General features: G+C 50.0%; 38 protein-coding genes and 5 pseudogenes. 22 read left to right on the forward strand and 21 right to left on the reverse strand.

Translation table 11 applies throughout. The features are described 5' to 3' along the window. Positions 1-113: 113 nt before the first annotated feature. From umuD to AFL22_RS22655, 4 genes and pseudogenes are all read left to right on the forward strand, one after another. Complete coding sequence (gene umuD, locus AFL22_RS22640; protein ID WP_072124008.1) at positions 114-563, forward strand: translesion error-prone DNA polymerase V autoproteolytic subunit; 450 nt, start codon at positions 114-116, stop codon at positions 561-563. An 8-nt stretch (positions 564-571) separates the two neighbouring features. Next, positions 572-799 (forward strand): annotated as a pseudogene (locus tag AFL22_RS22645) (DNA polymerase V subunit UmuC); the annotation flags it as partial. 73 nt (positions 800-872) lie between these two features. Beyond that, positions 873-1856: a tyrosine-type recombinase/integrase gene (locus tag AFL22_RS22650; protein ID WP_052272218.1), complete on the forward strand. Its 984-nt coding sequence runs from the start codon at positions 873-875 to the stop codon at positions 1854-1856. 1 nt (position 1857) lies between these two features. Then, positions 1858-3981 (forward strand): tyrosine-type recombinase/integrase, encoded by a 2124-nt coding sequence (locus tag AFL22_RS22655; protein ID WP_052272219.1) that lies wholly within the window; start codon positions 1858-1860, stop codon positions 3979-3981. A gap of 71 nt (positions 3982-4052) precedes the next feature. Here the strand turns inward: AFL22_RS22655 and AFL22_RS22660 are convergent, their stop codons facing one another. Then, on the reverse strand, positions 4053-5021 hold the full coding sequence (locus tag AFL22_RS22660; RefSeq protein WP_052272220.1) for a bifunctional helix-turn-helix transcriptional regulator/GNAT family N-acetyltransferase: 969 nt from the start codon (positions 5019-5021) through the stop codon (positions 4053-4055). A 141-nt stretch (positions 5022-5162) separates the two neighbouring features. On the opposite strand from AFL22_RS22660, the pseudogene umuC (AFL22_RS22665) reads away from it, so the two are divergent. The 3 genes and pseudogenes from umuC (AFL22_RS22665) to AFL22_RS22675 form a co-directional block, all read left to right on the forward strand. Then, positions 5163-6206 (forward strand): annotated as a pseudogene (gene umuC / locus AFL22_RS22665) (translesion error-prone DNA polymerase V subunit UmuC); the annotation flags it as partial. A 417-nt stretch (positions 6207-6623) separates the two neighbouring features. Next, positions 6624-6860, forward strand: a complete 237-nt coding sequence (locus tag AFL22_RS22670; RefSeq protein ID WP_033781302.1) for a type II toxin-antitoxin system CcdA family antitoxin — start codon at positions 6624-6626, stop codon at positions 6858-6860. A 2-nt stretch (positions 6861-6862) separates the two neighbouring features. Further along, complete coding sequence (locus AFL22_RS22675) at positions 6863-7177, forward strand: CcdB family protein (RefSeq protein ID WP_052272221.1); 315 nt, start codon at positions 6863-6865, stop codon at positions 7175-7177. A gap of 141 nt (positions 7178-7318) precedes the next feature. Here the strand turns inward: AFL22_RS22675 and AFL22_RS22680 are convergent, their stop codons facing one another. From AFL22_RS22680 to AFL22_RS24175, 7 genes are all read right to left on the reverse strand, one after another. Continuing rightward, on the reverse strand, positions 7319-7567 hold the full coding sequence (locus AFL22_RS22680; RefSeq protein WP_052272222.1) for a hypothetical protein: 249 nt from the start codon (positions 7565-7567) through the stop codon (positions 7319-7321). Positions 7568-7644: 77 nt separating this feature from the next. Beyond that, positions 7645-7848, reverse strand: coding sequence for a plasmid partition protein ParG (locus AFL22_RS22685; RefSeq protein WP_031594620.1), 204 nt, complete (start codon positions 7846-7848; stop codon positions 7645-7647). Further along, on the reverse strand, positions 7845-8468 hold the full coding sequence (gene parA / locus AFL22_RS22690) for a ParA family partition ATPase (protein ID WP_031594621.1): 624 nt from the start codon (positions 8466-8468) through the stop codon (positions 7845-7847). The genes AFL22_RS22685 and parA overlap by 4 nt, the downstream gene beginning before the upstream one ends. Before the next feature lie 254 nt (positions 8469-8722). Further along, positions 8723-9517, reverse strand: a complete 795-nt coding sequence (locus tag AFL22_RS22695) for a site-specific integrase (protein WP_052272223.1) — start codon at positions 9515-9517, stop codon at positions 8723-8725. Next, the gene (locus tag AFL22_RS22700) at positions 9510-10058 is read right to left on the reverse strand and encodes a hypothetical protein (protein ID WP_052272224.1); all 549 of its coding nucleotides are present in this window, start codon (positions 10056-10058) and stop codon (positions 9510-9512) included. The genes AFL22_RS22695 and AFL22_RS22700 overlap by 8 nt, the downstream gene beginning before the upstream one ends. Before the next feature lie 94 nt (positions 10059-10152). After that, positions 10153-10875 (reverse strand): hypothetical protein, encoded by a 723-nt coding sequence (locus AFL22_RS22705; RefSeq protein ID WP_052272225.1) that lies wholly within the window; start codon positions 10873-10875, stop codon positions 10153-10155. Beyond that, on the reverse strand, positions 10872-11288 hold the full coding sequence (locus AFL22_RS24175; protein ID WP_156311615.1) for a hypothetical protein: 417 nt from the start codon (positions 11286-11288) through the stop codon (positions 10872-10874). Before AFL22_RS24175 ends, AFL22_RS22705 begins: the two co-directional genes overlap by 4 nt. Positions 11289-11818: 530 nt before the next feature. Here AFL22_RS24175 and AFL22_RS22715 point away from each other — a divergent pair. From AFL22_RS22715 to AFL22_RS22740, 6 genes and pseudogenes are all read left to right on the forward strand, one after another. Next, on the forward strand, positions 11819-12412 hold the full coding sequence (locus AFL22_RS22715) for a hypothetical protein (RefSeq protein ID WP_052272227.1): 594 nt from the start codon (positions 11819-11821) through the stop codon (positions 12410-12412). A gap of 233 nt (positions 12413-12645) precedes the next feature. Further along, a complete protein-coding gene (locus AFL22_RS22720; protein ID WP_052272228.1) occupies positions 12646-14346 on the forward strand; it encodes an AAA family ATPase in 1701 nt (566 codons plus the stop codon). After that, complete coding sequence (locus AFL22_RS22725; protein WP_052272229.1) at positions 14343-15962, forward strand: ATP-dependent helicase; 1620 nt, start codon at positions 14343-14345, stop codon at positions 15960-15962. The genes AFL22_RS22720 and AFL22_RS22725 overlap by 4 nt, the downstream gene beginning before the upstream one ends. 26 nt (positions 15963-15988) lie before the next feature. Beyond that, positions 15989-16353 (forward strand): annotated as a pseudogene (locus tag AFL22_RS22730) (helix-turn-helix domain-containing protein); the annotation flags it as partial. Positions 16354-16434: 81 nt separating this feature from the next. Further along, positions 16435-17967 (forward strand): hypothetical protein, encoded by a 1533-nt coding sequence (locus tag AFL22_RS22735; protein ID WP_052272230.1) that lies wholly within the window; start codon positions 16435-16437, stop codon positions 17965-17967. A 131-nt stretch (positions 17968-18098) separates the two neighbouring features. Beyond that, positions 18099-19313, forward strand: coding sequence for a type II restriction endonuclease (locus AFL22_RS22740; RefSeq protein ID WP_156311619.1), 1215 nt, complete (start codon positions 18099-18101; stop codon positions 19311-19313). 34 nt (positions 19314-19347) lie between these two features. Here AFL22_RS22740 and AFL22_RS22745 read toward each other — a convergent pair whose 3' ends face one another. Both AFL22_RS22745 and AFL22_RS24600 read right to left on the reverse strand, forming a co-directional pair. Further along, positions 19348-20781, reverse strand: a complete 1434-nt coding sequence (locus tag AFL22_RS22745) for a DNA cytosine methyltransferase (RefSeq protein ID WP_052272231.1) — start codon at positions 20779-20781, stop codon at positions 19348-19350. A 257-nt stretch (positions 20782-21038) separates the two neighbouring features. Beyond that, positions 21039-21206 carry a hypothetical protein gene (locus tag AFL22_RS24600; RefSeq protein WP_241773210.1) on the reverse strand — a complete coding sequence of 56 codons (168 nt, stop codon included), beginning with the start codon at positions 21204-21206 and terminating at the stop codon, positions 21039-21041. Between the two features lie 507 nt (positions 21207-21713). Between AFL22_RS24600 and AFL22_RS22755 the strand changes: the two genes are divergently transcribed. The 3 genes from AFL22_RS22755 (at position 21714) to AFL22_RS22765 (ending at position 24701) form a co-directional block, all read left to right on the forward strand. Beyond that, complete coding sequence (locus AFL22_RS22755; protein ID WP_052272233.1) at positions 21714-22607, forward strand: RepB family plasmid replication initiator protein; 894 nt, start codon at positions 21714-21716, stop codon at positions 22605-22607. Positions 22608-22977: 370 nt separating this feature from the next. Beyond that, the gene (locus AFL22_RS22760; protein WP_064691438.1) at positions 22978-23352 is read left to right on the forward strand and encodes a hypothetical protein; all 375 of its coding nucleotides are present in this window, start codon (positions 22978-22980) and stop codon (positions 23350-23352) included. A 413-nt stretch (positions 23353-23765) separates the two neighbouring features. After that, a complete protein-coding gene (locus tag AFL22_RS22765) occupies positions 23766-24701 on the forward strand; it encodes an Rpn family recombination-promoting nuclease/putative transposase (RefSeq protein ID WP_052272235.1) in 936 nt (311 codons plus the stop codon). 58 nt (positions 24702-24759) lie between these two features. Here the strand turns inward: AFL22_RS22765 and AFL22_RS22770 are convergent, their stop codons facing one another. Beyond that, a complete protein-coding gene (locus tag AFL22_RS22770; RefSeq protein ID WP_052272236.1) occupies positions 24760-25362 on the reverse strand; it encodes a DUF2913 family protein in 603 nt (200 codons plus the stop codon). Positions 25363-26076: 714 nt separating this feature from the next. Here AFL22_RS22770 and AFL22_RS22775 point away from each other — a divergent pair. Further along, positions 26077-26814: a metallophosphoesterase gene (locus tag AFL22_RS22775; protein WP_052272237.1), complete on the forward strand. Its 738-nt coding sequence runs from the start codon at positions 26077-26079 to the stop codon at positions 26812-26814. A gap of 109 nt (positions 26815-26923) precedes the next feature. Here the strand turns inward: AFL22_RS22775 and AFL22_RS22780 are convergent, their stop codons facing one another. From AFL22_RS22780 to AFL22_RS24605, 7 genes and pseudogenes are all read right to left on the reverse strand, one after another. Beyond that, a complete protein-coding gene (locus AFL22_RS22780; protein ID WP_072124013.1) occupies positions 26924-28051 on the reverse strand; it encodes an MFS transporter in 1128 nt (375 codons plus the stop codon). A gap of 100 nt (positions 28052-28151) precedes the next feature. After that, positions 28152-29747, reverse strand: coding sequence for a GNAT family N-acetyltransferase (locus AFL22_RS23870; protein ID WP_082239245.1), 1596 nt, complete (start codon positions 29745-29747; stop codon positions 28152-28154). A gap of 996 nt (positions 29748-30743) precedes the next feature. Further along, complete coding sequence (gene repA / locus AFL22_RS22795; RefSeq protein ID WP_052272240.1) at positions 30744-31679, reverse strand: plasmid replication initiator RepA; 936 nt, start codon at positions 31677-31679, stop codon at positions 30744-30746. Positions 31680-32370: 691 nt separating this feature from the next. After that, positions 32371-33168: a thioredoxin domain-containing protein gene (locus AFL22_RS22800; RefSeq protein WP_052272241.1), complete on the reverse strand. Its 798-nt coding sequence runs from the start codon at positions 33166-33168 to the stop codon at positions 32371-32373. A 69-nt stretch (positions 33169-33237) separates the two neighbouring features. Next, on the reverse strand, positions 33238-35538 hold the full coding sequence (locus AFL22_RS22805; protein ID WP_277814013.1) for a conjugative transfer relaxase/helicase TraI domain-containing protein: 2301 nt from the start codon (positions 35536-35538) through the stop codon (positions 33238-33240). Then, positions 35512-35937 (reverse strand): annotated as a pseudogene (locus tag AFL22_RS24695) (DNA methyltransferase); the annotation flags it as partial. The pseudogene AFL22_RS24695 and the gene AFL22_RS22805, both read right to left, overlap by 27 nt. A 648-nt stretch (positions 35938-36585) precedes the next feature. Next, positions 36586-36820: pseudogene (locus tag AFL22_RS24605) on the reverse strand (heavy metal translocating P-type ATPase); the annotation flags it as partial. Between the two features lie 68 nt (positions 36821-36888). Here AFL22_RS24605 and AFL22_RS22810 point away from each other — a divergent pair. The 3 genes from AFL22_RS22810 to AFL22_RS22820 all read left to right on the forward strand — a co-directional run bounded on the left by AFL22_RS22810 (position 36889) and on the right by AFL22_RS22820 (position 39011). Further along, a complete protein-coding gene (locus tag AFL22_RS22810; protein ID WP_052272243.1) occupies positions 36889-37254 on the forward strand; it encodes a metalloregulator ArsR/SmtB family transcription factor in 366 nt (121 codons plus the stop codon). 49 nt (positions 37255-37303) lie between these two features. Further along, positions 37304-38284 (forward strand): arsenic resistance protein, encoded by a 981-nt coding sequence (locus AFL22_RS22815; RefSeq protein ID WP_052272244.1) that lies wholly within the window; start codon positions 37304-37306, stop codon positions 38282-38284. Positions 38285-38537: 253 nt separating this feature from the next. Beyond that, positions 38538-39011, forward strand: a complete 474-nt coding sequence (locus tag AFL22_RS22820; protein ID WP_052272245.1) for an NUDIX domain-containing protein — start codon at positions 38538-38540, stop codon at positions 39009-39011. A 191-nt stretch (positions 39012-39202) separates the two neighbouring features. Here AFL22_RS22820 and AFL22_RS22825 read toward each other — a convergent pair whose 3' ends face one another. Further along, positions 39203-39682 (reverse strand): OsmC family protein, encoded by a 480-nt coding sequence (locus AFL22_RS22825; RefSeq protein WP_033768219.1) that lies wholly within the window; start codon positions 39680-39682, stop codon positions 39203-39205. Between the two features lie 169 nt (positions 39683-39851). Between AFL22_RS22825 and AFL22_RS22830 the strand changes: the two genes are divergently transcribed. Beyond that, on the forward strand, positions 39852-40511 hold the full coding sequence (locus tag AFL22_RS22830) for a GntR family transcriptional regulator (RefSeq protein WP_033768217.1): 660 nt from the start codon (positions 39852-39854) through the stop codon (positions 40509-40511). An 89-nt stretch (positions 40512-40600) separates the two neighbouring features. Here AFL22_RS22830 and umuC (AFL22_RS22835) read toward each other — a convergent pair whose 3' ends face one another. Further along, positions 40601-41863: a translesion error-prone DNA polymerase V subunit UmuC gene (gene umuC, locus AFL22_RS22835; RefSeq protein ID WP_052272246.1), complete on the reverse strand. Its 1263-nt coding sequence runs from the start codon at positions 41861-41863 to the stop codon at positions 40601-40603. A gap of 2 nt (positions 41864-41865) precedes the next feature. Further along, positions 41866-42243: a phage repressor protein gene (locus tag AFL22_RS22840; RefSeq protein WP_052272247.1), complete on the reverse strand. Its 378-nt coding sequence runs from the start codon at positions 42241-42243 to the stop codon at positions 41866-41868. Between the two features lie 138 nt (positions 42244-42381). Here AFL22_RS22840 and AFL22_RS22845 point away from each other — a divergent pair, with 138 nt between their 5' ends. After that, positions 42382-43062: an SOS response-associated peptidase family protein gene (locus AFL22_RS22845; protein WP_052272248.1), complete on the forward strand. Its 681-nt coding sequence runs from the start codon at positions 42382-42384 to the stop codon at positions 43060-43062. Positions 43063-43454 lie beyond the last annotated feature (392 nt).

The raw sequence follows: 43454 nt of genomic DNA on the forward strand, positions 1-43454 counted from the left end.
ACCACAACAGGGGAAGACCCACGTATAAACAGTAAAATAAGAGGAGGAATTTTTATGCGCAATTTCAACAAAGTTTCCGCAGTACTGCTGCAGTATGGCCTGGGCATCAGGTCATGAATCCGGGTAACTATACTCCCGGGCTGACGTTGCTCTGGCCACCCATATTTACGCCCCGTGTCCGGGTGCCGCTGTATGCCGATCCGTGCGCCGCAGGCTTCCCCTCCCCCGCTCAGGATTATGTTGAGAAAGAACTCGATCTGAATGAGCTCTGCATCCGCCGGCGCGCCTCAACCTTTTTCGTGCGCGCCAGTGGAAACAGTATGCGGGACCTCGGTCTCTGCGATGGTGATGTCATGGTGGTTGACCGGGCAGAAGAGGCGGCTCACGGCGACATCGTGATCGCTGAGGTTAACGGCGAATTTACGGTCAAGCGTCTGCAGCTGCAGCCCAGGCTCGCCCTGCTGCCGATGAACCCGGCCTATCCGGTAATTTATCCGGAGGAGCTGCAGCTGCTCGGTGTGGTTACCTGGTTCTTCAACAGTACCCGAGCCCGCCGGAGGTGATCATGCCAATGTTTGGCCTAGCCGACGTCAATTCGTTTTATGCCAGCTGCGAAGCACTGTTTCGCCCTGATCTGCGCGGTAAGCCCGTTGTCGTCCTGTCGAACAACGACGGCTGCATCATCGCGCGCAGCGCCGGCGCAAAAAAACTGGGCATCAAAATGGGCGCACCGTGGTTCCAGATAAAAAATCAGGATTTTGCCGAGCGTGTGCACGTCTTCAGTTCAAACTACGCGCTTTAGTAAGTTAAGTGGAATGCAACATTGAGTGAGTAAACTTTAATCAGTAATAATGCTGCCAGAGGTGAACGCAATGCTGATTCCACCGGATGAACATTTCCTGTTACTGGCCGAGCGCTGGCTGAAACTGTTATCCAATCTGGGACGAGCGCAGGCTACGCTCACAGCCTACCGCAGTGCCCTCTACCATTATTTTGCGTTCTGCAGCCAGCGCAGGATCGAACCTCTAAAGGCCCGGTTTGAAGATCTGGCCGCTTACATCAGTCCTCAGCTACCCGGTATGCCTTTTCCCGCGGCCAGCGCCACGCTCCAGCTCCGCCTGTCTGCAATTCGCCTCTGGTATGACTTTCTGATGTATCTGGATCTCTGCACCGTCAATCCGCTCCCCCGCTCCGGCACGCCTGGCATGCCGAGTGCCGGCCGGGGGCTGGTTCCCCGCCTCGTGAAGTTGCCGCATATTCCTGACGATGCGCAGTGGCAGTCTTTTCTCTTTTATGCCGCCGCTTCACCGCTCCGTGACCGCCTGATGCTGGCATTAACCTACTACGGCGCGCTGCGGCGGTCTGAAGTCACCTCGCTGAGTATCGAAGACTTCGATTTCGCGCACCGTCTTATCCGTATCCGGGCAGAAACCACCAAGAGCCGGCGCGAACGGATAGTCTGTTACAGCCCGGCAGTAATGCCCGTGCTGGCAGCTCACCTCATGCAGATGAAGCGGACCGGAATTGCCAGAGGTGCCCTGTTCCGTTCCAGGTCCGATCGTAATCAGGGTGCGCCACTTACCATCTGGACCTGGAGTAAAACGGTACGGAAATGGGCGCTGGAATCCGGGATGCCGGATATCTCAACGCATACTTTCCGACACCTGCGGCTTACACACCTGGCCCGCGCAGGCTGGAAGCTGCACGAGCTTGCCACCTATGCGGGACACCGCGACCTGGCCACGACACAGATTTATATTCATCTTTCTGGCAGGGATCTTGCTGCCAGAATGGCAGGGGCGATAGAAACGGCAGACCTCAGGATGGCGAACCTTATTTTCTGCGCGGAGAAATAGCATGAGCCCACACACACCGATTGAAAGCAGCTGGCGTCCCTTCGACATGACTGAATACCGGCTTGAGACGTCGCTGACCTCCGCTGAACGGACGGCGCTGGTCAGCTCCCACAGCCGGTCCGGTATATTACGGATGAAGCCTGCGCCGGACCTCATCAGGCCCCTGACGGACATTGCTGCCGGAAGCGGATGCGGCAGCAAAATCACCGGGCTGGTGATGGCCGGATTGCTGCGCGAAATGCATGCAGCCGGCATGCCCTGCTGGTGCTGGCCTCAGGCACGGTGGCAGACGCTTTGCCGGGAAGTAAGGGAGGGCCGTCCGTTAATGGCCGCCTTTGCCTGGCATCTGGCAGATTTGCATGACCCGCTCAGCCTGCCCGATATCCGCAAACCCGCGCTTTATGCCTCTGCCATTTTTGGTCAGACTTTCTATCATCATGAGCTGCAACGGCTTACCGATACGCTGACGGCGCTGGGTTATGCCCCGGCCAGCCAGAAAAATCACATATCAGGCATACTCGCAACGCTGATGATAGTAAACAGGGATCCGCGGCTTGAGACATTTACGCCGGACCTGTTGTGGCAGGTCCAGTCCGGCATGGACGCAGGGACTTCCCGGTATGTCGGGCGGGTTTCACACGGCCTTGCCGCGCTGGGAATTATCAGCGCCCCGATGAGGATGCGAAACTATACAAAATGGTATGAAAAACCGGTGGAAGGAATCGATCCGGCCTGGGTACACTGGTGCCGGCGCTGGCGGGAAACGTCGGTGCTCAGGCCGCGCACCCGTGAAAGCCAGTACAGCTTTATTCTGCGCTGCGGCCTCTGGCTGACGAAGGAGCATCCGCAGGTTCGGGAACCGGCAGACTGGACGATGGAAACGTGCGCCAGCTTCATCGCGGCGGTAGGCCGGATGAACGTGGATGAACTCCAGCTGGGCACAGAAAGGGGCACCCGCAAATCGGTGCGCTCCGGCGAACCCATGATGCCGCATTCCAGGGCGCATTTTATCTATTCACTGCGCCGTTTTATGATTGATTACGAAAACTGGGGCTGGGGGCGCCTGCGCTTCAGCCCTGCCCGCCATCTTTCCACACCGGATACGTCCCTGTTCCGTCGCGGCGTCAACCCCCGTGTTATTGACGATCCGGTCTGGCTGAAGCTTATCTGGGCAAGCCTGAATCTGCGTCAGAAAGACCTGCTCACTGAAATACATTATCCGCTTGCCATGCTGCAGGCGATGGCCGTCATCTGGACCCATGCGGGGGTGAGGAAAAGTGAACTGCTCCGCCTGACCACCGGGTGCATTGCGCCGCAGGCGGACGATATAGTGAAGGAAGACGGCAGTATCATCCCGGCCGGAACGCTGTGCTACCTGCATATCCCTGCCGGAAAAACTTCAAAAGCCTTTGTTAAACCCGTGGCGGCCGTGGTGAAAAAATACGTCGATCTCTGGCTGGATGAGCGCCCGGCAGAACAGGCTATGCTAGCCGACGAGCGGACCGGTGAGAAAGTCCGGTTTCTGTTTCAGTACCGCGGTAAGCCAGCCGGCGGTGACATTCTTAACCGTACGGTGATACCAATGCTTTGCACACGGGCGGGCGTGCCTTCAGAAGACAGCGGCGGAACGATAACCAGCCACCGGGGACGGGCATCAGCGGTAACCGCACTGGCCAGCGTACCGCAGGGCATGTCGCTGTACGAACTGATGCAGTGGACGGGGCATTCAACGCCTCAGTCCACCATGCATTATCTCCGTATCCGCCCGACGCAACTGGCCGCCTCGTTCGTCAAAGCAGACAGGGTCGCTCACATGATCAGCGTGCTGATTGATCACGATCCTGAAGCCGCCAGCCTGACCGGACCCGCTACGTATTATGATTTAGGCGATTCGTACTGCACGAATCCCTTCTGGAGCAGCTGTAAGCACCGGATGGCCTGTATCGGCTGCGATTTCAACCTGCTGAAGGACAGCGCGCGCGGGCTTATACTGGAAAGCAAAGCCTCCGTCAGACGTTACCTTGAAGAAGTTCCGCTCACACCTGATGAGAGAGCCATCGTGGAACAGGACGCAGAGAAAATAGAACAGGCTCTTGAAAGACTGCCCCTTAAACCCGAAGGGTAAAAAGGACCACTTTGTGCCAGAAGCGGACATGACTGATTTAGGGCAGAGGGACAAATCGTAAATACAGCATGTTATAAGGATAAGTGGTAAGCTATGTTTATTCGAGTGAACTGTTGCTCAGTAATGGTACTGCCCCACTGATCGCCTTCCCATTCTTTCGACAATTCAAATCCGGATGATTCGTACAATCGTCTTGCCGTGGTAAGTTTATTAAATGTCCATAATTGTACTGAAGAGAAGTTTTGCTTATCACAAAATCTCATTGCCTCTGAAATAAGTTTTCTACCCAGTCCGCTTCCACGGCACCCATCGTCAAGGATGAACCAGCGCAGATGAGCTTCATTATTTCCCAGATCCTCACCGTCAATAGCAACTGAGCCGACTACGCGCTCGTTCATCATTGCTAGCCAGATCTGATTACATGGCTTATCCAGACGGGCCGAAAAATCAGCAAGGCCTGCGGCAACCTTTGCTTCAAAAAAATTGCCAAAGTTATGTTCTCTGGCGTAATAGCTGCCATGCATTTCTGTAATGCGGCCAATCATACCTGCATGATAACCCTGGACTATTTTGAAGCTGTTATGCACTTTTCCTGGGGTGTTTTCGCGACAGGCTTTCAACGCGCTGGCATATGAAGAAAGGCCCTTTGATACAGCTTCCTGGGTAACCGGATCGAGCTTATTGAGTGCTGCTGCTACACGTTGGTCAGCGTAAGCATTTATATTCTGCACGGTCTTTCTGCCCTTACCGGTGAGGCTGAGTAGCTTCGTCCTCGCATCTTCAGCTGAAGGGGTTTCTGCAAGTTCTCCTGACTCAATGAGTTTAGCTAGCATGCGGCTGACGCTGGACTTCTCTAGCCCCAAAATCTGTACTAGTTGAGCGGCTGTCATTGATCCATGCCTTTCAACTTCAAGCATGGAGTGAACGGCTGAGGGAGGATAATCCGTTGCGGCCAGATTTTGGTTCATGAACCCTAGCTCTCGCACCATTAAACGTGATGCTGCACGGATGTTTTTTATTTTCTGTTGTTCTGAAGTCATTAACGTTACCTTGCCATCATAGTTGCATCATACAACCATTTGCTTGGATGGTTTGTCAATCTCTTGTTCTGTGTCCGCTTTTCGCTCATAGCAGCCATTCAAATCCGAAATAATCCTGTAGATTTTCCATTCCACATAAACCACAGTATGTCTCAACGCGTAATGACCGCGCTGGAAGAGATAACGCCTCGCGTTGAGCAGTATTCCATTGACGAGATGTTCTTGGACCTGACCGGCATTGATTTCTGCGAAGACTTTGAAGATTTTGGCCGGCGCCTGCGCGTACACGTGCTGGCTACGACCGGCCTGATTGTCGGCGTGGGTATGGGGCCGACAAAAACCCTGGCCAAATCAGCACAGTGGGCCAGTAAGGAGTGGCCGCAGTTCCGCGGTGTATTAGCGCTGACGCCGGGTAATCCGAAGCGCACTGCTACCCTGCTGGCGAACCAGCCCGTGGAGGAAATCTGGGGCGTCGGCCGGCGCATCGGCAAGCGCCTTAATCTGATGGGCATTGAAAACGCACTGCAGCTGTCTCGCGCCCACCCTGCCCTTATCCGTAAAAACTTCAGCGTGGTGCTGGAGCGTACTGTACGGGAACTTAATGGGGAATCCTGTATTCCACTCGAAGAGTTTGTGCCGGCAAAACAGCAGATCGTCTGCAGCCGGTCCTTTGGCGAGAGAATTATGTCAAAGGTGTTGATGCAGGAGGCGCTGTGTCAGTACGCAACCCGGGCCGCGGAGAAGCTCAGAAAGGAACGCCAGTACTGCCGGCGCATCAGCGTCTTTATTCGCACCTCGCCGCATGCGCAGGGTGAGATATTTTATGGCAATAGCGCCGGTGAGAGCCTCACTATTCCGACGCAGGACACGCGTGATGTGACTGGAGTGGCCATGCGATCACTAGACCGCATCTGGCTTGAAGGGCGACGTTACATGAAAGCCGGGATCATGCTCGATGATTTTACGCCGAACGGGGTCAGTCAGCTCAACCTGTTCGATGAGAATAAGCCACGTGCAAATAGCGCACAGCTGATGAAGGTTATGGACGGGATCAATCAATCCGGGCTGGGCAGTGTGTGGTTTGCGGGTCAGGGTGTTAACACGGAGTGGGCGATGAAACGAGATATGCTGTCACCGGCATGGACAACGCGCTGGAGCGATATTCCGGTAGCGCGCGTGATGTAGCCGGTTTCAGGAGAGTGTGATGTGCGCCTGAAGCCCTGATTTCTCAAGAAGAGTACTACCAGAATTTACCAACAGCATAGAGAGGTCTGCACGGGCGTTTTCCACGGAATTATCGCTCGCGTGGTAGCCTGTCACCATGAGCAAGCTGATAAAGCCATCCCTTAAAGACAGGGCAGCGCCTTTGGACAGGACCCTTAAACATATCGGCTTACTGGGTAATCGTTGTGAGCATCACCCCCTACCCGCGCATATACGTCAGTAGTTCCTATATTCCATCAACACTTCTGCATTAAAAGTGGGCTGACGCGCAGTGGAACGAAACTCACGTTAAGCTATTACTCCCCCAAAATTATTTTCCTGTGTTATATTCCGTGTGATTGGCAGTGTTAATTACACGGGATTTAACGTGGGGTATTTATGGCTATAACACAACGAGCAACGCAAAGCGTTACCATGACCGTAGAACGTGACTTACTCAGCCGTGCGCGTGAGGCCGGAATTAATCTCAGTGCTACCCTGACCACGGCCCTCGACGCTGAACTTCGTCAGTACGAGGCAAAAAAATGGCAGGAGGAAAACAGCGAAGCACTGGAAGCTCTAAACCGCTTTCACGATGAACACGGTTGTTTCAGCGATGAGTACAGGACATTTTAAGAATGCAGTTCACTGTATACAGTAATACCGGGAAAAGCGCCGTCTATCCCCTGCTGCTCGATGTTACGAGCGATATTATCGGGCAGTTGAACCGCAGGATTGTGATCCCCTTGCTGCCTGTTGAAAAGTACCCGAGCAGCACGCGCCCTGAACGGCTGGTTCCGCTTATCAGACTGACTGATGACAAAGAATATGCCGTAATGACGCATGAAATGGCGAGCATTCCCACTCGTGCTTTGGGGGCTGTGTTCTGCGATTCATCTCTCTATCGTACAGAGATTAAAGCTGCTATTGATTTTCTTCTCGACGGTATCTAGTGACTCCTACGATGTGGCCCTTTGGGGTTCTAAGCCAGAACCCTATCTAAACAATCTCCCCCTAATGATCCATGCCTGTATTTTGTGAAACACAACGTGAGTTTTCGTTCTACTGAGCATCAGCCCCCTCAAGGTGATTTATTAACGTGATTTTTTCTTGTTCCAGCCGCCGTTGGCCAGAAATGCGGCGCGCGAAACGCAGGCGCCCCACAGCAGTTGCATACCTATTTTGATCAGTTCGCTGACCTCATGCATGAAGAAAAGCGGCACGATAAACAGCGTGCTCAGCAGGAATCCCCATTCAGCAGCGCTTTTTCTATCTTTATCACTCATCGAGCTCATCGGCTTAAAGCCCAAAAATGCAGATAGCATTATTTTTAACCTGTCCATAAAGCAGTCCCCCCATAGCCAGTAAGGCATCAAATAAGTATATAGTCATCTAATCATCTAATCATCTAATCATCTAATTACCGGTTTTTTTCCATCCAATCATTGATGAGTTCAATTGTTACATCAGTCATGTCTCTGTCCTGCTTCAAACATGCCAGCTTGAAGGACTTGTGCAGATCTTCAGGAATGTTCATCTGGAGTTTCTTTGTCGGCAAAACCGGTTTGTGGATAGCGTCAACCGCCTGCATTGTACTTTTGCTAGCACCGAGTTTCATTTTCATTGGCATAATTCCAGAATGTCGTTTGTAAGTACGTCGATTTCACCTTTGGCATTTGAATCGTCCGTATCAAAAACAGTGCCGCCATCCATCATTGTTTTAATGTAACTCTGCCTTTGCGTCGTTCCTGTCCGTAGCGCGGGAATGCCCGTATCTTCAATCGATGCCTTAAGAACGCTCAGCATTTTGGCTGTATTAACCTTTTTTGTTATTACAAATCTAGCCTTGATTGGTTGCAGTTCCTGCCGCGCTTCAATCACAGCAATGATGGCGCCACAGGCGGCAAAATCCAGCGGTGAAGGTGTTACTGGAATTAAAACCACGTCGGAAACCATGACTGCAGCAGCTGAAATAGCAGATATCGCAGCAGCACCATCTATGATTATGTAATCATATGATTTCAATGTTTTCCTTACTGAGTAGACTTCTTTTTCTGATCCTGCATCAGCTACGTCAAAGAGGCATTTATCCTCGTTGTACCAGTTTCCGATGCTACTCTGTGGATCAGTATCGACTACTATTACTTTGGCCCCCCTTTTTGCGATTGCTGTAGCTACATTTATTGAAGTAGTCGTTTTACCAACTCCCCCCTTACCGTTTAAAAAAGAAATGACTTTAGCCATAAACACACCTTTCAAATGTAAAAATTCGCCTCAAAAACCGTAATCCTGTAATCCTGTAATCCTGTAATCCTGTAATCCTGTAACTATACGTACGTGAGTTTAAAACTCAATAAAAAAGATTATGTGATTATAAAATCAATAAATCACATGATTATATAATTATGTGATTACACCCATTAACTTGATTTGTAGAGATGCAAGTAAGAAACTGATAAATAATAGATATTTTTAGAGGGCGTTACATTTGAAACAGATCAGATATTATTTTTGAGCATCGCAACAGCTTCCGTTCCGGGCATATGGAACTGCACTCTATGTCTCGCAGCCACATCCAGCGCAAACACCTTCGTGTAGACTTCAGTGGATTTCATGCTTTTATGTCCCATCAGGCTCTGCAGAGCCTTGAGCGGAATACCTGCATAGAGCATGTGCATGGCGTAACTGTGCCGGAATGTGTGTGGCGTTACCGGCACGGAGAACGTGACTCCGTCATCGGCAGCGGCAGCGACGGCTTCGTTCAGCCAGGTGCGCACCGTCCGGTCAGTCACCGTCCAGAGCCTGACCTTTTCGATCCGGCCTGTCTCCGGGTTGCGTCGCTCAAGCGGGATTTTCAGCGTGGCGACCATCATCTCCAGCTGGGCTACATACTGCGGATCGGACAGCGGCACCAGGCGGTGCGGCACAATACCGGCGGGAGCGCGTCCCGGACCGCGGGCGGCCTTCTCACCACGTTGCTTGAGCGTGGCCAGCTGCACGTAAGGGTAGGGCGGCGCCAGGCTGAAATCTCCCCGGGCCAGCGCAAGCGCTTCATTAATACGCGCGCCGGTATTCCAGAGGGTAGTGAACAGCATCTTGCGGTGCAGATCCGGCACATAATGAAGCAGCGCGCTGACCTCCGGAGCCAGCAGGTACTGCGGGTATTCATCGTGCTGCGCGGCCATCTGGCGCAGCGCGAGTGCTGCGGGATAATCAATTGCAACCGGGAGGGCAGCGGTGGCCGGTGAAGAATATCCGGCTGGCAGATACGTCAGGTCCCTGCCGTTACTCATGAGCGGGCTCCTCCTTACTGCACCATGCTGCCGGCTCGCCGGGTTTGTGTGTCACGTAGGACGGAAAATCCGTGATATCGGTGTCAGAGTAAGGGCTATAATGCTCCTCGCCCGCCATAGCGACTCTGAAGCTATTCAGGCCGTTTTTCACGGTTTCGGGCGGTGCGCCGGGCACCGTCAGGACCATACTGTCCGGCTCGATCCGAAGATAGACGCCGGCGGGTACGGCGCGCTCGCTCGAACGGAACGTCAGGGCCATGGCCTTTGCACCCGTCTCCTCATTAAGCCACGCGATTTCTGTGTCGAAATCCGTGAGGTTATCGTGGCGGGCGAGTACTTTTCCCCGGGTAACCACAGTTGTGTGTACTGCTGACCTTGCGTCCACCGGTAAATCAGAACGGCAGACAACAACGCTGCCGGGGGGGTAGGCGGTATCGAGACGCTGAGCCTCTTCCAGGGTAACGGCCCCGGCGCCGAAAGCCGTGCCGGCGAAAATGGCCGCCGTGCAGAATCGATGCGTGTTCCTTTTCAGTCTGTTCATTGTGTCGGGCCATTCAGTATCGGTAGTAACGGGTCTGTAATCGCCACGGGCAGCTGTGACGGCATAACTGGAGGGGCAAAAGAAGTAAGGCTGCTCAAGGTGCCATATCCTCAAATTCCGCATCTCTGAAATCTCGGTTATCGATTGCCTCTTTTGCAATTCGATGTCTTGCTATCCGCCATACCTCCCATAGGACAGGCTGTGCTGACCATTGAGTCGCATTAAGGCGCGTATCCGGCAATCCGGAAAGCCTGCACAGGCGTTTAGCCTGAATAGCTGCTTTCAGCCCCAGCCGAGCGTATTGATACTGACGCTCATGAAAATACTCGCTGTAGTCAGGTGGTGAATCATCATTCTCTCCGGCATATCTAATCATCCGGTTAGCCTCACCCTGAAGAACAGGAAGCTCCCGGATACGAAACATAAGCAGGGGATCTAAAACGCGCCAGTCGCCGGTTATGCCGTCCAGATTGATCTTCGGCTCTTCTACAGTGGGTTCCCTTTCACACTGCTTACCCGGAGCAGGCGGGACAAGCTCGCCATCATCCATCGCAACGCGGGCGCACTCTTCCGCAAATCGCTCAAGCATGAAAACCAGTTCAGTGGCGATGAAGTGCTCTTCGCGCCACCGGTTTTCCTCTGACGCCTGCTTTTCGCGGCGCAGAGTAAAACGGTGGGTCAGCATCACCGCCACAATCGCCGCGCCCGCCGTAATAAGCCCGGTAGCCACGTTGCCCCAGATTCCAGGCCCCTGATTAATAACCTGCACGGTAACCGGATTTGCCAGCCCTACTGCGCTGCTAAAGATAACGGTCACAGCCTGGGCTTCTGAAAGGGACGTTTGATTACAGAATCTTCAGGCTCTTCTGGAACCTTTATCACATCTCTGAGAACTGCTTCTTCTTTAACGACGCACATCTCAGGAGTAAGTAAATATCCGTCCGGAGGGCAGCTGCCCGTTCTGAGCGCCGTACTTTGCCAGTTTCCACAGAGATACCAGTCAAAGGGGCCACCGCGTCGTTCTGCAACCATAAACCCGTCGCGGTTCAAAATAAGTGGCAGAACCCACGCGCTTTCATGGCTGAGGCTGCCACCAACTTTATTCCACAGGTTACCGCCTTCTTTACCGGTTGATGAGGACAGCCATAAATCTGTATGGCCAGCGGTAACCAGCTTTTCTAAAACACCTCTGAAAGAATAGGGTCCCTTTCTCACAGTAGTTAAGATCATAATAATTCCAAATTGAAATAGTAAGCATATAAAATATTAAGTGCGCGTATAAATACTAAAAAACCAATTACACCAAGAACAATAAGCTTGGATATATTTTCATAATGCAATTACCGCATTACCCTATCCGCATGATCCGACTTTTTCCCGATACGGCAGTAACCGGAAGCGTAGCACGGCGGCGGGGCGGGGAAAAGCCCGGCACCGGCGCTCACGGCACGCGCCGGAACACTATATGCAGTGGTTAAAACAGATGGCAGAGCCACTACATGTAGTAAACTGCGCAGAAAACCGCCATCCTCACTCGAAGATCCGGTTCTGCCTTTTTCCGGATCCGGCCGGATGCGGAGACAGTGCAGCAGGCGGAGCCGGAAAAGATTTGGCGTATTTCAGTGCGGTTGGCATTTTTTACGCAAAAGTGATGCAAACAAACCTAATTGAATCAATAATGACAATGTGCAAATATCATTTGCCATAAACCATTTTCCGGCAGATGATATGTCATATTCTTCGATTACGGGAAATGCATCATGGTTGCTTCAACAGTTCCTGATTTGCCGCTGCCGGGTCGCGGCAATCTGCGCACCCTCACCGTGCGCAACATTCCCTCGGCCGTGGACGAGGCGATCACCGAGCAGGCCAGAAAAGCCGGACGTTCAAAGAGTGACTTCCTTCAGGAGTTTCTGGTGGCCACGTTCGGCGACCTGATCGGCAATTTTATCCGCACCAGTGAGCTGGTCGCGCTGATGGACCGTGAGATGGCGCGCATGATGGACGCCGAACTGAGGGAAAGCCCTTATGATGCCGGGCTGACGCTGGACGGCCACCGCGAGTTCTGCCGCATCTTGGGCATACTCAGCGAGGCCGATTTGCAGCGCATCATGATGGCGGGGGTGCCGCACCTGTCGGTGCGCGCGCGGCAGCTGCAGGGACTGACCCGCCTGTCGCAGGGCGCATCCCTCTACGCAGCCCTGCTGGCCGAAGCGGCAACGCGGGATGAGAAAACGCTGCTGACGCTGCACCGGTCACTGTTTCACATGATGGACGAAGAGCACTTTATGCGGGAGGCCGGAGAGTTCCGCGCCGCGATGCGGCTGCCGCCGCTGGAACGGGAAGCTTTCTGACAGGCTGAAACGAGTAAAGCCACCCCGAGGAGTGGCTTTTCCGGTACTGTTCCTGAAGCGTAAGGTTGCATCAGCATTGATCCGGCCCGAATTTAGTACTGCCGTGATGACGCCAAAAAGTTTTTTTAATCCCGCTATTCACTCTCCTGTATAACGTCGGAGCGTTCAGTCAATAACATTGCAAAAGGCTGAATAAAAACTGGTTTTGATAAGTGATCTAAAGGAATGCGATTATGTTGATTGAAACGCTCTATATTTCCGGATTCAGAAATTATCATGAAGCTGAAATTAACTTCAGAGAGTCAACGCTGATTATTGGTGCAAACGATATCGGGAAAACAAACCTCCTTTTTGCACTGAGACTTTTACTGGACAAAAGCCTGTCTGAGTTAGATCTGGAACCTAGGATTAATGATTTCCACATAGACCAGGATGGCGTACAGTCAAAGGAAATTGAAATAGTCGTCCGATTTGGTGAAGTCAGGGAAGATGCTGTCATCTCAAAACTGAGTGGATATGTTAGTGAGGATGATGAGCTTTATATTAAATATCATGCTTGTCAGTCCACAATGGATTTCACAATCAGCCTAAGCCACGACGGTTTAAGTTACGATGAGGTGCCAAACCGTTTTTATCTGAAATACCTTAGCCTGAAGTATATCAATTCCCAGCGAGACCTTGAGAAATACATCCGTCTGGAAAAAAAGCACCTGTTGAGGCTGGCACAGGATGTTCGCAGTGAAGAGCAGAGCCAAAGCGACGGCGAGGTATTCACCGTCCTGAACCATTTGCTGGCCGAGGTAAATGAAAAGGTTCGTGAGATCAGTTATGTGGCTTCGGCGACTTCAGAGCTTAATACCGAACTTCGTAAGTTATCTTACAACCATGAGCGGCTAACAGTACAACTGGATACGGGCGCGATAGGCGTGGACCAGTTCATTGAGAAACTTGAACTCAGTGCCAGCACTAACGGTAAAAAGCTCATGCTGGGTGGAGACGGGTTTAATAATCAGATACTTCTCGCACTATGGAAAGCCAAAAGCCTTCGAGAACATGATGTCACCAGTGAAGTTGTCATTTACTGCATTGAGGAACCGGAAGCCCACTTGTTTCCACATCAGCAAAGAAAGCTTGCTTCTTACCTTATCGAAAACCTGCCAGGTCAGTCTATTGTCACCTCCCACTCTCCCCAGATTGCCGTTAACTTCCGGCCTGACAGTGTTATCAGGTTATGTGCAAGCAAAGGTTCCACAAAGGCGGCAAGCAACGGATGCTCTGCCTGCATCAGTACAGCTTGGGACGAAATGGGATATCGGATGAGTATCATTCCGGCAGAAGCTTTTTTTGCCAGTGCGGTACTCTTGGTTGAGGGGCCTTCTGAAGTCATCTTTTATACTGAGCTTGCCAAGGCACTAGGTCTCGATCTCGATCTCCTTAACATCAGCATTCTGTCCGTCGATGGCGTGCAGTTTGAAGTTTACAAAAAAATACTGCAGGCCCTGCACATTGGCTGGGTGGCACGTACGGATAATGATGTGGCGAAGGTACCGCACAGGCAGGAGTGGAGTTATACCGGCGCAAACCGTGCGCTGACGCTATGCGGGCTGTCAAAAGGCGGACATGTTTCCCACGAAATCACGTCACGGGAACGGCATAATGAATGGGGAAGGGTTACTCCCCTCATTAACGCAAATGGGGTATTTCTTTCAATTACTGATCTTGAAGGCGACCTCTCTTATGATTTTACTGCTCACCTCCTGGATTTCTCAGGAGCAGCAGATGCTGATGCTGCGGCTGATTTCCTTCGGGACAAGAAGGCGATAAAAATGCGGGCATTACTGAAGCACAAACGGCAATTTTTAGCTGAGCTGGCTGATAAAGATATTGCCCGTCCACTTTTAGCAGTGCAAAAACTAGTGCGGGGTGAGAAATGAGGCTGACTGCTGAACAACAGGATGCTGTGGAATTTACGGAAAACCTCGTCATCACAGCCTGCCCGGGAAGTGGTAAAACAACAATTCTTACCCATAAAATTTCCCAGGTGCTGACAGATTGCAGAGCGCATCAGGGCGTGGTCTCTTTATCTTACACAAATAAATCCAGCGATGAACTCAAGGCGCGGTGTATAAATTTAAGCAAAGACATAAAGGCTAGCTTTTTCGGGACAACAGATAAGTTTTTACTGAGCGAAATAGTGATACCTTTCATAAAGCATATATGGAGCTGTTCGTCAACGGGGCCGGAAGTAATTAAAGCCAGCAACTTGGATGCGGAGGATAGGGAAATACTTACCCCGTATTACATGCCCGATAATTTGCCAGAAAATAACACAGAGCATGGTATGGCCGCTCTGGAAAGACTGTATGAACGGGGCGTAATTATACTTGAAATGGTTCCTCTCATGGCTTTATACATCATGAGTGAATCTCTCGCGTGTCAGCGATATTTAAAAGTCAGATATAAAGGGGTATTTGTTGATGAATATCAGGATACAGGCTTCTTTGCTCACCAGGTATTCAGGCTACTCGCGGGATTGAACATTAAACTTACTGTAGTCGGGGATGTTGACCAGTCCATTTATCTCTATGCGCATCGCAGCGCAGACTCTCTCAAAGATTTTATCCGCCACCCTGATTTCACTCATAAACAGATCACTTTGAATCATCGATGCCATCCTTCAATTATTAACTATGCAAACCGGTTGAAAGATCCTGAGTGCATGCTGCTTGATAGCGACAGTCTTGTGGTTTATCACAAAAGTGTGACAGGAGATCAGGCCAATATCGCTGCCTGGATTGACGCCCAAGTGGCAGGATTAAAAAAGCATTTTTCCATCGAAAATAATAAAGATATTGCCATACTAGTCCGGAGCAACCTGTGTGCTGAGATGATTGCCGACAATCTGAGAACGGCCTCAAGAACATACCTGGACGATAACTTAAGTAAGGCCGGAGATAAGGTATCAGGACTGGTTAAAGCATTGCTGCATTACAGATACGATAAAAAAACAACGGCTCAGCTTGTCCTTGATGATTACCTCAGCGCTGTTGCCAAACGGAGCGACGTAGTTCTGGCCCGCAAACTCATCCGGCAGGTACGTGTCACTTCTGATGCCAACCTGCCAGAAGCTATCAGACTGGCTGTTTTTTCATGTACCGGTTGTGAACTCAGTGAGACTCACATTACCGGAATAAACGATGCGCTTACGGTACCCCGCATTAAAAACAACTATTTGCATGTCCGGGACGATGAGGTCCAAATCATGACGTTGCACAAATCAAAGGGGCTGGAATTTGACGTTGTAATGCATCTGGATCTGTATGACTGGGTGTTACCCGCAAGGGAGTATGTCAAAGGCAGCTACGATGTTGTTTTTCAGAATGAACAGCAGTGTCTCAACCTCCACTATGTTGGCGTTACACGCGCCAGAAAGGGAGTGATTCTGATGCATTCGACCAAGCGATACAATGCTAAACGAGAGTTAAAAACGGGAAACCCCTCTCAGTTCCTTACTAGGCCGGGACTGAAAGGTTTATTTAAAGAATTATAACAACGCTGCTCCAATATTACTGAATAGCCATGGATATCAGAAAACCGTTGAGCGGCTTTCTGCGTCAGAAATACGGGTGCACTACCTGGCGCTGGGAGGAACTGACCTTACCAGTCCGGCTGGAAAGATGACAATGCAGGGAATATCTGCAGTCGCTGAATTTGAGCAAGATCTACTATTTGAGCGTACGTATGCTGGTATTGTGCGGACTAAGGCATCCGGTAAGCATTTCGGTCGCCCGCCAGCTCTGGATGACGAAAAAAAGAAAGCGGTGTTGCTGCGCCTTAGTGAAGGGAAAAGTATCAGTGCCATCGCCTGTGAATTCAACACTACCCGTCAGACCATCCACAGAGTAAAAGCGGCAATTTTAGAAGAAAATCTTCATCCATGAGCAGCTCTTAGAATACCTGCTCGCTTTTGCCATAACAGATGTTGCTAACATCAGTTAGTATTAATAAATAGGAGCCGTTCGATGATTGAGATTTACTTAAACGCCATAGATGTTGAAGACATAAAGAGTATCCAGCAGGCAGAAGATATTGACATTGTAGTATTTATTCCTTTAGAAAGTGTAGGTTTTTCTAGCTCATATATTGACTTATGTGATGATTATCTTGAGGCCATATGGGCAGGAGAAAAACTTGCAGGTGCATGCCAGCATGCCAAGGTAGTTTATGCAAATGACAACAATAAAAACAAAAAATTTTTTAAATTGACTTTAACCAATCCAAATGATGACTTCTATGAAGTATTACGAGATTGTATAATTCTTTATAAAAGGTTTGATGACACTATCTCAAGCGATCCTCCAGAAGATTATAATAGACTTAGGGATGATGTTCTCTCTTTAGAAAAAAATTTAGATAATCTTAACGTAAAATTACCTATCTTACTTGATGACTATTATGCAAATTTGATAGGTGGTAAATACTATGAGATGAGGTCTGATGCTCCTGATGATTATCGTAATGAAATTATCAAATACCCTGAGAGAGCTTTGGGGTTCTGGGTAAGCGCATACAGTAGTATTTTAGGTGTTAAATGTTATGCATCGTCAGATTCTTGGCTTGTGCCAAAGTCAATCGATTTAAATAAGTTTTTTGAAATTACCGGGCAAAACTATACCTTTGATAAATTTACGCTTTCTGGCATTTTATTGCTAAACGGTGTTTCTTACGCCACATCCGATTTAATAATATCTTATTTCCCTATGCGACAATATTTTAAATCTAGGATATGTAGTAGCATTGAGTTATCAAGAGATGAAGATCTGTGGCCCCCAGACCCTTTTGATTGGTCTAATGCAACGTTCACATACTCACCTTATCTTAATCATCTTAGAGATAAAATAGAACACAATAGTAGTTTGTTAGCTCCGGCACCTACTTCTGGAAATTGTTATGTTGATTTAAACGGAACTTTAGCTTTAGTTGATGATGGAGAATTCTATCATCTCCTTTATGACACTTCTGAATTAAATTCATCGCAGATGAAAGACCTCAATGCGAAATTGGCAGACGCACTTTTATTTACTGGTGTAAATATAGGATATTCTGATCAGCTTACACATGACTGGTCTAAAATTGATGATGAGCAATTCGAAAGGCTTTGCTATGATATAATATATAGTCACCCTCGCTTCAATAGTGAAACTATTAGAAAATTGGGCAACTCGCGTTCGCGTGATGGCGGCAGAGACATACAAGTCTACGATATTCCTACCGACCGACGCGTAGCTCCAAAGAAATGGATTTTTCAGTGTAAACTGGTTAAAGGTAAAGGATCACTTTCCGCATCAAAGCTTATAGATGTAAGTGATATGCTTGATTTATATGATGTCGAAGGCTTCGGTGTTTTAACTAATACTACAATTGATGCTACTCTTTATGACAAAATTGATAAAGTTTGTTCAAAAAGAGGTATTGAACAGCTCAATTTTTCAGCTCTGGAAATTGAGAAGGAACTAATAAGGAAGCCGTATATAAGAATAAAGTATTTTAAGTAATTTCACTTTATTCTTATCCCTTCCTGATTCTAGCTGGCCCCAGTTGAAGGCTAACCACCTTCAACTACCTTACTGGCTGTTTATGTATAATTATGAAAAAATGGCGAGACGTGTTTCAGGGTAACAGAGGGATGCTTATGTCGGTTTTCCATAACTGGCTGCTTGAGATCGCTGGCGGGAATTACTTCGTTTACATCAAACGCCTTTCCGCCAATGATACCGGCGCAACAGGTGGTCACCAAGTCGGGCTTTATATTCCTTCCGGTATAGTTGAAAAGCTATTCCCGTCTATCAACCATATCCTTGAGCTCAACCCTTCGACCTTTCTCACAGCACATGTGTCATCCCATGACTGCCCGGACAGTGAAGCCCGGGCGATTTATTACAATGGCCGGTATTTTGGAAAAACCCGAAACGAGAAACGGATCACACGCTGGGGAAAAGGCAGTCCACTTCAGGACCCAGAAAATACCGGCGCCTTGACGCTTCTGGCTTTCAGGCTTGATGAGCAGAGCGGTGACAGCACGACTGTAGACATCTGGGTCTGCATCAGCCCAGACGAAGAGGACATCATTGAGACAGCTATCGGTGAAGTGATCCCAGGCACGCTTATATCCGGGCCTGCCGAGCAAATTTTGGGTGGTCTGTCTCTACAGCAAATGCCCGTTAATCATAAATACCTTATCCCGGAGAACTGGCAGCAGCGCTTTCCGTCCGGAAATGAAATTATTCAGTATGCCGCCGGCCATTACGTGACAAAATCTGATGACCCGGATGAGCAGCTTATTGACCGTCGGCGCGTCGAGTACGACATCTTTCTGCTGGTAGAGGAATTACATGTTCTGGACATCATCCGGAAGGGATTTGGCTCTGTGGATGAGTTTATTGCGCTGGCCAACTCCGTCAGTAACCGGCGTAAATCCCGGGCAGGAAAGTCACTGGAGCTGCACCTAGAGAACCTCTTCATTGAGCACGGGCTGCGGCACTTCGCCACGCAGGCAGTAACGGAAGGCAATAAAAAACCAGATTTCCTGTTCCCTTCAGCAGAGGCTTATCACGACGTTGAGTTTCCCGTGGAAAATCTGCGCATGCTGGCGGTCAAGACCACCTGCAAAGACCGCTGGCGCCAGATACTGAACGAAGCAGATAAAATACCGCAGGTGCACCTGTTTACACTGCAGGAAGGGGTGTCTCATGCACAGTACAGGGAAATGCAAGAGGCGGGAGTCAGGCTGGTCGTGCCGTCATCGCTGCACAAAAAATACCCGGAAGCGGTAAGGCCTGAATTAATTACGCTGGGTGCGTTCATTGCTGAGCTTACAGGGCTTTACGCGGACCTTCCGTAGGTAAACTACCGGCATATGTTGCCGGTAGTTTCACTCAGGCCTGTTCAGCCTTATCAGCCTCGACAGAAACTGCTTTCAGAATATAAGGTTCCAGCAGTCTGGCAACGGCTTCAAATACCGGCACCACAACAGAGTTACCGAACTGCCGGTATGACTGCGTGTCAGAAACCGGAATACGGAAGGGTTTGCCATCTGGCTTTTCAAAGCCCATCAGGCGTGCGCACTCTCGGGGGGTCAGCCTGCGCGGACGACGCACCTGGTTTTCTTCGTTCACAAAGTCTGTTTCACCCATAGCCATATCCCAGCCGCGGTCTATCAGAATTTCAGATCCGTCTTTGTGATAACGGGCAGAAAGTGTGCGGGCAACGCTTTCCTTGTTTTCAGGATTAACGAGGCCAAAACCGAAGCCGTTTCCTTTAGCCGCATGCTTTTTGGCGTAGTTATAAAGATACTCCCAGAGTTTCGGCGTCAGGATATATTTACTATCAACCACAGGTTCCAGCAGCTCGCCAAATGACGGGCGTTGTGCTGGGTAAAAACGACTGACGTCGCGCAGGGTAAAGCCCTTGTGAATATTCAAGTCGCGGCGAAAACCGACTAGAACGATACGTTCCCGGTGCTGGGGCAGGAAGTGCTTTCCGTCGATGACTTTGGGATCGCTTTTGCCTGCATCCGCCGCATCCGCAACTTCATAGCCCAGCTCGTCAAGCGTCTCCATGATGACTTTAAATGTTTTTCCCTTGTCATGACTTTTAAGGTTTTTGACGTTTTCCAGCACAAAAATGGCCGGCTTTTTGGCCCGAATAATACGCGCCACATCAAAGAAAAGTGTTCCCTGCGCCTCACATTCAAAACCATGCGCACGACCAAGCGAGTTTTTCTTGCTCACGCCAGCAAGGCTGAACGGCTGGCAGGGAAAGCCTGCCAGAAGCACATCATGATCCGGCACGTGCTCATCAATGTAGGCATAGGCATCGGTTTCTGACACTTCAGGGTTGTCACTGAGTGTGACTTCCCGGATATCGAGATTGAATTTGTGCGCCTGCTCGTCATTAAACCAGTTGGCTTTATACGTGCGCACCGCCTCTTTATTCCACTCGCTGGTAAAAACGCATTGGCCACCAATAGCCTCAAAACCTTTTCGTATACCACCAATGCCGGCAAACAGATCAATGAACCGGAAGGCATAGTCCGGGTGATGTGTTGGCGCTTCCGGCAGCATTTTTCGCAGAAGCATCTCTTCGGCTGACGTCAGCGACTTAGGTGAACACTTACCATTAATCCAGCGATTAAGAGTTTCGCGAGTCCACTCGTTTTTGCCGACTTTCCTGAGTAACTCGGCCACGTACTTCTGATCATAGATTTCCAGCACCTGCTTAATCAGCTTTTTATCATTTTCCTGCCGTAGCTTTTCATCTACCTCTGCTTTCTCTAGTAGATCCTGCGCCAGCAATTCAAATTCAGACATAATGCCTCCAAATGGGTCTTATGGGTGAAAATGTATCACTCATTTGACCCAGAGGGAAAGATTAATCTGGATATTTAAACAGTGTCTGCTAATGATTGTTGCTATCTCTTAAAATTACTTTTTAGTGAGACTTGGAGCTGGAAGCTGAACACGGTCTCGCAGGACGCATAGAAATTATTGGCGTCAGCAAGTGCAAACACGCTTTGTCTCCGGCTTATTAGAGCTTATACGCACCATAGTGTATCTGAGGAAGTTATTCAGTCACTAAGTGGATGAGTGAAACCGAGACCGGCGATATCGGTCAGCGCATAGGCCACAACACCCCATACCGGCAGCTCCTGACTTTCGTCCAGAAGGGTAATGGTCTCATCGCCTTTAAGCTCCTGAAGAGCCGGAACAGGGTTTATAAGCAGTCTGCGAAGCACAAGCTCTCCATCAACTTCAGCCACTATGATGTGCCTGTGCTGAGGTGTAAGTGTACGATCAATTGCGAGAACTGAATCCATGCATAATGCCAGCTTCAGGGTAATTGCTGTCGCTTCTAACAAGGAACGTTGAATGAGGTGATAACGAGACTAAGTCGCCCAGGCTGAGCCGCTGTTCTGCAAAGTTTTGTGCAGGATTCTGAAATGCCATTGCAGCTCCAATGTGCAGATATTCAAAGGGATAGAGGTTTTTTATCCACATATCCATTCGATAGATCAATTCTTTTAGATCATATATAGATCAAGTAGAGATCAATAGAGATCACCGACACTGTAAACGACTGTTAAATATAAAAAAAACACCATTATTGGCGGTCACTTTCATAAGAATTGCGGTCACTTTCATAATAAAGGCGTTTACTTTCATAACCTAGGCGGTTACTTTCATAACCTCAAAGCGGTCACTTTCATAAAGCTGGCTAATATTTGCTCATATGGTGTGGATAAATGGATAACAATCAGGAAAACAATGAGATAGAGAGTCCTTTTTGCATAGTTAAAAAAGATACAAACACAAGTTATGAACTGACCCCTAACAGTAATAAGTCAGTTCAGCCTGTTGCTTTGCTTCGTCTCAGCGTATTCACTCCTGTAGCACCAAAAGAGAAGGGTAAGCGCGACTTTCTGATTGATGCTTCTGAAGAACTATCCAGTCTGGAAGTTGCAAGGCAGGAAGGTTACACCGATATAAAAATACAGGGGGCAAAGCTAAGCATGTCCACTGATTTTAAAACATGGATTGGTGTCATTTCTGCCTTTTCAAAGTATGGTTATAGCAGCGAAAAAATCACGCTGCCTTTCTCTGAATTCGCTCGAATGTGCGGCCTCAAACCCACTGATATCAACGGACGAGCCCGCGCACGCTTGCATGATTCTCTTTTTAATCTTTCTAGTGTAACGCTCTCTTTTCGTAGTAAAAATTCAAAAAAATCTCTTGTTACCCATCTCGTTCAACGAGCAGTTCTTGACTATGAAACCGACCAGGTTGAAATTGTCGGCGACAGTAGTCTGTGGGAACTTTATCGTTACGATCATAAGGTATTACTCGGTTTAAAAGCGCTTTCAGAACTGGCACGGAAAGAGGCGGCGCAGTCACTCTATGTTTATCTGGAAAGCATGCCAGCAGGTCCCTTGTACATATCAATGAAACGCTTTCGTGAGCGCCTGGCGCTTGAATCGCAGATTAAAGATCAGAACGCCATAATCAGGCGTGCACTACGTGATCTGGTAAGGATAGGCTACCTCGATTTTACCGAGTACAAAAAAGGTCGGGAAATCATGTTTGTTATCAATAGCCGCTCCCCAAAACTTCAGGCGATCGGACGAGCAGTTAAGAATTAGCGGTTACTTTCATAAGGCAGGCTCCATAAGGTAGGGCGCTTTCATAAGACAGGCCTGTTAGGTAGGGTGCTTTCATAAAAAAGGTGTCGAGAAAGCTCTAAAGCGGTTCAATAGTTATGAAACTAACCGCCTTTTCAGTCCCTCTTATGAAAGTAACCGCCATAATCAGATTCTCCATCATTGTTCTTATGAAAGTAACCGCTTTGAGGTCAGGAAAAGACCTCACAAATGGTCAACAGCGACTCGAATTATGAAAGTGACCGCCTTCTCGTTAAGGACACGTTCACAATGGTCTTACAGGCTAACGGCTGCAGCTAAATTAGTTCATGAAGATAGGCTGAGGCCTGGCTGTCAACGGAATATCCAAACCATGACGAAAACAGTTCATATCTATTCGACAGGCAGCTGCAATGGGCAGACTCGTGAAGGATTCGCGCGTGTACTGATAGAGCGCGATAATGAGAAAAGGCCACTGATGTTTCATTATCACGACACAACTTCAAAACGCAGTTTGATGCAGGGACTTATCGATGGTGCCTTGCAGTTGGATGAACCCTGCCACGTAGTGCTTGTCACTTCATCAAGACTTGCTCTTGAGAAAGCTGCAGTAGGTGAAGGACCTAATCGCGATCTTATCTACGAACTGTATCGCGTTCTTACTTCTAAAGGCTGTACGTATACATTCAACTTCCGCGAAGGGCAGGGGAAAGTGCTAAACAAATATATCCTTGCAGCCGGACGTTAACCTATGTATCGACTGCTCTGCAGGATCGTCAGCCGGCCAAAATCATTACTCGCTATCAATAGGTCGTTCCTGAATGGCAATCCCCGTCGTCCCCTAGAGAATACAAACCCTTTTTGCCGACGATGGCAGGTGCGTGAAATGTAACTTATGTTAAATGATGACGGAAATAGCCACATCGGTTCCCTGCCGTATTGACGGTGTTTTATGATTCCATCACTCATCGGGCTATGCGAAGTGCGACGAAGAATGATTATGCTTCGATTATTAGAGATCGTACGATGAAGCAGTATATCCGAAAAAATTAAAAATAATCCGAACGGCTACCTGCAGTTATTGCAGATCTGTTCGCCATCAATACAGACGATTTTCTGCCTGTGGTAACATACAGCGGTTATTTTTCAGAGCCGGGACTGATGAAGAAGAAGAAGAAAAACCGCACACCTACTCCTCACGATGCCACGTTCCGGCAGTTTCTTACCCACCCGGATGTCGCCCGTGATTTCATGGAACTCCACTTACCCGCAGAGCTGCGTGCTATCTGTGACCTCAGTACGCTAAAGCTGGAATCCGGCTCGTTTGTCGAGGATGACCTGAGGCAGTACTATAGCGACGTGCTCTACAGTCTGAAAACCACAGCCGGTGAGGGTTATGTCCACGTGCTCATCGAGCACCAGTCTTCACCCGATAAACACATGGCTTTTCGCCTCATGCGTTATGCGGTGGCTGCCATGCAGCGCCACCTTGAGGCGGGCCATAAGAAGTTGCCACTGGTGATACCCGTGCTGTTCTATACGGGTAAACGCAGCCCGTATCCTTACTCCACCCGGTGGCTGAATGAGTTTGATGATCCGGCGCTGGCAGGCAAACTGTACAGCAGCGCTTTCCCGCTGGTTGACGTTACCGTCATTCCTGATGATGAAATCGCCGGCCATCGCAGCATGGCCGCCCTGACCCTGCTGCAGAAACATATTCATCAGCGGGACCTGGCAGAACTGACTGACCGGCTGGCGCCCATTCTGCTGGCCGGCTATCTGTCTTCATCACAGGTGATATCGCTGGTACACTACATTGTACAGGCAGGCGAAACAGCCGACGCCGAAGGCTTTGTACGCGAACTGGCACAGCGTGTGCCGCAACACGGAGACGCACTTATGACCATCGCACAACAGCTCGAACAGAAGGGCATCCAGAAGGGTATCCAGAAGGGTATCCAGTTAGGCAGGCAGGAAGGCCGGAATGAAGGCAAGCTGGAAGTTGCCCGTACCATGCTGCAGAACGGTCTTGACCGTAATACCGTCATGAAAATGACCGGACTGACTGAAGACGACCTGGCGCAGATCCGCCACTGACTTATTAGCGGCCTCTCCGGCCGCACTGCTGCTCCGCCAGGTACATCCGCCCTGGGTCTTACTGCCCCATCGTCAGTTCATATTTTTCTGCCGTCAGCACATAAAGCCCGGAAGGCCCATCAATAGCTATCTGCCATCCACAGCGGTTAAGAAGCGTTTCCAGCCCCTGCACGCGCCCTGTCAGTCGCGCCATCACCGGTGCGACCTGCTGGCCGTCATCGTCAAATGCAGCATCCATGCTGCTCCGGGACAGATAAATTCCGTTTACGCCAGCGTTCAGAACAGCGGCATGCCTTCCTGACCACTCCCGGTCGCTGAACAGCTGGTAAGCCCAGCACATATCTTTCGCCATCTCCAGGGCATATGTCAGACGGAACAGATCATTCTGCCGGGACAGCTCGCCTGTGCAGGAACGCCAGAGATAGTCGAGCTTGCCGGCAAGCTTTGCGGCAACGCCATACTGGCGCCCCTGCGTTAGCAGCCACTCAATGTCGGGCGCCACCTCACGGGAAAAGCGACGCTGCTTCAGGGCGGTTGCAAGCCAGCGTGTCAGAAAGAGATTTTCCTGAGCAGCAGAGCAAACGGTACCGTCCTGACGTGCTAATGCAAGGGCTGCCAGAGCGCACCAGGCCAGATGACCAGATTTATGTGTCAGCGTCACTGTAGTCTGTCCTCCTAATAAATCATGTACGGAAAATTTACTTAATAATTGGTAGAACAATAAATATTGTGCTCTGTATGCCGCTTAGCGGCATGGAGGCGCCAGATGATGTCAGAGCAGGATATTGGTCATACGGCGCCGTACGCCCGGCGTAGGCGGTTACGGACTGATATGTAACGCGACCAAACCTCATTCTTGTATCTAACATTATGTGGTTATTAGCTACCATCACACGAAGCAGAGTGAGCCAGTCCCCTCCCTGCGGACGATTTAATTATCGATCCCGTCTGGCAGCTTATGCCCCCCTTTTTCACTTTTCACGCCAGCACATTTTGTTGAACGGTTACTGGGTGCCCGACTCCGTATATACAAGGCTAACAGGCGAGACGGCCATTGTGAGAGGAGAATTGCGATGTTTCCTGTAGGCATAGACGTAAGTAAAGACACTCTTGATCTCTGCATACTGTATTACGTCATAAAAGAACGAATACGGGGAAAAAGATAAAAAATGACCGCAGCGCGGTAGCCAGTATATTCCGCTGGCTGCTCCTGCAGCACAGCGGACACGGTGACTTTGACCTGGTTATGGAGGCGACGGGTGTTTACCACGAACGCCTTGCTTTGTCGCTGCATGAGGCCGGGTCATACGTTTCGCTGGCCAACCCAGGTCTGATTCTGAAATGACTGCTGGCATCGGCTCTTAGTGAGGTATTCATGCTGATAGCACAGATAACAGATATCCACGCCGCTCCCGATAATGATCATCTTCAGCGCTTCGGGCAGGCGCTGTCGTGGCTTGAACAGGTGGGGCCGGACATAATGGTTCTGAGTGGTGACCTGACAGACGGGGGCTGGGATGAGGGATACGAACAGATAGCTGCGCAGCTGGAAAAACAGGCTTACCCCTCCCTGCTGCTGCCCGGTAATTCAGACGATCGAAGCTATATGCGACAAACGTGGGGTAATGAGCGCTGGTTGCCTGACTCACCGGGAGAGTTGCTGCACTTCAGTTATAACGCGGGCGTAATAAGCCTGGCGGGCGTGGACTCAACCGTCAGCGGACAGAGCTATGGATCACTTTCGGGACGTATGGGATGGCTGGAAAAGCAACTTGGCGAGGCTGATGGTGCTCCGGTTCTGCTGTTTCTTCACCATCACGTTTTCCCTTCCGGCATACCCACTCTTGATGAAACGATGTGCAGGGGACTGAATGAGTTTGAAGACCTGATAAGAAGATATCCTGACAGGATACTGGCTGTTTCTTCAGGACATGTCCACCGACCTGTTGCTGGCAACTTTGCGGGGATCCCGGCAAATATCTGTGGTTCGGTCTGTCCAGCCAATCCATTATGGTTCGGGTCAGCGAGTGTCCCGCCAGTCAGAGAAAACCCCATGCTGATGATTCACCGGTATGATCAGGGGAAAATCAGCAGTCACCATGTCTGTACCTGATTATTTATCCTCTGAGATAAGAAAGCGTTTTGCCTGACGCTTTCATCTTTATCTTTATATTCTTCTGTCTAAAGGGCAGGGAAAAAATTAATTAGGCTCTACATAAATCTCATCTGCCACCTCTAAAATATAAGAAAAACAGAGGGGTGATTATTAAAAAAGCAGGAATTATGAATAACCAATCGTACGTTTGTAGTAAGAAACCAAAAGGTGCAATCATGACAAACATCACTATCTTATTTACTGTAGCAATAGTAGACAATGTGACAGATCGCAGACTGCTTTCAGTATGCGACACCATCCTGGCATAAGAAATAATTTGAACAAAATTGATATAAAAGAAGATAATACAGAGGAAAAACGCTGACATGTAGATATTGTTAAAATAAAGAGAAGACACTGATGAAATTATAACCAAAAGGAAGAATATAAAATGAAATCTAGCATTAGAAGATGAAGGTAGAGTCTCTGTCACAAAGCCCGTTGCGGACTGTGCAAGCATAATTAAAAAGAAAACGATACCGAGAATTATAGCCTGACCGTCTTCCGGTAGATCTTGTCCTGCTATAACCTGCCAGTATTGAATGAGAGACTGGAGGAAGAATGAAGATATAATGACGGTTAATAACGTTAACAATCCTGTACGACCTGCGAAAACCTGCCGGATACTATTACATAGCATGGTGAAGGAAAAAAACTTTGATTTTTCCTCACTTTTAAATTGACGATCGGAAGGTAAGAAGGCTGACATTAAAAAAATCATAAACATTAATAAAGCTGATATAAATATAGAAGACTTCCCTATATAAAAATAAGCAGTCGCTCCTATAAGAGATGTCACCCCCATAAACATAAACTGATATTTATAATATAAGGAAAATATTTTTTGGGAAGAGATATTATTGTTCTCATTTTTACTATGATCATAAAGATAACTATCAAATGTACCACTCATCATTCCCAAAGATAAGGCGTTGAAGAGTTCGGCCAGCATGAAAAACCAAAAATTATCTGCCACTGCCATAGTAAGCAGCCATGCAGAAGAGAAAAGTATACTGACGCTGATTGAAAACTTTCTGCTATAGCGGTCAGAAAAATAAGAAAGGGGTATATCCAAAAAGACGATAATGATTCCCTGAAATGTCTTTAGCAGGCCTACCTGGCTAACGGAAAGACCATTCTGGAGCATATATATAACAGAATATGCACCAATCAACATCCTTACACCGGAGTACATTATGCCAGTGAATCTGACGGCTGCACTGCTTTTAAGCACAATTATTCTCCCTACATAATCAGAAAAACTAACGCTACCATCCGGTAGCGTTATCGTTCATTCAAGGTACAATATTTTCACCATTAACGCGTGGAAGCAACTGGAAATCCTGAATATCATTTTCTCTTGTTACCCACATTAAAAATCTTTCAATCCCCATCCCAAAGCCTGCGGTTCTTACTGGATATTCCTCTTTCATTCTGATGTACCACTCATAATCATCAGGTGCAACCTGATGTTCTTCGAGTGCTTTTCTCACCCCGGCGCCATCACTATGACGTTCACCTGCTCCCACCACCTCGCCAATACCAAATAATAAATCTGCATTCAGTGCAGAATGTGGTTTGTTGGGATCCCTGCATTGATAGAATGGAACACTCAGAATGTCATAGTTAGTTACCCATACAAACCCACCAAAATGTTCTATGAGACGCCGTTCTCCCGCATGAGTTAAATTCCTGAATTCACCTACGTCTTCAATGTAGCTAGTGTAATTATCAGGGGATAGCTGTTTAAGTAGGTCATCAGCTTCATCTAATGTTATTTTTATGAAAGGAGTATTCTTCTCCGCAAGAGAAATTAAATGAGAAATGTCACCTAACTTTTCATTCAATAAGTCACCATGTCGAAGCAATATATGTCTTGCGAGATGAACAAGATAATCTTCAACAAGTACTATCACATCATTTATCGTACCCGGTATTTCAGCTTCACTATGGTAAAACTGAGAGAGGTGGCGTTTATCGTTATCTTCACCACGGAAAGATGGCATAATGTACCATGCACCATTTCCGAATAATCTTGTACCGTATTCAAGCATAAACTGCATTGAGTCGGCGAGATAAACATCCTGCTCAAACATTTTTACTTTAACCGGAAGCGAGTCACTGCCTTTACCCATCGGGCTGGAAATAGATCCAGTTGTAATAGGCAGATGAAGTGTTTTTATTTTTCGCAGATTGTAAAAATCAAAAGTAGCAAAAGATAGTGTATTCTGAAGTTCCGCCAACAATTGATACCATGGCTTACCCAGCACTTTCAGATAATGGTTGCGCGTATCTTTCCAGGTTTGATCTGTTCTGAAACGGCTCGTTTCTTTTACCTTTGGCTCTTTTAGCAATCCATACTGGACTACATCAGTTAGTTCACCATCTTTGTTTTTTGTATAACCACGTGCAACACCTTCAAGTTTGAAACCGAGTTTAGTGAGCAGTTTTTCAGATGCGTGATTATCTGGCTGATGATTCGCAGAGATGCGTTTGAAATTAAGCACATTAAAAGCATGACTTATGACAAGTCCGGCCGCCCGCGTTCCTACTCCAGTTCTCCATACCTTCTGTGACAAAGCGATGCCGAGTTCGGCGCTTTCTCTGAAATTATCGACATGACTTAGGGTCACAGAGCCCACAACCTCTCCTGAATTGCGAAGTTCTAATGCCCAGAGATAGAATTCTTTATTACTGTAATTCTCAACCCATTCACTTACTATTGCATTAGTTTCATTAATATCTTTATGTGCTTTCCAGGTAAGATACTTCGCTACTTCAGGATCAGATGCCCAATTCTCGTAGACCTTGGCTGAATCATTTTTTGTAAAAGGCCTTAAGATAATATCTTTAGAATCAATTAATAAAGTACCTTTGTGGTTAATTCCCATGTAATGACTCCTTCCGTAATCACTCAGTGAGCCTCCGTTATACCAATTATGACATTTTTGCTAAAAGCAGAATAACTGTTAAGAATATGAGATATTTTCAAATGCCGGTGTTTGATGATAATCCAATTCAGCTTCTTTTTTTAAAGGCCAGCGAGCAGTGCGCAGCTGGCCTTATGAATGACGCGCTAGCGCCATGGAGGCGCCAGATGATGTCAGAGCAGGGTACAGTGGTCAGACGGCGCCGTACGCCCGGCGCAGCCGGTTACGGCCTGATATATGGCGCTACCCAACCCCTTCCTGCTAAGCCAGACGGCCTCAAAGCGATGATTACGGTTATCTAATCCCAGAGCCCCGGTGAGCGGGCTGTACGGCGCAGAGCGACGTACAGCGCGTGATTTCCGGGGTCTTAGGTTTACTGTTCACTATGAACAGTAAAGCTTAGAGGATTAGTTACACCATCCATTACAGCCACGCCTGTTCCGGCCCTCTGGGCCGGGGCGGGGCGGCCTGTTAATGGGCACTCGGAGTTTCAGGACGGCTCGGGTTCTGGTTAAGAGGGGCTGGAGGTTTCAGGCCTGCTCTAAAGTGCCCTTATATCGTGATTATGAGTGTTGTAACTAATGAGTTCTCACCATGCCCGCCGCAGGCGGGAGCTACTTCAGATTCTGAGCGGCGCGGTCGCTAGCGGCCGCTGCAAGCGAAGGCCTTTTTTATTCTCAGAATGGCCGGATTGAAAACCTTATTTTCTTTTTGGTTATTTCTTTACTGACCGAAGGTCAGGAACGTCTTGCGGGTAACCTCAGACTCACTTGCAGGTAAGGTCAATTTTCCAATTGCGGGTAAATGTGAGTAAAAAAAGACAGCCCTCGAAAAAGCTGTATTTATGTCAGTTGCGGGGTTGGAATGGCGTGGCTGCGGGGAGAAAAACAGTGCGTCAGTTACGCGGCACAAACGACTTTACCGCCAGTCAAGGCGGTTAAAATCGTGCGCGAAACGTCAGTGAACGACGTCGGGGGGGACAGGCTCGTAGCCGAGGCCCAGCTCCAGCTGGTTTAGATGCTGCCACACCAGGCGATCAAAACTGTCTGCATCGAGGTTGATCAGTTCGTGGTTCGGCCGTGTGCGAATGAGCCAGCTGGCCATCGTGCTGCGCCGTTCATCGAGGGGAAGCTTGCCCAGCTTATTGCGCCTTTTCCCCCGTACTGCCTTCTCGCGCCGACTCAGCAGCGTCGCTATACGGGCTTTTTCATACCAGCGCCGACGGGCGGCCCTGACGGAGTCACGCGTACCGGGTTCGAGAATACCTTCCTCTTCAGCCTCGATGCGCTGATTTCGCTGCAGAAGCAGCTTATCCATGTTAACGCCGCACAGCTGCCAGAAACGTTCCGTGAGAATGATATGCCGGGGCATCCAGTACTGTTCAATCGGATCCCATTCCAGATCAGGCATTTCGATAAGACCAAATCGGACAAGCTCCGGGAACAGACGAGACAGCCGGCAGGGTTCTACCCGGGTTTTGGGGATAACATTGCCTTCAGTGTCTTTCGGGCTGAGCTCGCTGGCCAGCCGGCTGACATTGACGGTCACAACCCAGGTGGCCATGTCGGCACGCTGGACAAGCAGAGGGAATAACGCATCGATGAGCGCACGCCGTTCCGGACGGAAATGCCGATCGCGACCTGCAGCTTTACGGTACTGCGTGAAGTAAGGATGAAGTGACGGCCGGAAACGCAGCTTCCATTTACCGCTGCTCTTCTCTTTGACGACTAGACGACGCATGGCGTGGCCAAACTCACCCGGAAGCGGGCGATAGTCATCAGGCGCGAACCACCGGGGTTCAGGGCATTTGCAGGTGACATCATGATCGCCGCGGCGACGTCTGTCATTTTCTGAAGTCGGGCTGTTTATCCCGATTAAAATGCGGTCATTCACCCTGTCCCAAACTTATGGCGGGCAGGGGTTGTCTTATGAATAGCATGCGTTATAATCCTTTACAGGCGCTGCGCCTGCTTTTGGACCCCCTGATTCTGATTCTTCCGCCAAGTTGATCTCAGATTCGGGGGGTTTTTGCATTCAGAGTACGGTAAACCGTAGACTCTATACCCTGGACGTTTTAACGGATACGTCCTATCCGGTTAATTTATTCCCGTGCCGCGCATGACCGGCCACAGGTTTACTGCAAATCCTCATCGTCAACCACCACAGTATTCGATAAGGATCTAAAAAGGATCGCCGCCCGGCGAATTCTGAAAAGAATACCCATCTCACCCGTTTAAATCCAGCACAGTTTGCGCATAGCTCGAATCGTATGGATAAAAAAAGTTCACTAATAAACTTTATTTTGAACGTCTTCGCATCTGCGGTATGACTTAATCCAAATTACGCGTCTGGCGGGACGGTGTAACCCGGAGGAATTTCTGGGAGATGTATTTCCTGATTTTCAGTAGCAGGCTGTGCTGCAATCATGAATTATCGCTTAATAATACGATGGGCAGGGCGATCAGGCTGAGGCGTACCGCAGCATCGCGAGGAACGAACAGCCTGAGCGGCGTGGCCGTCATGGGGTAGAGCTTTTGACAGACTGGCAGTTGCTGACTGGTTCTTTTTCACCCGGACCAGGGTTTTATCCCTTCGCTGCCCTGGCAATGGCCTGCTGCATAACCTGTTCGCTGACCACGCCCGGGATAACCGTGGTGTTATCCTGTGTGGCGTTTTCAGCAGGCATCACGATAATGCCCGGCGTTCCCGTAAGGCCCAGCATTTCAGCCAGATCAGCATTGTTCTCAATAATCTGGTCGGAGGCAGCATTACTATCGTCGGAAGCGTTACCTGCACCGGCAGCAACGGCGGCTTTCTCAATATCTTCTGCCGTCAGTTTCCCTTCGTTATGCCCGGTCTGGTAAATGCCGTTGTGAAACGCCATGTACGTATCTGCGCCGTGTTTGCTGTAAATGCTAAGGCCGCGGCGTGATGCCTGCTCTGATTCCGGATAACGGGCGGCAAAAATGGTCCAGTCCCGGAATGCAAAGCGCACACCGGTGTTTGCAGCCATCACCTTTTCCATCACCGGCGCCATCATGCTGCAGGCAATACATTCATAGTCAAAGAACTCAGTCACGATGACCTTTGAGTCAGCCGGTCCTTTGACGGGCACGCCATCGAGTTGCATCAGCAGCCGATGTGTTTTCAGCGCTGACTGCACGTAAGTCTGTTGCTGCAGGGCCTGCTGCCGGGCCTGCTGCTTTTTGCTTACATCAATGAGCACGTCCGGATGCGCGACCAGATAGTCCGCCGCAATCTCGCCGATACGGGCCTGCTGCTCCGGGGTAAAGGTTTCTGTGCCAGCGGCACCGGACTGTACGGAAAACAACGAAGTGCTAATAGCCAGCACAAAGGTGGCCATCTTAGGGGTCTGTTTCATGATTTATCTCATATGCCTGCGCGGAGCAGACTGAAGGTGAGGCGGTCGTGAATACGGCCGCGCTGATCTTTAACGTTCTTTCTGTATGTGACGGGTTATCTCTGGGGCAGGTAACTCCCTATCAGGCTCGCGTCCCCGTGCTTCCGGTGGAAGGCTGACTTGGGCCTGCTGCTCAAGTTCGCGCGCGGCACTGGCCAGAGCCGCTGAAGAGATTTCCGGCTGAACAGTTTTAACCGCAGGTCGCGAACGGTTAATTTCTTCCTGAACCTGGCGGACCACGGCTGCCGGTGTCTCGCCGTTGCTGCCTGCTGTCGCGGCCTGCCTGACACTGTCAGGTATACCGCTGACTGACAGTGCACCAAGCACGGCGCGAACGGCGACATCAGCTGAGACATCCGGAGTATCCGCCAGTGTCCGGGCAGCCTGCCTGACGAGCGCGCTGTAGTCAGTCTGCGACTCGCCCGGTAGGCGGGGCAGCTTCTGCTCCACAAGCTCTGCCACACGTGCTGCAAGCTGCACGGCCAGCGTAACCTTATTGATTCCGTCCCGGCCTGGTGGCACTGGCGGCAGGCTGATTTTTTCCTTCATATTGCCGATGCTGACTGATTTTATTGCACTACGCAGCGTAGCCTGCTCATCCTGCTCTTTCTCTGTCTGTGGCAGAACGGCAAGTATTTCCTGCAGCTCAGCTTTCACCTGACTCAGAAGTGTGGCGTCCGGACGGCGCAGCTCTTCCAGATTACCACCTGCCACCTTCAACAGTTGTGCGGATGGCATCTGACGGCCGTGCACGATCAACACACCCGCCTCCGGCTTTTCGCGCGCAGCGGCAAATCCCTGCTTGAGATCGCTGACGAGCAGGATCTCGCCGCTGCGGCTTTTCTGCAGCATGGCGGCCTGTGCATTCTCTGTTGCCAGCTGACGGGACTGGCCTGGATTAATCATTCCCTTTTCATGGTGCAGCGGGAACAGAGTCAGACCGGCAGCTTTGCCATTACCGTCATAAGCCGGAAGTGCCAGGTGCGGCTCTGGATATTTCCGTGTCGGCGGGATGATGCGTGCCGTCACCGGTGCCCCGCCCAGCCCATTGCCGTTCAGAAAGGCACGCCCAATGGCGGTCTTCATCAGTGGCTGACCCATAGCCCAGATGGCGCGGGCCTGCTTGCGCTCAGTTTCTGGCGACAGTGCATCGTGGGCAGTCTTGAAGCCCTTTTCTTCCTGAGTTAACGCTTTTTTCCAAACCTTTATATTATCGGTGTATACCTGCACATGCTCCTTTGCCCTTGACACGCTGATGTAAAACGCCCGCATCCCGCTAATCATACTCCGCGGACCTGTGGCACTTTCTAGCGCGATAACAAAGCGGCTGCTCGCCCCCTGAGCACCATGACCGGTAACTGCCCACGCGTAGTCAATGTGCTGATCCGCCAGAGTATTGCCGGGAGAAATCACCTTCTCACCTGATGTACCTTTCAGTACGACGTCTCCATTGTTATGGAGCGCCGCCACCAGGTACTGTTCATGCGCCGCATGGCCTGCCTGTCGCTGAGTTTTAGTCATGCGGATGCTGTCACCGGTACGCAGTTCGAGCGTCTGTTGCCAGAAAACCTCGATTTCAGTCGCGTTAAGCTCGGCGGGCGAGTAGTAGCGCATCCGCCCATCCTCGTCCCGCAGCAGCACGTTCTTCGTGTCGCGGTCCAGGCCTGTGACTTTCAGGTAACGATCGCCGCTCAGCACCACATGGCCGACCTTCCAGGCATCAAACCTGTTAAAATCGTGACGTCCGCTGGTAACACGTTCAAGCACCGGCACCAGAACCGCCTTTCCGCCCAGCTCATTAGCCTCCGTCATCGCCAAATGAATACCCGCGTTCAGTGCCCGGCGGTCGTCATTCAGTGACGTTACGATAAGCGTCTGTGCACGTGCAGACGGTGTGCGGCTCATGTAGTCGGCCACGATTGCGTCATGGATACGGGGCGCCCGCCTGCCGTCGGGGCCGGGCAGCTCGTTGCCGTTTTCATCCTTTGGCGGCGGAGGAACTTCTATAACTGAACGTTGCGGTGCCTGGCTTTCGGCCCGACGCGACACTACGGCAGGGGAAACGCGGTCAATTTTCTCCAGCGCCGCGGCGGCTTTATTCTCAATAACGCTGTACACCGCGCCGCGCAGGTCGTCGCTGAGCTGGCGCTTGATTTCCTTCATCACCGCGACATCAATCGGGCTGCGCTCCTGCAGCAGGCGGAAGGGAGCACCGCTCTCCGGTGATTCGAGCTGGGCGACGTCGCCCACCATGACCGCACGGCCATTGCCCGCCGCGATGGCGCGCAGGGCCTCCGCCGTGTCCTGGTTACCCGTGTACTGCCAGGGCATCACATCAGGTAAGGGCTTCGCCGGCAGCGGCGGGCGCCCTTTGGCCAGCAGGTAGGCGCTTTCATGCTGATACCCGACAAATGCCGATTTCGATGCATAGGTTTTGGTGAACACAAGGTGCCCGACAACGCGGAAGCCCGCCGCTTTCCATGCCTGCATGAAGACGTCCACACGGTTCCAGCCGTAGAAACTCACCGCCAGGCTGTTGTTTTTGAGCACGCGGAACATTTCACGGCTGGCCGGCAACACCCACTCGTCGCTCACGTCGTTAGCGATTGAACGGCCGGACCGGTCCTTAAAGCCGACGAGGTACGGGGGATCTGTCAGAATGAAGTCGATGCTGTTATCCGGAAAGCCGGCCATGATCTCTACACTGTCGCCACGCATGAATCGGGACATAGTTATGCTCCTAAGTGTCGGGGGGCACCCCTGTGGTGCCGTGACCACCACAAAGACGGGCGTAAAGCGGAGCAGGCAGGGGCGGACGCGCAAGCCGCACGCGCCGCCGGAGCGGACTGAATGTCCCGCGCACGGCGGGGAACGGGTGAGCAGGACGGCGAAGCTTACCTTGACTGCGCAGCGGCCCGGCTAAAGTGAGGGCACGGCACTTTATCTCTGCCGGTTTCCGGCCGCAGGACGGGAACCGGCAAAAGGACGGGAACCGGCAAAAGGACGGGAACCGGCAAAAGGACGGGAACCGGCAAAAGGAGCGGAGCGAAGCGACTCCCTTATCCCTTACTGAAGAGATGCCGCCGGTCGGGGCGGCATCGGATTAAAATATCAGGGTCGGTAATCTTCCCACCGGCAGTCGCTACCGCCGCAGATGACGGGTGCATCCGGCGAACCGCTCACCGGAAGCCGCACGCGCCGCCCGAGCGGACTGAATGTCGCGCGCACGGCGGGGAACGGGTGAGCAGTTGTGTTTGATGTCAACTTGGGAGGGGGGTTTAAAAGTCGTGCAGTGGTTGCAGGTGATGAACGTCCGCTATGAGCGAGGAGCGGACGCTGTCCGACAGACCTGATGTGCAACTGAGCCGGTTACTTACGCTACAGGCGCAGCACGTTTACTACCACGAGCAGACTTGCAACCACGTCCGCGAATACGGCCATTCATATGGGGCCATTCCGGTAATTTTCAGGACCAGAAGCACTGCCTTGCCCCAGTTGCCAAAGCGATGTTCTGAACCAGAACGCTATAAGTATGTCTGGAGAGCCGGACAAAGGCTGCGATTTTGCCTAAGTCATCCTCCATTACGGCCATTTAGGCAGTCTCAATGGCGGTAACTGCTGGTAAAAATATTCGAAATAAAATACCCTTCATTTCACATATTCATGAAATGAAGAATTGTAATGGAGCAAACCAGAGCACTTATAGCTTTCTCAGCGCTGGCACATGAATCTCGACTCAGAATAGTGAGAATGCTTGTTGTGGCGGGAGCAGATGGTATGTCCGCAGGCGACATTGCTGCTGCCCTTGACGCCTCATCCCCCTCTAGGGTGTCTTTTCATCTTAAAGAGCTTGAGCACGCCGGACTTATCGCCAGCCGCCGCGAAGGCAAATCGATTATTTACAGCGCCTGCTGGGCGAGCCTGGCCGATTTAGTGGCTTTCCTGATGCATGACTGCTGTCAGGGGCATTGCCGCTATTGCGATCAGGCCATCGAATTATTTTCTAAATGTACCGGTATGCCAACAGGGTCTGAAAACAATGCCTGAACATCGCTTTTTTACAGTCACATCAAATCAAAATAAAAGGATTTAACCTATGCAAACAGTAAATAAAGCAGCAGCGATTAGGGACTGGCTGGAACATGGTCAGGTTGCCATTTACTTCTTCGCTGTGGCTGCCGGATGCTTTTCGGCATTTATTCTTTCAGGCACAGCCTCTCTGGAAAGTGCTATCAATCCCGCGCTCGCTCTGATGCTCTATGTTACCTTTCTTCAGGTTCCTGTGGCTGAACTTGGAACTGCGTTTACGAGAGTGCGTTTCATTCTGCCTCTTTTGCTGACTAATTTCCTGTTGGTACCGCTTCTTGTTGCTGTGCTGGTCAGTTTTCTTCCGAATAATCCGATGCTTATTCTCGGCGTACTTTTGGTCCTGCTTACCCCCTGTATTGATTACGTAGTGACGTTTTCGCAGCTTGGCCGTGCGGATGCCCGTCTTTTACTGGCTTCTACACCGGTATTGCTTATCGTGCAGATCCTGTTGCTTCCGATCTATCTGCGTTTATTTCTTGGAGAAAATGCATCCGAACTGGTGCAACCCACGCCGTTTATTCATGCATTTATCTGGCTTATTGCTATTCCCCTGCTGCTTGCTGCGTTAACACAGTTTGTGGCCCGGAAAAGCCATTTAGCGCAAAAAATAACCGAGGGTCTTGGTCTGCTGCCCGTTCCGGCGACTGCAGCAGTTCTTTTCATCGTTGTAGCCGCCATGCTGCCGCAGCTGGGACAGGCATGGGCTGTTGCTGTACAGGCGGTGCCTGTCTATGTGGCTTTTGCTGCGCTAGCGCCTTTATGCGGATGGGGTATGGCTAAGATTTTTCTTCTGGAATCAAAAGCCGCGAGAGCAATAGCTTTTAGCGGTGCAACACGGAACTCACTGGTGATACTACCGCTTGCTCTGGCGGTGCCTGGAGCCGTGCCAGTTCTGCCCGCGGTCATCGTCGCCCAGACCATGGTTGAATTGCTTAGCGAATTAATATATGTACGTTTGATTCCAAAGCTAGGGCGTAACTACCCCTAAAAGAATCTGGACTGAATAAGTTTACCTGAACCTTCTCTGTTCTTATGACTGAGCCTTTTCGAAAGGCTCAGTCAGAATGTCCGCTTCTGGCACAAAGCGGACTAACGCAAGACATATGTCTGCTATGAGCGAAAAGCGGACGTTGAGTGAGATTAAAGCTGTAAGAAATTACAGACCTATAGGGCGATTCAGGCTGCAATTTATGTTTATATAAATATTGAGAATCAGTATTTAAGCTTTTTAAGGGGGATATATGCGCATTAGACCATCATCTCGATTGATCATTCTTTCGCCTGAAAATCATGTCCTGCTCTTTAGGTTCTGTCATAAAGATGATGCTCTAAGGGGAAAAACATACTGGGCAACTCCGGGAGGAGGGCTTGAAAAAAATGAATCTTTCGAGCAGGCCGCTATACGCGAATTATTTGAAGAAACGGGATTGAAAGAAACATTAACAGGACCAGCAGTAGCGTCCCGAACCTTCACAATGATGCTACCAAGTGGGGAGACAGTACTTGCTGATGAGCGTTTCTTTATGATTAATGCAAATACAGTAGATCTCGATCGTTCAGGATGGAGTAGCAATGAAAAGGAACTCATTCGCGATCATCATTGGTGGACAATAGAAGAGCTCATACACACCAATGAGACAATTTTTCCACGCGACTTAATCATTAACATACTTGAAAACAAGTCGGCCGGATCTTCGACGTTAACTGCGTCATGATATCTTGAACGTCCGCTTCTGGCACGAAGCGGACGCGCGCGTCAGGTCCGCTATGAGCGAGGAGCGGACATCAAGCTGGCACAAAACCTATTAGTCCTTGCCTCGTTAATCACGTTGATTCAGCTACACGCCTCTCAGTGTTGCTGATTCCCTCTTATTGAGCAGGCATAAGCATCACTAAGGAATCGTGTTCAACTGGAAGGTAAATGACTGATGATAAATTCAGGTTCATAAAAAACAGGAAAATTAACTGATCTTGCAATAAAACAGACTTTATGAATTTCATGGTGAATAGCCGTTGCAGCATCGAGATTTATACCGGCCTGAACCGTAATTTTTGGCCTGAGTATGGCTGAAATAAAGCGACCTGCACCCCCTTTTAAAACCTCACCTGTAGCTACCGGTGAGTCTTCATAATCCAGCACAGTGATGCCGGCATCTGAGGCGAGATGCAGATACCACAGCATATGACAGGCAGAAAGAGAGGATATCAGGAGATCTTCAGGGTTCATTTTACCAGGGTCGCCGCCCAGCAGTGGGTCATTTGAGCAATGAATGGTTTCCTTTCCGGTTATGGCGATATCCCATGTCCGCGCATATGACTTATAGCCCGATGTGCCCGTGCCCAAATTCCCTGTCCACGAGATATGTGACGTATAAACATGTTCCATTAATTTGCCGAACCTCTCTAAATGATGAAGCTATACATTCAAAATTGCGAAGCATCGGCCACTTTTCTTGATTCGTAATGAACGATACGGGCATCTGCCTACAAGGTTGTCATAAAAGCTGAGTTTATGGAATAATGGTATACCATTTATTTTATAAAAAGTAGAATCAATGAGCATAGTTTCTCTATCAACCGCTGACATGCTTGCCCAGGAGCTTAGACGTTTAATTAACAACGGTTCATTGCAGGATGGAGATCGGCTGGTTGAAAGGGACCTTGCCAGCCGGTTTTCTGTCAGCCGTATTCCGTTGAGGGAGGCTATACAGCAGCTTCAGCGGGAAGGTTTAGTTGAGGTTTACAGAAACCGTGGAGCGGTAGTAAAAACACTTTCTGTCACCGATGTGGATGAAATTTACCAGCTCCGGGCTTTGATGGAAGGTGAGGCTATTTTTCAAAGTATGCAGTACATCGACTCTGAAACGATTATACGAGCAGAGCTTGTCCATAAACTTCTGGGGTGTACATCGGACCCCGTACAGCAAGGTTTATATAATCGGGAGTTTCATGAATTACTGTACCGAAAGTGTAAAAATCAGCGTCTGCTGAAGATGATAAATGAGTTGCAACAACAAATTGAAAGATATGAGATTTTTCAACTTCGTTTAGTGTCGGATACCCTTAAATTTCAGGTAGAACATGAGCATATTTTAAGCGCCTGTCAGCAGAACGACCCAGCCGGTGCGCGCGAATATACCGTCAAACACATTCTTTCAGCAGGGCTGACTCTGCAATCTTATATTCTTGGCCGTGAAATACCTGCGACATACTGATGCTAAATTAGCGTAAATGTACCGCTGTAACGTCCGCTTCTGGCACATAGCGGACTTTTAGTTAAAGATTCCCCTCAATTACTCTAAAATTATTTTATTCCTGGGATATCTTTTATTCTCGTTGTGTAGCGCGGCGACAGCATTCCGCGCTTCATCTGCCATGAACTGTCGCGATTTCCCTGACCCGCGAACCAGACCTTTCCTTTGCCTGAGCGATTGATGCCGTCCAGCGCGGCCATTAAAGCGTCAGAGTTCGCGCGCGGCTGCTGCTCACTGAACATGTCAAACTGCGCCACGCCTGACTGGTAAAAATCGGCCAGCATGACCCCTGCTTTGGCATACCTGTAGCCTTCCCGCCAGATAGCACTGAGGCCTCGAAGTGCTGATTCGATAATGTCCCGCGTGTCGTTCGTCGGATAGTCGCATATGCGGGAAGCAGTATCCGAATACTGCGGTTCACCACCGTGGCGACCAGTGGCGATCGAGACGCTTATATGGCGGCAGCGCGAATTCTGCTCTCTGAGTTTTTCCGCCGCGCGCGTGGCATACAGCACCACGGCCTGCTGCATTTGCTCCATCTGTGTAACGCGCTGGCCAAAAGAACGGCTGCAGACGATCTGCTGCTTGGGCGGAGGTGCGTCTTCAAGTGCCAGGCAGGATTCTCCGTTTAGTTCACGCGCGGTTCGCTCGACAATAACGTCGAAATTCTTCCGTATCATGCTGACGTTGCTGTCCGCGAGTTGCAGGGCGGTAGTGATTCCCAGCTGGTTCATGCGCAGGCTGATCCGCCGGCCAATCCCCCAGATATCACTGACGTCAGTCAGATGCAGGAGTTTTCGCTGTCGACTTCTGTCTGACAGGTCTACGACGCCATTAGTCTGCGTCCACTTCTTAGATGCATGGTTGGCCAATTTGGCCAGCGTTTTGGTCGGCCCGAACCCCACGCCGATTATCAGCCCGGTTTCCTTCCGGATACGCTCGCGCATCTGCTGCCCGAATGCCTCAAGCGGGATAAGGTTATCAATCCCGGTAACGTCCAGAAATGACTCATCGATGGAATAGACTTCCTGTCCCGCAGCCATCTTGCCCAGTATGGCCATCATGCGTGCAGACATGTCACCGTATAGCTCGTAATTAGAGCTGAACACGTACACACCGTTCTGCCTGAAATAACGCTCATTCTGAAACAGCGGGGCGGCCATTTTAACCCCTAAACGCTTTGCCTCGGCCGATCGTGCGATAACGCATCCGTCGTTGTTCGACACGACGACAATCGGTTTACCACGCAAATCGGGCCTGAATACGGTTTCGCATGAGGCGTAAAAATTGTTGGCATCGGCCAGCGCAAACATTACTAATCTCCTGCCGGTCCGTTAAATCCCACTCCGGCTACATCGGTGAGGGCATAGGCAACCACACCCCACACGGGCAACACATGGCTTACATCAAGCAGCGTAACAGTTTCGTCCGCGTCCAGCGCCTGCAGGGCGGGAACCGGATTGAGCAGCAGCCGCCTCAGCGTCAGTTCTCCCTCGAGCTCGGCAACGATTAACTGACCGTGTGCCGGTGTCAGCGCGCGATCGATGGCCAGCACGGACCCTTTAATAATACCAGCATCTGGACAGTCGCTTTCGCTGCGCATCAGATAGGTAGAGTAAGGGGAAAGATGCACCAGATCGCCCAGACTCAGGCGCGTTTCAGTGTAGTTCTGGGCCGGACTCTGAAAGGCCATGCAAATGCTCCATTCTTTACAGCTTTTCAGCCTTTTAAGGTGAACCTGATAACGACCAGATCTCCGTCGCGTAGGCGCATTTAATACTCGTGATATCAGTATACGTCGCTATCCTTACATCAACAGCAGGAGGTAACCATGTGTGGAAGATTTGCGCAGTACAGCAGCCGTGACGATTATTTTGACTCACTCGGCCTGACACCGGACGAAATCACATTCGATCCGGAACCTCTCGGGCGCTTTAACGTAGCACCAGGCACTAAAGTGTTACTGCTAAACGAACAGGAAGATTCGTTGCGCCTCGATCCGGTATATTGGGGCTACGGACCGGAATGGTGGGATAAGCAGCCACTTATCAACGCGCGCGGTGAGACGGCTGCGAGCGGCCGCATGTTTAAGCCTCTCTGGAATCATGGCCGCGCTATCGTGCCTGCTGACGGCTGGTTCGAATGGCAGAAAGAAGGTGGTGAGAAGCAGCCATTCTTCATCTTTCACAAAAAAAAGGAGCCACTTTTCTTCGCCGCCATCGGCAGGCAGCCGTACGGGCAGGATCACGGCAAAGAGGGCTTCGTGATTGTCACGTCAGCCAGCAATCAGGGCATGGTCGATATACATGACAGGCGGCCGCTGGTGATTACGCCTGATGCTGTTCGTGAATGGCTCAGTGACGAAACGTCTCCAGCGCGTGCAGAAGAAATTGCCCGCGACGCAGCCATTCCGGAAAAAGCATTTACCTGGCATACTGTCAGCAAAAAAGTAGGCAATATTCATAACCAGGGCCACGAGCTTATCGAAATCTCACCGGCAGATAAGGATTAACGCTTTTATAGTTCGCATCTCTCAGCTGGGTATTGTTGCCGGAATAGGTAAGCCGGAAGAGTAACAGGGCTGCATATTTCTTTCCCTGAACGCGCAATTGTAACGCTCGCCGCAGGCCCGGCTGAGGCGTACCGCAGCGCAGCGAGGAACGAACAGCCGTGACGAGGAAGCGTCATTTCACCGATGCCGGTATGGACTGCTTACACACCATACATACATTCCGCATTACTGTTAAAGCAGCCGCGCCACTTAGTGCCGGGCTGACCTTTATAAAATTCCCCATCCTGTCAGACAGATGGCTTCGCTTTTATACATGGCCGCTTCGCTCCCTCTTGCCAGATTAATTCACCTCAATAATACTGTACGTATAAGGGTCTTCCCCTGTTGTAGTG

It is taken from the genome of Pantoea sp. CFSAN033090, from assembly GCF_001264395.1.
Lineage (GTDB): Bacteria > Pseudomonadota > Gammaproteobacteria > Enterobacterales > Enterobacteriaceae > Pantoea > Pantoea agglomerans.

Excerpts from the sequence above, each read along its gene's own strand:
- umuD (WP_072124008.1), top strand. The coding sequence starts at position 114 with ATGAATCCGGGTAACTATACTCCCGGGCTGACGTTGCTCTGGCCACCC.
- AFL22_RS22650 (WP_052272218.1), top strand. The coding sequence starts at position 873 with ATGCTGATTCCACCGGATGAACATTTCCTGTTACTGGCCGAGCGCTGG.
- AFL22_RS22655 (WP_052272219.1), top strand. The coding sequence starts at position 1,858 with ATGAGCCCACACACACCGATTGAAAGCAGCTGGCGTCCCTTCGACATG.
- AFL22_RS22660 (WP_052272220.1), bottom strand. The coding sequence starts at position 5,021 with ATGACTTCAGAACAACAGAAAATAAAAAACATCCGTGCAGCATCACGT.
- AFL22_RS22670 (WP_033781302.1), top strand. The coding sequence starts at position 6,624 with ATGGCTATAACACAACGAGCAACGCAAAGCGTTACCATGACCGTAGAA.
- AFL22_RS22675 (WP_052272221.1), top strand. The coding sequence starts at position 6,863 with ATGCAGTTCACTGTATACAGTAATACCGGGAAAAGCGCCGTCTATCCC.
- AFL22_RS22680 (WP_052272222.1), bottom strand. The coding sequence starts at position 7,567 with ATGGACAGGTTAAAAATAATGCTATCTGCATTTTTGGGCTTTAAGCCG.
- AFL22_RS22685 (WP_031594620.1), bottom strand. The coding sequence starts at position 7,848 with ATGAAAATGAAACTCGGTGCTAGCAAAAGTACAATGCAGGCGGTTGAC.
- parA (WP_031594621.1), bottom strand. The coding sequence starts at position 8,468 with ATGGCTAAAGTCATTTCTTTTTTAAACGGTAAGGGGGGAGTTGGTAAA.
- AFL22_RS22695 (WP_052272223.1), bottom strand. The coding sequence starts at position 9,517 with ATGAGTAACGGCAGGGACCTGACGTATCTGCCAGCCGGATATTCTTCA.
- AFL22_RS22700 (WP_052272224.1), bottom strand. The coding sequence starts at position 10,058 with ATGAACAGACTGAAAAGGAACACGCATCGATTCTGCACGGCGGCCATT.
- AFL22_RS24175 (WP_156311615.1), bottom strand. The coding sequence starts at position 11,288 with ATGATCTTAACTACTGTGAGAAAGGGACCCTATTCTTTCAGAGGTGTT.
- AFL22_RS22715 (WP_052272227.1), top strand. The coding sequence starts at position 11,819 with ATGGTTGCTTCAACAGTTCCTGATTTGCCGCTGCCGGGTCGCGGCAAT.
- AFL22_RS22720 (WP_052272228.1), top strand. The coding sequence starts at position 12,646 with ATGTTGATTGAAACGCTCTATATTTCCGGATTCAGAAATTATCATGAA.
- AFL22_RS22725 (WP_052272229.1), top strand. The coding sequence starts at position 14,343 with ATGAGGCTGACTGCTGAACAACAGGATGCTGTGGAATTTACGGAAAAC.
- AFL22_RS22735 (WP_052272230.1), top strand. The coding sequence starts at position 16,435 with ATGATTGAGATTTACTTAAACGCCATAGATGTTGAAGACATAAAGAGT.
- AFL22_RS22740 (WP_156311619.1), top strand. The coding sequence starts at position 18,099 with ATGCTTATGTCGGTTTTCCATAACTGGCTGCTTGAGATCGCTGGCGGG.
- AFL22_RS22745 (WP_052272231.1), bottom strand. The coding sequence starts at position 20,781 with ATGTCTGAATTTGAATTGCTGGCGCAGGATCTACTAGAGAAAGCAGAG.
- AFL22_RS22755 (WP_052272233.1), top strand. The coding sequence starts at position 21,714 with ATGGATAACAATCAGGAAAACAATGAGATAGAGAGTCCTTTTTGCATA.
- AFL22_RS22760 (WP_064691438.1), top strand. The coding sequence starts at position 22,978 with ATGACGAAAACAGTTCATATCTATTCGACAGGCAGCTGCAATGGGCAG.
- AFL22_RS22765 (WP_052272235.1), top strand. The coding sequence starts at position 23,766 with ATGAAGAAGAAGAAGAAAAACCGCACACCTACTCCTCACGATGCCACG.
- AFL22_RS22775 (WP_052272237.1), top strand. The coding sequence starts at position 26,077 with ATGCTGATAGCACAGATAACAGATATCCACGCCGCTCCCGATAATGAT.
- AFL22_RS22780 (WP_072124013.1), bottom strand. The coding sequence starts at position 28,051 with ATGTACTCCGGTGTAAGGATGTTGATTGGTGCATATTCTGTTATATAT.
- AFL22_RS23870 (WP_082239245.1), bottom strand. The coding sequence starts at position 29,747 with ATGGGAATTAACCACAAAGGTACTTTATTAATTGATTCTAAAGATATT.
- AFL22_RS22800 (WP_052272241.1), bottom strand. The coding sequence starts at position 33,168 with ATGAAACAGACCCCTAAGATGGCCACCTTTGTGCTGGCTATTAGCACT.
- AFL22_RS22805 (WP_277814013.1), bottom strand. The coding sequence starts at position 35,538 with ATGCCCTGGCAGTACACGGGTAACCAGGACACGGCGGAGGCCCTGCGC.
- AFL22_RS22810 (WP_052272243.1), top strand. The coding sequence starts at position 36,889 with ATGGAGCAAACCAGAGCACTTATAGCTTTCTCAGCGCTGGCACATGAA.
- AFL22_RS22815 (WP_052272244.1), top strand. The coding sequence starts at position 37,304 with ATGCAAACAGTAAATAAAGCAGCAGCGATTAGGGACTGGCTGGAACAT.
- AFL22_RS22820 (WP_052272245.1), top strand. The coding sequence starts at position 38,538 with ATGCGCATTAGACCATCATCTCGATTGATCATTCTTTCGCCTGAAAAT.
- AFL22_RS22825 (WP_033768219.1), bottom strand. The coding sequence starts at position 39,682 with ATGGAACATGTTTATACGTCACATATCTCGTGGACAGGGAATTTGGGC.
- AFL22_RS22830 (WP_033768217.1), top strand. The coding sequence starts at position 39,852 with ATGAGCATAGTTTCTCTATCAACCGCTGACATGCTTGCCCAGGAGCTT.
- umuC (WP_052272246.1), bottom strand. The coding sequence starts at position 41,863 with ATGTTTGCGCTGGCCGATGCCAACAATTTTTACGCCTCATGCGAAACC.
- AFL22_RS22840 (WP_052272247.1), bottom strand. The coding sequence starts at position 42,243 with ATGGCCTTTCAGAGTCCGGCCCAGAACTACACTGAAACGCGCCTGAGT.
- AFL22_RS22845 (WP_052272248.1), top strand. The coding sequence starts at position 42,382 with ATGTGTGGAAGATTTGCGCAGTACAGCAGCCGTGACGATTATTTTGAC.